We start from the raw sequence: 55,522 nt of genomic DNA, 5'->3' as shown, positions 1-55,522 counted from the left end.
TGCGTAGTGAGGTACGCCGCGTAGAAAGTTGGTGGTTCCGTCCAGTGGGTCAATCACCCAGAGGTAATCCTTGCCGTCCCCGCTGCCTTCCAGCAGTCCGCCTTCCTCGCCAAGGATTCCGTGGTTTGGATAGGCTTTGCGCAGCGCCGTAACGATCAGTTGTTCGGCGGTGCGGTCGATTTCCGAGACGTAATCGCGCGCGTCCTTTTCGCTAACCGAGATCACGTCCAGGCGCTCGGTGGAACGAACAATCATTTCGCCAGCGCTACGGGCGGCGCGCAGCGCGATATTCAGCATGGGCTGCATCGATCAAATACCTGGTCGTTTAAAGAAAGCCGGCAATTCTATCAGAAACCGGCGCTGCATGTTGCTCGCCAAGCGCTCGTTCTGGCGGTTAATAGCGAAGCTGCGGATCCTTCCTGTAAGCTCTCCGTCTGCTTTCTGATTGAGAAAAAACAGTGTCGCTTCAGAGCATTCGCGTAGTGTTGGTCAACACCAGTCACGCTGGGAATATCGGGGGCGCGGCCCGCGCCATGAAAAATATGGGCTTAACGCGCTTGGTGTTGGTGGACCCGGAGGATTTTCCGAGTCTGAACGCCGTCGCGCGAGCCTCGGGTGCAACCGATATTCTTGATTCAGCGGAGATCGTGGCGACGCTCGAGGAGGCCTTGGTTGGCTGCAGCCTAGTGCTGGGCACAAGTGCGCGCGATCGTCGCATTCCTTGGCCGCTACTGGATCCGCGCGAAACCGGTACGGTCTGCCTTGAGCAGGTCGAGCGGGGCGGTGAGGTGGCGTTGGTATTTGGGCGCGAATATGCAGGGCTCACCAATGAAGAGCTCCAGCGCTGCCAGTACCATGTGCATATCCCTTCAGATCCTGCCTTCAGTTCGCTGAACCTGGCTGCTGCGGTGCAAGTGCTTGCCTATGAGGTGCGTATGGCCTGGCTGGCGGCAAACGATCAGCCTAGCAAGCAAGAAAAGCTCGAAACAACGTCGATGCTCGACACTCAGCCGGTTACAGCCGATGAGCTCGAACACTATTACGGTCATCTTGAGCAAACCTTGGTCGAGATTGGCTTCCTTGATCCTCAGAAACCCAGGCATCTGATGCCGCGACTGCGCCGGCTTTACGGTCGATGCGGTATCAGCAAGCTTGAAATGAATATCTTGCGCGGAATCCTTACCGAGACCCAAAAGGCCGTGCGCGGCGAACCCCACAAGCGGAGAGGTGATTGATGTTCGAAGGCATGCGCGAAGATATCCAGAGCGTTTTCCATCGCGATCCGGCAGCGCGTAACGCATTCGAAGTGATCACCTGTTACCCGGGTCTGCACGCTGTCTGGTTTCATCGGGTATCCCACTGGCTTTGGGTCAACAATTGCAAATGGCTGGCACGGATGAACTCAAATCTGGCCCGTTGGCTGACCGGGATCGAAATCCATCCGGGCGCGCAAATAGGGCGGCGTTTCTTTATTGACCATGGTATGGGGATCGTCATCGGCGAGACGGCCCAGATAGGCGATGACGTAACGCTCTACCATGGGGTGACCCTGGGCGGTACCAGCTGGAACAAGGGTAAGCGTCACCCCACGCTTGAAGATGGCGTAATCGTGGGTGCCGGCGCTAAGATTCTTGGCCCGTTCACTGTGGGCGCGGGCGCGAAGATCGGATCGAACGCGGTGGTGACGCGTGCGGTTCCGTCCGGGGCGACCGCCGTTGGTATCCCGGGTCGGGTGATTGCCAAGGCCGATGATGAGCAGGAGGCTAAACGCAAAGCGATCGCTGAGAAGATCGGTTTCGATGCCTACGGTGTTACCGAGGACATGCCTGATCCCGTGGCGCGCGCTATCGGCCAGTTGCTCGATCACGTCCAGGCGGTCGAGGAGCGTATGGATGGCATGTGTCAGGCATTAACCGCGCTTGGCAGCGATTATTGCGCAAAGCAGATGCCGGAATTGCGTGAGGAGGATTTCGCTGAGGTCAAGCGCGCCGGCGAAGAGCCTCGTTCCTGAAGTGCGACAGGGTGGGCGAGCTGTTATCATGCGGGCTCCCCTGCGGCCGAGTCGGTGCGGCTCACGCTTCTGGCATCTTTCCCGTGCGGCTAAAGTCCGAGTAATTTAATGGGGCTTATAGTTGATCTAAATAGTCGGGTATTGCATACTTGCCTCAAACCATGATGCTTGGTGCGAACCGATGCGATTGACTACCAAAGGCCGTTACGCCGTCACTGCGATGCTCGACCTTGCGCTGCATGCGCAACACGGTCCGGTATCCCTCGCGGATATTTCCGAGCGGCAAGGCATCTCGCTTTCCTATCTTGAACAGCTGTTTGCCAAGCTGCGGCGCGGCAGTTTGGTGACGAGTGTTCGTGGGCCGGGGGGTGGCTATCAGCTTTCTCGCGAGATGGCGGGCATTCAAGTTGCGCAGGTCATCGATGCGGTGAACGAGTCGGTAGATGCCACGCGATGCCAAGGCTTGGGTGACTGCCACTCGGGGGATACGTGTCTGACCCACCATCTGTGGTGCGACTTGAGTCAGCAGATCCATGAGTTTCTGACTGGTATCAGTCTGGCGGATCTGGTGATGCGCCGCGAGGTTCAGGAAGTGGCTCTGCGTCAGGATATGCGCCGCGCCAATGGACAGACTCCGCAACTGGATAAGATTGAAGCGTCCGCCATTGAATGAGCAGGACGACAGCCTGATAGGAGATACCTGATGAAGTTGCCGATTTACCTGGACTACTCCGCTACCACGCCGGTTGACCCTCGCGTCGCCGAAAAGATGGTTGAATGCCTGACAGCCGAAGGTAACTTTGGTAACCCGGCGTCGCGCTCTCACGCCTTCGGCTGGAAAGCCGAGGAAGCAGTCGAGAATGCACGCCGTCAAGTTGCCGAGCTGGTCAATGCAGATCCTCGCGAAATCGTGTGGACCTCTGGTGCGACCGAGTCGGATAACCTAGCGATCAAGGGCGCGGCGCATTTCTACGCGTCCAAGGGCAAGCACATCGTAACCAGCAAGATCGAGCATAAAGCTGTTCTTGATACGACTCGCCAGCTTGAGCGCGAGGGCTTTGAAGTAACCTACATCGAGCCTGGCCAAGATGGTGTGATCACGCCGGCGATGGTTGAAGCTGCGCTACGCGACGACACCGTGCTCGTGTCCATCATGCACGTGAACAACGAAATCGGAACGATCAACGATATCGCCGCTATTGGTGAGCTCACCCGTTCGCGTGGTGTGCTGTTCCACGTCGATGCCGCGCAGTCGACCGGGAAGGTGGAGATCGATCTGGAGAAGATGAAGGTCGATCTGATGTCCTTCTCTGCTCACAAGACATATGGTCCCAAAGGGGTCGGCGCCCTGTACGTGCGGCGCAAACCACGTGTGCGTCTTGAAGCGCAGATGCATGGCGGCGGACATGAGCGTGGCATGCGCTCGGGAACGCTGGCAGCGCATCAGTCAGTGGGCATGGGTGAGGCGTTCCGCATTGCCAAAGAAGAAATGGCTGCAGAAAACGAGCGTATTACTCAGCTGCGCGACCGCTTCTTCAAGCAGGTTGAGCACCTGGAAGAGCTTTATGTGAATGGCAGCATGACGGCACGGGTGCCGCACAACCTGAACCTGAGTTTCAACTACGTTGAAGGCGAGTCGCTGATCATGGCGCTCAAGGACCTGGCGGTTTCTTCTGGTTCAGCCTGTACCTCTGCTTCGCTGGAGCCGTCCTACGTGCTTCGGGCGCTGGGTCGTAATGACGAACTGGCACACAGCTCGATCCGTTTTACCTTCGGTCGTTTCACTACCGAAGAAGAAGTTGACTACGCCGCGCAGAAGGTCAGCGAGGCGGTCACGAAATTGCGTGAGCTTTCACCCTTGTGGGACATGTTCAAGGATGGCGTCGATATTTCTCAGGTCGAGTGGGCTGCCCACTGATTTGAAACGTCGAGTTCCGCATAGCCTGATTCAAAGAGGATTGCACCATGGCATACAGTGATAAGGTCATTGACCATTACGAAAATCCCCGCAACGTCGGTAAGTTCGACGCTGAGGATCCTTCCATCGGTACCGGCATGGTCGGCGCGCCGGCCTGCGGCGATGTGATGCGACTGCAGATCAAGGTCAACGAGCAAGGCGTGATCGAAGATGCCAAGTTCAAGACCTATGGTTGCGGTTCAGCCATTGCTTCCAGCTCCCTTGCTACCGAGTGGATGAAGGGCAAGACGCTGGAAGAAGCGGAAACCATCAAGAACACTCAGCTCGCTGAAGAGCTGGCACTGCCGCCGGTGAAAATTCATTGCTCGGTATTGGCAGAGGATGCCATCAAGGCAGCCGTTCGCGATTACCGCGAGAAAAAAGGGTTGCCGCAGGCCTAAGGGGGTATCGATGGCTATCAGCATGACAACCGCCGCTGCCGATCACGTGCGCCGTTCTCTGGAAGGGCGCGGCAAAGGGCTTGGGGTCCGGTTGGGTGTACGGACCACCGGCTGTTCCGGCCTGGCTTATGTGCTCGAGTTCGTGGACGAAGCAGCTACAGAGGACTCGGTCTTCGACAGTCATGGCGTCAAGGTGATCATCGATCCCAAGAGCCTCGTGTACCTCGACGGGACGGAGCTCGACTTTGTTCGAGAGGGGCTGAACGAAGGCTTCAAGTTCAACAACCCTAACGTACGTGGCGAATGCGGCTGCGGCGAAAGCTTCAATATCTGAGGACGCTGTGGGAACTCCCTGTCACTATGCGCTGTTCGAGTTGCAGCCAACTTTCGATATCGATCCGGAGCTGCTGTCGTATCGTTACCGCGAGCTGGCGCGCAAAGTTCATCCGGATCGGTTTGCTGACGCTGGCGAGACCGAGCAGCGCTACGCAATCGAACGCTCGACGAATCTCAACGAGGCCTATCAGACGCTGAAAAGCCCGTCGCGTCGAGCGCGCTACCTGCTCACGCTTGAGGGTCGCGAGATGCCGTTGGAGGCGACCGTTCAGGATCCCGCTTTCCTTATGCAGCAGATGCAGTGGCGCGAAGAGCTGGAGGAATTGCAAAGTGATGCGGATATCGCAGGTGTAGGTTCCTTCAAGGCTCGCCTCAAAGCGGCTCAGCAAGGTCTCAATGACTCTTTCGCCGGCATCTGGCGGGATGATTCGCAGCGGGCGGAGGCGGAACGGCTGGTGCGTCGCATGCAGTTTCTCGACAAGCTGTCCCAGGAAGTGCGCCAGTTAGAAGAGCGCCTCGACGATTAACCCCGCGTAGCGCCAGACGCTGCGCCCGATATCAGACAGACATGGCCTTACTTCAGATAGCTGAACCCGGACAAAGCCCGCAACCGCACCAGCGTCGACTGGCGGTTGGCATCGATCTTGGCACTACCAATTCGCTCGTTGCAGCCCTGCGCAGTGGCGTGACGTCGCCACTGGCCGATGCCGATGGAGAGGTGATTCTGCCATCCGCGGTGCGTTATCACAGCGATTACGTTGAAGTGGGGCGAGCAGCGAAAGCCGCCGCTGCCAGCGATCCGTTAAATACCATTGTGTCCGTCAAACGCTTGATGGGTAGGGGTGTCGGTGATGTGAAGCAGCTTGGTGGGCAGCTGCCTTATCGATTCAGCGAGGGGCAGTCACAGATGCCCTTCATCGAGACGGTGCAGGGCGCCAAAAGCCCGGTTGAGGTCTCTGCGGAGATTCTTCGCGCGTTGCGTGAGCGTGCTGAGGCCGTATTGGGCGGCGAGCTGGTCGGTGCGGTAATTACGGTTCCGGCATATTTCGATGATGCGCAACGGCAAGCGACCAAGGATGCCGCGCGCCTGGCTAATCTCAACGTGCTACGCCTGCTTAATGAGCCCACTGCCGCCGCCGTTGCCTACGGTCTGGACCGCGAAGCCGAAGGTGTCGTGGCGATCTATGACCTGGGCGGTGGAACCTTCGATATCTCCATCCTGCGCCTGACCAAAGGCGTATTCGAGGTGCTGGCTACCGGTGGTGATACTGCGCTTGGCGGTGATGATTTCGATCATGCGATTGCCGGCTGGATTCTGGCCAAGGCCGGTGCCTCCCAGGATCTCGATCCGGGAACCCAGCGTGAAGTGCTGAAAATTGCCTGCGATGCCAAGGAGCAGCTCAGCGAAATAGATACCGTCGAAGTGCGCTATGCCGATTGGCAGGGCGTTCTGACGCGGGCCACATTCAACGAGCTCATCGAGCCGATGATCGCTCGTAGCCTTAAATCGTGCAGGCGCGCGCTGCGTGATTCGTCGATTGAGCTGGATGAGGTCCAGGCGGTGGTCATGGTCGGCGGTTCCACACGGGTCCCTCGAGTTCGCGAGCGTGTGGGGGAGATGTTCGGACGGGAACCGTTGACGGATATCGATCCCGATCAGGTCGTTGCGATCGGTGCTGCAATCCAGGCCGAGACGCTGGCCGGCAACAATCGCGATGGTGAAGAGTTGTTGCTGCTCGATGTAATTCCGCTGTCGCTTGGACTGGAAACGATGGGCGGGCTGATGGAGAAGATCATTCCGCGCAATACCACCATTCCGGTTGCTCGGGCTCAGGAGTTCACCACGTACAAGGACGGCCAGACGGCCATGATGATCCATGTGCTGCAGGGTGAGCGCGAGCTTATTGCCGATTGTAGATCCCTGGCTCGCTTCGAGCTGCGAGGCATCCCGCCAATGGTGGCCGGGGCTGCGAAGATTCGTGTCACCTTTCAGGTTGATGCGGACGGGCTGCTCAGTGTTTCGGCGCGTGAGCTGGCGTCGGGCGTGGAGTCCAGTATCCAGGTAAAGCCCTCTTATGGACTCACCGATGGCGAGATTGCTCGCATGTTGGAAGACTCTTTTCATAAGGCCAATGAAGACAAAACGGCCCGAGCGCTTCGTGAGCAGTTGGTCGATGCGCAGCGACTGCTCGAGGCGGTTGAAGGGGCATTGGCGGTTGATGGCGAGCGTCTGCTCGACCAAGAAGAGCGCGAGGCGATCGAGTCGCGGGTGCGCGAGTTGCGTGAGTTGCTTGATAGTCAGGATGGCCTTGCCATCGAGCGTCAGGTGAAGCGCCTCAGCCAGATTACCGATGCCTTTGCAGCGCGACGACTAGATTCCACCGTCAAGGCCGCCCTGGCCGGGCGGCGGCTTAACGATATCGAGGATTGAACCAGATGCCGCAGATTGTTTTCCTGCCTCATGCCGACCATTGTCCGGAAGGGGCGGTAGTGGATGCTCAGCCCGGTGAGACGGTGCTTGACGCTGCGCTGCGAAATGGCATCGATATTGAACATGCCTGTGAAAAGTCCTGTGCGTGTACGACTTGCCACGTGGTGATCCGCGAGGGCTTCGCTTCGCTAGAGGCGTCCGACGAGTTGGAGGATGACATGCTGGATAAGGCGTGGGGGCTAGAGCCTACCTCCAGGCTGTCCTGCCAGGCTGCGATTGCCGACGTCGATCTGGTTGTCGAGATACCGAAATACACCATCAATCAAGTGTCCGAAGGTCATTAAGGCGAGGTGAATCATGGCGCTTAAATGGTCCGATGTATTGGATATTGCAATTGAGCTGAGTGAGCGTAAGCCTGACGTTGATCCCCGCTACGTAAATTTCGTCGAATTGCATCGTTGGGTTGTCGAGCTGCCAAGCTTTTCGGACGATCCGACGCGCGGTGGCGAAAAAGTCCTGGAAGCCATACAGGCTGCCTGGATCGAAGAGGCTTAGAGGAGCCTCTGTCAGTCCGGGTCTGTGGGAGGGCTATCTGGAAGTGATGGCTTCTGCCGATTGGCTTCTAGCTTCTGGCTACCCTTATATTTTTCGTCTCGACCCGCGTATAATTCGCGGGTTTACTCGTTTGCTTTAACTTATCGTTTTCTGGAGTTTCAAATGGCCCTGCAACGCACTTTCTCCATCATCAAGCCTGACGCCGTCGCCAAGAATGTTATTGGTGAAATCACCTCTCGTTTCGAGAAGGCTGGTCTGCGTGTCGTCGCTTCGAAGATGGTTCAGTTGTCCGAACGTGAAGCGGGCGGTTTCTATGCCGAACACAGCGAGCGCGGTTTCTTCAAGGACCTGGTCGCTTTCATGGTGTCCGGTCCGGTAATCGTCCAGGTTCTGGAAGGCGAAGACGCCATTGCCAAAAACCGTGAGCTGATGGGCGCTACCAACCCGAAGGAAGCAGCTCCAGGCACTATTCGCGCCGATTTCGCTGTCTCTATCGATGAGAACGCTGTTCATGGTTCCGACTCCGAGGCGTCCGCCGCTCGCGAAATCGCCTACTTCTTCTCTGCCACCGAAGTGTGTGCCCGCATTCGCTGATCAGGCGAAGGTGAATCCTGATGACTGTGACTACCGGTAAAGTAAATCTGCTGGGGCTGACCCAGCCTCAGCTGGAAAGCTTCTTCGATTCCATAGGGGAGAAGCGCTTTCGTGCTGGTCAGGTCATGAAATGGATTCACCACTTTGGCGTCGATGACTTCGATGCCATGAGTAATATCGGCAAGGCCTTGCGCGAAAAGCTCAAGGCCTCTGCTGAGATCCGCGGCCCCGAAATCGTTAGCGAAGACATTTCCACCGACGGCACCCGCAAATGGGTTGTGCGTGTGGCTTCGGGGAGCTGCGTGGAGACCGTCTATATTCCCCAGGGTGGGCGAGGCACGCTCTGTGTTTCTTCCCAGGCTGGCTGTGCGCTGGACTGCAGCTTCTGCTCGACTGGCAAGCAAGGTTTTAATAGCAACCTCACCGCTGCCGAAGTGATCGGTCAGGTGTGGATTGCCAACAAGTCGTTCGGCACTATACCGGCGAAGGTAGATCGCGCTATCACCAACGTGGTGATGATGGGCATGGGCGAACCCCTGCTCAACTTCGACAATGTCGTCGCCGCCATGCAGATCATGATGGACGACCTCGGCTACGGTATATCCAAGCGTAAGGTGACACTCTCAACTTCGGGTGTAGTACCGATGATCGAGGAGCTGTCCAAGGTCATCGATGTATCGCTGGCCCTTTCGCTGCACGCGCCGAATGATGAATTACGTGATCAGCTGGTTCCGATCAACAAGAAATACCCATTGGAAATGCTGTTGGCGGCTTGCCAACGCTATATCTCCAATCTCGGCGAAAAGCGCGTCCTGACTATCGAATACACGTTGTTACAGGGCGTTAACGATCAGCCTGAGCACGCCGAACAGATGGTCGTCCTGCTGGCGAAGATTCCGTGCAAGATCAATCTGATCCCGTTCAATCCCTTTCCGCACTCCGGATATGAGCGGCCGAGCAACAACGCAATCCGACGTTTTCAGGACATCCTCCACAAAGCTGGGCACAATGTGACAGTGCGCACCACTCGCGGTGAGGATATCGACGCTGCCTGCGGCCAGCTGGTCGGGCAGGTGCTGGATAGAACGCGTCGAAGCGAGCGATACATCGCAGTGCGCCAGCTGCAATCTGAGCCAGTGACGACGCCCGTTGCTACGAACCGTTCCTGAGGGGGATGCTGATGACCTTGCGCGTCGCGCTGCTGTTTGTGCTCGCCAGTCTAATGGCTGGCTGTGTGTCTTCCGGATCGGTGAACCCGATGCGTACTTCGGAAGGTCGCGACGAAGCCCGAGATGCCTATATTCAGCTTGGCATCGGCTATTTGCAGCAGGGCGAGGCCTCTCGTGCGAAATCGCCGCTACGCAAGGCACTTGAGCTGGACCCCAATAGTGCAGATGCCCATGCGGCGTTGGCCTTGGTATTCCAGAACGAAATGGAAAATCAGCTCGCAGACGAGCATTACCGCAAGGCGCTGTCGAGTCACAATGACGCCCGTATCCTCAACAACTACGGCAGCTTTCTGTTCGAGCAAAAGCGCTATCCAGAGGCGATGGAGCGTTTCTCAAAGGCCGCGGAAGATAATCTGTATTCCGGGCGATCCCACGTCTTTCAGAACATGGGCATGACAGCTCTGATGCTGGGTCAGCGCGAGCAGGCCGAAACCTATTTCACTCGTGCCTTGCGCCTCGACAGCCGGCAGCCGCGCGCGCTACTCGAATTGGCCGTAATGGCGTACGAAGACAAGCAGTACGTCCCGGCTAAACGTTATTACGAAGGTTTCAGCAGCCTTTCCGAGCAAAATGCCCGCAGTCTGCTGCTGGGCATTCGTTTGGCGAACATTCATCAGGACCGCGATCAGGCGGCGAGCCTGGGTTTACAGCTCAAGCGCCTGTATCCGGGGACGCCTGAATATCAACAGTTTCTTTCGGAGCAACGATGATAGCGCCCCATTCTGAAGCCGCCGCCCCGACGGCCCTGGGCAATCCTGGCGAAACGTTGCGGGCCGAGCGCGAGAGTAAAAACTGGTCCCTCCCTGCAGTAGCCAAGCAGCTCAACCTTTCGGAGCGATCCCTGACCCAGATAGAGGCAGGTGACTTCAGTCAGCTGCCGGGCCACACATTCGCCCGCGGCTACGTTCGTGCGTACGCCAAGCTGCTGGGACTGGACCAGAATCGTCTGGTACAGCAGTTCGACCAGCATACTGGTACAGATGCAACCGGCAGCAGCGTCAACAGTCTTGGCCACATCGATCAGCCCGTGCGGCTGTCGCGCAGCATGGTGCGTTTCTTTACCTTCATCCTGACATTGGTGATCGGCGTAGGTGCGTTCTTGTGGTGGCAGGATCGCTCGGCTCGTACCGAGTCAGGCCCGTCAGTCTCCGCACTTGAGCGCATTGAGGTCGAGGCTGCCGACGGAACTACTGAGATTCATTTGCTCGATCGGGCTGAAGAGCCAGTCGAACTCGCAATCGAGGAGCCGGTCAGCTCGACGCCGTCGGCTGCCGACGAGCTCCAGGCCCCCAACACCGAGCCGTTACCACTAGCTGAACACCCTGTAGTCGGAACGGAGGAAGGAACGCCAGCTCAGCTGGCCGAGGACGAGCCTTCCAGTGAGGCGCCGGCCGCTACCCAGGCCGATGCTACGCCCGTGCCAGTGGGCGATGTAGCTGAAGCCGAGCCTGTCGGGCCGGGGGAAGGCCGTTTGACCTTGAATTACACGGCGGATTGCTGGACGCGGGTCACTGATGCGAAAGGTGAAGTGCTCTACAGCGGGCTGGCTAAAGCCGGCAGCAGCCGCACCCTGGTTGGCGCAACCCCGCTGGACCTGCATCTGGGCTTTGCCTCGGGCGTGCAGGTCAGCTACAACGGCGAGCCCGTCAGTCTTTCCGGAAAAACCCGCGGTGAAACCGCGCGTCTCAAGCTCGGACAGTAATCATGCACAGTGAGTCTCCTATCAAGCGTCGACCTACTCGCAAAATCTGGGTAGGCAACGTACCGGTCGGCGGCGATGCGCCTATCGCCGTACAAAGCATGACCAATACCGAAACCTGCGATGTGGATGCCACGGTTGCACAGATCGAGCGGCTGAAAAATGCCGGAGCTGACATCGTGCGTGTATCGGTGCCTTCGATGGAGGCGGCCGAGGCGTTCGGCAAGATCAAGCAGCGCGTCAGTTTGCCGTTGGTGGCGGACATTCATTTCGATTATCAGATCGCTCTGCGTGTCGCCGAGCTTGGTGTTGATTGCCTGCGCATCAATCCCGGCAATATCGGGCGCGAAGACCGTGTCCGGGCCGTGGTCGAAGCGGCGCGGGATCGCGGAATCCCTATTCGCATAGGCGTTAACGCCGGCTCGTTGGAAAAGGATCTGCAGAAGAAATACGGCGAGCCGACACCCGAGGCGCTGGTTGAGTCTGCGTTGCGCCATGTTGAACATCTCGACCGTCTGAACTTTCCGGATTTTAAGGTAAGCGTAAAAGCCTCCGACGTATTCATGGCTGTGGCGGCCTACCGTCTGTTGGCGGACAAGATCGAGCAGCCTCTGCACCTTGGCATCACCGAAGCCGGTGGCTTGCGCTCGGGTACAGTGAAATCGGCCGTCGGGTTAGGCATGCTGCTCGCCGAGGGCATAGGCGACACCATTCGTATATCGCTGGCTGCTGACCCGGTGGAAGAGATCAAGGTCGGTTTCGACATCCTCAAGTCGCTGCGTTTGCGTTCGCGCGGGATCAATTTCATCGCTTGTCCAAGTTGCTCCCGGCAGAACTTCGACGTGGTCAAGACCATGAACGAGCTAGAGGGGCGGCTTGATGATTTGCTGGTGCCTCTGGATGTGGCGGTGATCGGTTGCGTTGTGAACGGGCCCGGTGAGGCCAAGGAAGCACATATCGGCTTGACAGGTGGGACGCCGAACAACCTGATCTATATCGACGGTAAGCCGGCGCAAAAGCTGAACAACGAAAACCTGGTCGATGAGCTGGAGCAGCTGATTCGTCGCAAGGCCAGCGAAAAGGCCGAGTCTGACGCTGCGCTGATACTGCGCAGCTGAATTAAGGAACCGAATTGAGCAAGTCTCTGCAAGCCATCCGTGGCATGAACGATATTCTTCCGGCCCAGACGCCGGTTTGGCGCTACCTAGAAACGACCTTCGCACAGTTGCTCGACAGCTATGGCTACAGCGAGATTCGTCTGCCGATCCTCGAGTTCACCGATCTGTTCGCTCGCGGAATCGGCGAGGGGACCGACGTGGTCGACAAGGAGATGTACACCTTCCTCGACCGTAATGAGGAGTCATTGACGCTGCGGCCCGAGGGAACTGCCGGTTGCGTGCGCGCTGTGCTCGAACATGGCATGACGGGCGGCGGGCAGGTACAGAAGCTTTGGTACGCGGGGCCGATGTTCCGCTACGAGAAGCCACAGAAGGGCCGCTATCGCCAGTTCCATCAGATCGGTGTCGAAGTCTTCAATCAGCCGGGTCCGGATATTGATGCCGAGCTGATCGTACTGACCGCGCGACTGTGGAAGAAGCTCGGCCTGTCCGATTCGGTCACCTTGCAGCTGAATAGCCTCGGCTCTAGCGAGGCAAGGGCAACCTATCGCGACGCGTTAGTAGCTTACCTGCAGCAGCATTTCGAGCAGCTTGACGAAGACAGCCAGCGCCGCCTGACCAGTAACCCCCTGCGTATTCTCGACAGCAAGAATGCCCAGACTCAAGCGCTGCTGGCTGATGCGCCGACGCTGCATGACTATCTGGATGAAGAATCGAGTGCGCATTTCGAAGGCCTGAAAGCCCGTCTCGAAGTCGCAGGAATAGACTTTCAGATCAATCCCAAGCTGGTTCGTGGCCTGGACTATTACGGCCGGACCGTATTCGAGTGGGTGACCGACAAACTGGGATCGCAAGGTACCGTTTGCGCGGGTGGTCGTTATGACGGGCTGGTCAGTCAGTTTGGCGGCAAGCCCACTCCCGGCGTTGGCTTCGCCATGGGCATTGAGCGGCTGGTGCTGCTTCTCGAAACACTCGAATTGGTGCCCGAGGAACTCAATCAGCCGGCACACGCATTCATCTGTGCTTTTGGTGAGGCGGCCGAACTGGCAGCGCTGGGCCTGGCCGAGCGTTTGCGGGATGCCTTGCCGGGCCTGCGCCTGCTGGTCAACGCGGGCGGCGGAAGCTTCAAGAGTCAGTTCAAGAAAGCCGACAAGAGCGGCGCCCGTTTCGCGCTGATTCTGGGTGACGACGAACTGGCCGGGCGCGTGGTAGGTTGCAAGCCGCTGCGCGACGACAGCGAACAACAAAGCATTGCCTGGGATGCTCTACCCGAGTGTCTGGCTGCCTGTCTCGCGTGAGCGGTCAGGTCTGATTTAAGCGAATGAAGGAGTGACAGTGTGACCTCGGGTACCGAAGAAGAACAGCTGGCGCAAATCAAGGAATGGTGGCAGCAAAACGGCAAGCCATTGCTGTTTGGGGGTGCGCTTGCTCTGGTGCTGGTATTCGGCTGGCAGTTCTGGCAGAAGCACCAGCTCAATGAGGCGCATAGTGCCTCGACGGTCTATCAGCAGTTGCTGAATGCCGCGCTGGAAGAGGGTGGGGCCGATACCGCCGAGGTATCGCGCCTGGGCAATTTGCTACAGAAAGAATTCGCTGGTTCTCACTACGCTCAGTACGGCAGCCTCTTCGTTGCCAAGGTGGCGGTAGAGTCCGGCCGTCTCGACGAGGCTGCAACGGAGCTTCAGGCGGTGCTGGACAAGCCTGCCGACAAGACTCTGGAAGAGCTGGCTCGCCAGCGCATGGCCCGTGTTCTTGCGGCGCAGGATAAGGCTGAGGATGGTCTCGCATTGCTCGACGGCGAAGCTGTCGATGCGTTTGCCGCCAGTCGTGAAGAGTTACGGGGCGATCTGCTGGTTCAGCTGCAACGCCCTGAAGAAGCCCACGCTGCCTATTCCAAAGCAAAAGAACTGCTGTCTCAGGATGCCGCGATCGGTGGCCTGCAGCTGAAACTTGACGATCTGGCTCGTGGAGAGGCGTGAATTGATGCGTTGGAAAACTGCAGCACTGCTGACCCTGGCCGTTCTTGCGGCAGGTTGCAGCAGCAACGACAAGAAAGAACCCGAACCAGCCGAACTGGTCAAGTTTGACGCTGAGATCCAGTTAGAAGAACAGTGGAGCCGGTCTATCGGCGATGGCCAGGGCGAGACCTATAACCTACTGGCCCCCGTTGTCTACGGTAATGAGATATTTGCCGCCGATGTCGAAGGGTTGGTCGTGGCCATGGACCGTACGACCGGTAAGGTCAACTGGAAGAATGACCTCGAAGTGCCGATTTCTGGTGCCGTAGGCGCTGGCTACGGCCTGGTTCTGGTCGGTACGCTGCGTGGTGAAGTGCTGGCTCTGGATGTATCCACTGGTGAAGAGCGCTGGCGTAGCCAGGTGAGCAGCGAGGTGCTCGCCGCCCCCGCCGTCAATGGTGACGTGGTTGTTGTTCAGACCCAGGATGACCGTGTCATCGCGCTTGAGATTGACACCGGCGCACAGCGTTGGAGCTACGAAAGTTCGCCAGCGGTCCTGACCCTGCGCGGTACCGGCTCACCGTTGCTGACCAATGAGCTGGCGATTGCCGGCCTTTCCAGTGGCAAGGTGGTAGCACTGGACACCCGCCGTGGGTTGCCAATCTGGGAGCAGCGGGTCGCCATTCCACAAGGTCGTTCCGAACTTGAGCGCGTCGTCGATATCGATGGCGGGCTGCTGCTTTCAGGCGGCACCCTTTATGTCGCTTCCTTCCAAGGTCGCGCAGCAGCGCTGGATCTGGAGAGTGGTCGGATTCTCTGGCAACGCGATGCCTCGACGGCGACCGGCCTCGCGATGGGGTATGGCAGTGTCTACGTAAGCCAGGCCGACGGCACGGTGCTCGGCATCGATGAGCGATCGACAACCGTACTGTGGAGCAACGATTCGCTGCTGCGTCGGCAGCTGTCCGCTCCGGCGGTTTTCTCCAGCTATGTCGTGGTGGGTGACAAGGAGGGGTATCTACACTTCCTCAGCCAGGTCGATGGGCGTTTCGTCGCGCGCACCCGTATCGACAGCGCCGGGGTGCGAGCCAGACCTGTGGTCGAAGGCGACTGGCTGTATGCCTACGGTAACGACGGAAAGCTTGTCGCGCTGACCATTCGCCAGGCGGATTGACAGCCTCACGTCGTGTACCTTGCTCCGTTCAGGCGGAGCAATAAATATCTGGCCGCTGCCTTGCAGCGGCCTTCGTGTTTTCTGAAATATCGCAGTGGAGAGCCGTATGGTTCCCGTAATCGCCCTGGTGGGCCGCCCGAACGTTGGCAAGTCCACCCTGTTTAACCGTTTGACCAAGAGCCGTGACGCCATCGTGGCGGAATATGCCGGTCTGACCCGTGATCGCCAATATGGCGAGGCCAAGTGGCAGGGTCGCACCTACATCGTCATCGATACCGGTGGTCTGACAGGGGATGAGGAAGGCATCGACGCCAAGATGGCCGAGCAGTCCCTGCAAGCCATGCAGGAGGCCGATGCAGTCATGTTCATGGTCGATGCGCGTGCTGGCATGACGCCTGGCGATCAGATGATTGCCGAACACCTGCGCAAGATGAACAAGCGCCACTTTCTCGTGGCGAACAAGGTCGACAGCATTGATCCCGATATCGCCCGCGCGGAATTCAGTCCGCTGGGTCTTGGTGACGCTCTGCCGATTGCCGCCGCCCATGGCCGCGGGATCAGCCATATGCTGGAGCAAGCGCTCGGCGTGTTCCCCAAGGACAACGCCGAAGTTGCCGAAGGCGAAAGTGAAGAGGGCGAGGCGGTCGCCGAAGGCGAGGAACTGAAGCGCATCCCAGGGCCGAGCGAAAAGGATGGCATCAAGATCGCGATCATCGGCCGGCCCAACGTGGGCAAGTCGACGCTGGTCAACCGCATGCTTGGCGAGGAGCGGGTCATTGTCTATGACCAGGCCGGTACCACCCGCGACAGCATCTACATCCCGTTCGAACGCGACGACGAAAAGTACACCCTGATCGATACGGCTGGTGTGCGTCGCCGCGGCAAGATCTTCGAGGCCGTGGAAAAGTTCTCGGTGGTCAAGACGCTGCAGGCGATCCAGGACTCGAACGTGGTCATCTTCGTCATGGATGCGCGTGAAGGCGTGGTCGAACACGATTTGAATCTGCTTGGTTTCGTGCTGGAAAGCGGCAGAGCGCTGGTCATCGCGCTGAACAAGTGGGACGGCATGGAGCCGAGCGAGCGTGACTATGTGAAGACCGAGCTGGAGCGCCGGTTGTTCTTTGTTGAGTTTGCCGACATCCACTTCATCTCCGCCAAGCATGGCACCGGCGTTGGCAACCTGTACAAGTCGGTGCAGGCTTCGTTCACTTCAGCTGTGACTCGTTGGCCCACCAGCCGTCTGACGCAGATCCTTGAAGACGCGGTTCGCGAGCATGCGCCGCCGATGGTTGCCAGCCGCCGAATCAAGCTTCGTTACGCACACCTGGGCGGTGCCAACCCGCCGCTGATCGTGATCCATGGCAACCAGGTCGACTCGATTCCCAAGTCCTACACCCGTTACTTGGAAAACACTTACCGGCGGGTGCTGAAGCTGGTTGGTACACCCATTCGTATCGAGTATAAGGGTGGCGAAAACCCCTTCGAGGGCAAGAAGAACACCCTGACCGACCGCCAGGTCAACAAGAAACGTCGCCTCATGTCCCACCACAAAAAGGCCGAGAAAAAGCGTCGCGACAAACGCTAGCTTTCAGCCTTCGTCGAACGATTGGTCCATATCCAGGGCCGGTCGTGCATGCCTCGGCTTGCCGACTTGGCGGGCCGGGTTACCGACCACGGTTGTGTGAGGTGCTACGGCTTGCAGCACCACACTGCCAGCGCCGACCTTGGCGCCTTCGCCGATTTCAATATTGCCGAGAATCTTAGCCCCTGCGCCGATCATCACGCCGCTGCGCACCTTGGGGTGACGGTCTCCGCTTTCCTTGCCGGTCCCGCCCAGCGTTACACCTTGCAGAATCGAGACATCATCGCCCACTGCGGCGGTTTCGCCGATGACGATGCCGGTCGCATGGTCGAGCATGATGCCGCTGCCGATCTGGCTGGCCGGGTTTATGTCGACGGCTAGACGTTCGTTGCAGCGAGCCTGGATGAACATCGCCAGCAGGCGCTCACCCTGCAGCAGCAGCTGATGGCCTATGCGGTAGGCCTGCAGGGCCAGAAATCCCTTGGAGAACAGCAGCACTTCCAGCCCGGTGCCAAAGGCCGGGTCTCGGCTGACGATGGCCTGCAAGTCGCACCAGGCCGACTCGGCCAATGCCGGGAACTGCTGGTGAATGCTGGAGAAGCGATCAAACAAGACCGCTTGCTGCTCCTCGCTGTCAGCTAGGGCTTGGCTGACTCGGTGGGCCAAGGCGAAAGCGAAATCAGGCTGATCGAGAATGGCTTCACGAAAAGTGCCGCTCAAGACCGGCTCTGCCTGCACTGCTCGTTCTGCCTGGGTACGCAAGATGTGCCATGGGGAGTCTGCAGGTGACATGCTGGAATTCCTGAGTATCGGATTGAGGTGCCGCGCAGGCGTGTTTGCATCACTGTAGCAGCCGGCGCGGCATGTCCGACGCCCTCGTATCCTGGCGCATTGATCGGCTATTCTGTTTTCCCCTGCCGAAGCCCCTTACGGCGGGCCTGTTGGAAGGCTGTCATGTTGATCAGTAAATTGCCCAATGTCGGCACCACCATTTTCACCACCATGTCGCAACTGGCGGCGCAGACCGGCGCCTTAAACCTGTCGCAGGGCTTCCCCGACTTCGATGGCCCCGATGCGTTGCGTGAGGCAGTTGCCCGGCATGTGATGGCTGGACACAATCAATACGCACCGATGACCGGCCTGCCGGCGTTGCGCGAGCAGGTGGCGATCAAGGTCGGCTCGTTATATGAGCGCCAGGTCAGCGCCGAGGCCGAGGTCACGATCACCCCCGGGGCGACGCAGGCCATTTTTTGTGCGATTCACGCGGTTGTCCGGCCAGGGGATGAAGTAATCGTTTTCGATCCCTGCTACGACAGCTACGAGCCAGCCGTCGAACTCGCCGGCGGGGTGTGCGTTCATCAGTCGCTGAGCTTGCCGGGCTTTTCCATCGATTGGCAGAAGCTCGCCGATGCAATTACCCCACGCACTCGAATGATCGTGTTGAACACGCCGCATAACCCCAGCGGAGCATTGATCGAGAGGGCTGACCTGGATCGTCTGGCGGCCCTGATCCGCGACCGCGATATCTACCTGCTCAGTGATGAGGTCTACGAGCACCTGATATTCGACGGTCGTGAGCACGCCAGTGTATTGCGGCACGATGAACTGTATCAGCGTGCCTTCGTCGTCAGTTCCTTTGGCAAGACCTACCATGTCACCGGCTGGAAGACCGGATACGTGGTGGCGCCAACCGCGCTCAGCAGTGAGCTGCGCAAGGTGCACCAGTACGTCAGCTTTGCCGGCGTCACGCCGTTGCAATGGGCGCTGGCCGATTTCATGGCTGCGCATCCCGAGCACGTATCAGAGCTGCCAGCCTTCTACCAGGCCAAGCGTGATCTGTTCTGCGATCTGCTGGCCGGTTCGCGCTTCAGCTTCACGCGCGCCTCGGGGACCTACTTTCAGCTGGCGGACTATTCTGCGATCCGCCCGGATCTCGGCGATGTCGCCATGGCTGAATGGCTGACCCGTGAACACGGTGTCGCCAGTATTCCGATTTCGGTGTTCTACCAAACGCCTCCTGCAGAATCGCGGCTTGTCCGCTTCTGCTTCGCCAAACGAGAGGAGACGCTGCGTCAAGCAGCAGAACGACTATGCGCGATCTGAACGACTTACCCGATCTTGAACTGGCTCTGATCCAGACGACGCTTGTCTGGCAGGATGCTGACGCCAATCGTGAGCGTTTCATCGGGCTGCTGGATGACGCCCGCGGCGCGGACCTGATCGTCCTGCCGGAAATGTTCACGACCGCTTTTTCGATGAATTCCGCCGAGCTCGCCGAGCCCGAGGAGGGCCCGACCTACTCATGGTTGCGTGAGCAGGCAGCGCGTATCGACGCGGTGATCACCGGTAGTGTGATCATCGAGGCCGCCGATGGCAGCCATCGTAACCGACTGCTCTGGGCTCAGCCGAACGGCGAAATCTTGCATTACGACAAGCGTCACCTGTTCCGCATGGCCGGTGAGCACAAGCACTACACAGCGGGCGAGAAGCAGGCCGTTTTCAAACTCAACGGCTGGCACGTGCGCCCGCTGATCTGCTACGACTTGCGCTTCCCGGTGTGGAGCCGCGATCCGCACGACACCGACCTGCTCCTCTATACCGCCAACTGGCCGGCTGCCCGGCGTAACGCCTGGAATCGCCTATTACCCGCGCGTGCGATCGAGAATCTCTGCTACGTCGCCGCTGTGAATCGGGTGGGCGAAGACGGCAACGGTTATCCCTACAGTGGCGACAGCCAGGTACTGGACTATCTCGGCGATCCGCTGCTCGAAGCCGGTGATGCAGAAGGTTTGTTCCGCACGACGCTTCGCGCGGCTCATTTGGCCAAGTTCCGCAGCAAATTTCCCGCGTACCACGATGGCGACGCTTTCGAACTGAAGCTTTAACCCGGAGTGGAGGTCAGCGCGCTGCTGATCGGTGCCGGCGACGCCACACCAGGCCGCCATAGATGAGTGCGTTTACCACCACCACTATGGCGGCCAGCAGATATTGCACCGGCACGCTCAGCCAGGCGGGGTATATCAGCGGCAACAGATAGTGCTCGATGAAGCCGGCGTCGTACCCCGCAGTTCCGGCCAGGCGGCGCAGCAGGTTTTCCCAATGAGTCAGGGGGCAGGGTCGTCCGCTCAGCTCGACGAAGAGCCCCCAGGCGATTGCTGGAAGGTGCAACAGCAAGAATCCGCGTTTCCAGGCAACCAGCAGGCCGCCCAGCAACACGAAGATGATGAAGGCGAGATGCAGCAGCAGAACTGCATCGGCCCCAAGTCGATAAAGCACCGCGTTACACCGCTGGGCCTGCCCCGCTCAGCCGGCGTATCTGCCGGTTTTGCGGCTGCGCCAGGAGTATGACTGAGAGCATTGCTCCCAGCAGCGCCATAAACATGTCTGACTGGGTATCCCAGGGGTCGCCCTGCGTGCCGAGGAAGTCTTCCGCGCCTTGGCCGGCAAGGAGCGCCACCCACCACTCGATCAGCTCGTAAAAGGCGCTGAACGCCAGAGCGACGCAAACGGCGAGAAAGCCCAGCATTTTTCCGGCTGCGACTATATGGCGGCGCAGCAGAATTTCACGCGTGAGCAGAGCCGGCGTGACGCCCTGAATGAAATGGCCAAGTTTGTCGTACGGATTGCGGCTGAGGTCGAACCAGTCCTGCACCCAGAAACCCGCGGGAACACGCGCATAGGTATAGGCGCCACCAAGAATCAGAACCAGCGCATGGAAGGCGATGACCCCATACAGCAGGCGTGTCAGCGGAAAGCGCGGATAGCTCCAGAGCAGCAAGGGGGCTGCGATCAGCACGGGTGCGACTTCCAGCAGCCAGGTCGCTCGATCGTACGGAGCCATGCCAGAGCTGACGAGTGCCGCCAGCACGACCAATCCGAGCGTCGCATAGAGTGTTCGGTCCTGCATCGATGTCGCCATGGTAACGAGTCGGGCCAACAGCATGCAGTGCGTGGAAGGCCGGGTGCAACTGCGTCGCCGGCAACGCCAGCAAAAGCGCCTCCTGCCCAGACGGCTCTAGCCTGGCCGTCGCAACGTGGTGGTTGAACGGGAAATCGATCTGCTGCAGCGACGCAGGTCAACCGCGCCGACGAAGCGATTGGCATTACCCTGCACACAGGCGACGCTGCGGTTACGCCATTGCTCCCACTCGTTGACCGGGTACTGGCGATTCCATATGTCATACAGGCGGCGATCCTGCTTCGACAACCGCAAGCCGTAGCGCTCGCTCATGTACAGGTAGGTACGGGCAATGGTGCCGCGGGCGTAGGTCGGCGGCATGGCAGTGCGTTGCTTGAAGTTCACCACGAAAGGGCAGGCGCCATACTGGCTGGGTTTTTCGCTCAGCATGCCGAAACCATAGTTGCTGCGGTCACCGTTCACTTCACCGACAACCGGCACCAAGTTGTGCAGATCGGCTTCCGCCTGGCTGAATACCGGGTCGCTGGACGTACAGTGCTTGCGCCCGCCATCCTGCCAGCATTGGCGTTGATGGCCGATCACCCAGGCCGGCACGATGTGTTCCCACTCCACCCTCGCGGCACGCTTGGGTTGCTTGCGCGGTACATAGCCACAGCTGGCCATGTCTATCTGCTTGCCCTTGAAGGCACAGCGGCAATAGAAATCCACCGGTCGCTCGGCGTACATCTGCCAGGCAATCTTTTTAGCTTCGCGAAAGGTGCGTGGCGCGTCGGCGTGGAGCTGAACAGAAAAAAGCAGGGCGAGCAGAAGCAGGCTGTATCGGCGCATGGGGTTCTCGACGACTAACTGAGAATCGCATCCATGCGGGGCGCGCTATCTTACGTAATTGATATATAAATCCATATATAACAATAACTTACATAATGTCATTGGGCCTGCTTGCGACCCAGGCGGTTGATCTGCAGCGAGGCCAGAATGATCAGTCCTCCGACCGTCAGCAGTACAAGGTTGGTCTGCGTGCCCCAGAACAACAGATTGAGAACCAGCCCCACCGGCACCGCCATGTTGTTCATCACCGCGAGAGTGCCGGCATCGACCAGGGTGGCGCCCTTGTTCCAGCAGAATTGCCCGAGTGCCGTCGCCAGCACGCCCATCCACACCAGTACGCCCCACTGCGCAGTGGTGGTCGGCAGCTTGTCCGGGTTGCCGAACAGCAGCCAGGCCGGCAGCACGACGATCAGCGCGCCAATGAAGAAGTAGCCGAAGCGACGGTGGGGTGGGATATCAGACGGGTAGCGCTGCGCCAGATGCTTGTAGCCGACCTGGCCCGCGGCAAAGGTGAAGTTGGCCAACTGCATCAACAGGAAGCCACCGAGAAAGTCATTGGAGACGCCGTCATAGCGAATCAGTCCGGCACCCAATACCGCTACGGCCGCGGCGACCAGAGCCCAGGGGTTGAAACGACGGTTCAGTGCATCGTCGATCAATGTCACGTGGAGCGGCGTCAGTACCGTGAACAGCAGCACTTCCGCCACCGTCAACACGTTGAAACTCAGATACAGGCAGAGGTAGGTGACGCCGAACTGCAGCGCGCCGACCAATGTTACGCCGCCGATGAAGCCCGGTGCCACGCCGCGCCAGCGGGTCAGCGGGAGGAATACCACGCCTGCCAGCAACACGCGTGTCAGCACAGCGAAGTAGCTGTCCACCTGGCCAGCGAGGTAGGCACCGATCAGGTTGAAGGAAAACGCCCAGAGCAGGGTGACGAAAATCAGGTAGCGCATGCCGACTCCTCAGAAGGTCGGCGACCTTAGCGGCTCGGCGGCAAAGAGGGAAGGCCCGGTTTGAGCCGCGTTGGTCATGGGCACGCCTGGACCCGGCGCGCCCATGCTGTGGCTTACGCCGACTTGAGCGAGGCCATGTCGATGACGAAACGGTATTTCACGTCGCTCTTGAGCATGCGCTCGTAGGCCTCGTTGATGGTCTGGATATCGATCATCTCGATGTCCGACACGATGTTGTGTTCAGCGCAGAAGTCGAGCATCTCCTGGGTCTCGGCAATGCCGCCGATCAGCGAGCCGGCAATGCGGCGACGCTTGAAGATCAGGCCGAACACGCTGGGCGAAGGATGCGGCGAGGCGGGGGCGCCTACCAGGGTCATGGTTGCGTCACGCTTGAGCAGCGCTACGAAGGCGTCGAGGTTGTGCGGCGCGGCGACTGTGTTGAGGATGAAGTCGAAGCTGTTCAGATGCGCGGCCATCTCGTCCCGGTTCTTCGACACCACCACTTCGCTGGCACCGAGGCGCAGCGCGTCTTCCTTCTTGTCCGGCGAGGTGGTGAACAGCACCACGTGCGCCCCCATGGCATTGGCGATCTTCACCGCCATGTGACCAAGGCCACCGAGGCCGACCACGCCAACCTTCTGGCCGGGTCCGACCTTCCACTGGCGCAGCGGCGAATATGTTGTGATCCCGGCGCACAGCAGTGGCGCGACGGCCGCCAGGTTGGTTTCGTCGTGTGAGATGCGCAGGACGAAATGCTGGTCCACCACGATGTTGTCCGAGTAGCCACCCAGGGTGTTCTCACCACCGCCGAACGCCGGACCGTTGTAGGTGCCGGTGAAGCCGTTCTCACAGTATTGCTCCAGCCCTTCGCCGCAGGACGAACACGTCCGACAACTGTCGACCAGGCAACCAACGCCGGCCATATCGCCGACCTTGAAGCGGCTGACCGCCTCACCAACGGCTGTTACCCGCCCAACGATCTCGTGGCCCGGGACGGAAGGGTAGAGCGTGTTGTTCCATTCGTTGCGTGCGGTATGCAGGTCCGAGTGGCAGACGCCGCAGTAGAGAATGTCGATCTTTACATCGTTCGGTCCGACGTCGCGGCGGGTGAAGGAATAGGGTGCGAGCGGCGTGCTCGGATCCTGGGCGGCATAACCGATGGCATTGCTCATGGCGACTCCTGAGGCTGATTGTCTGGACGAAACGCCCATCCTAGTACCAGAGGCCGTGAAGCGGTTGCACGATTCTGCTGATGAATGATGCGTTCCTGCAGGAAGCAGGGGGGGCGAGAAGCCATGGAGTGGAGGGAGCGGCGCCCAGGGGGGTGGTTTGTGCTCAATGCTTCCGCTGGTGGTGCGGGGACGGCGAGCCCGGTCCGGGCTCGCCGTGTAGCCTCAGGCGGCTTTGGATGTTGCTTCGCGCAAGGCTCTGTTCAGGGCACTGAACAGCGCACGGATGCTTGCGGTGGTGATGTTCTCGTCAATCCCGATGCCGTGCAGCGGGCGTTCGCCGTCCAGACGAACCTCGATATAAGCTGCTGCGCGTGCATTGCTGCCAGCGCCGATCGAGTGCTCGTGGTAATCCATGATCTCCAGCTTGACCGGCAAGCCAGCAACCAGCGCCTCCAGCGGGCCCTTGCCGATGCCGCGCCAGTGCATGATCTCGCCTTCGGTGGCGACCTCCACGTCGACGGCGCTGGTGCCGTTCTCTTCCTGCAAGCGGTGGCTCTTCAGCGCATACGGCGCCGTAGCCTGCAGGTATTCGCTTTCGAGCAGCGCGTAGATCTGCTTGGCGCTCATTTCCAGGCCGAGACGATCAGTTTCGCGCTGCACCACCTGGCTGAACTCGATCTGCATGCGGCGCGGCAGACTGATGCCGTACTCCTGTTCCAGCAAGTAGGTGATGCCGCCCTTGCCGGACTGGCTGTTGACGCGAATCACCGCCTCGTAACTGCGGCCGATGTCGGCCGGGTCGATCGGCAGGTAGGGCACTTCCCAGACCCCGTTCGGATCCTGCTGGCTGAAGCCCTTGCGGATCGCGTCCTGGTGCGAGCCGGAGAAGGCGGTATGGACCAGATCGCCGACATAGGGATGGCGCGGATGGACCGGCAGTTGGTTGCACTCTTCGACTACCTTGCGCAATGCGTCGATGTCGGAGAAGTCCAGCTGCGGATCAACGCCCTGGCTGTACATGTTCAGCGCAACGGTGACCAGATCGACGTTGCCGGTGCGCTCGCCGTTGCCGAACAGGCAGCCCTCGACGCGATCCGCTCCGGCCATCAGGCCCAGCTCGGTGGCGGCCACGCCCGTGCCGCGGTCGTTGTGGGTGTGCAGGCTGATCAGCACGCTGTCGCGCTTGTTGATCTTGCGGCCGAAATATTCGATCTGATCGGCATAGATGTTCGGCGTCGCGGCCTCGACGGTGGCGGGCAGGTTGAGGATCAGCTTTTTCGTTGGCGTCGGCTGAAACACCTCGATGACCGCGTTGCACACTTCGACGGCGAAGTCGGTCTCGGTGGAACTGAACACCTCCGGCGAATATTCGAAGCGCCAGTCGGTCTCCGGCGCGGCATCGGCCAGGCGCTTGACCACCTGCGCGGCGTTGACGGCGATGTTGATTACACCGGCCTTGTCCTGGTTGAAGACGATGCGACGGAAGCTCGGCGCGGTTGCGTTGTAGTAGTGGACGATGGCCTGCTTGGCGCCCTTGAGCGACTCGAAGGTGCGAGTGATGAGGTCTTCGCGGGCCTGAGTCAGCACCTGGATAGTGACGTCATTCGGAATGTGTCCACCCTGTATCAGCTCGCGAACGAAATCGAAGTCGGTCTGCGATGCGGAGGGAAAGCCCACTTCAATTTCCTTCAGGCCGACCTGAACCAGCGTCTTGAAGAAGCGCATCTTCTTGCCCGCGTCCATCGGCTCGATCAGCGATTGGTTGCCGTCGCGCAGGTCGGAGCTCAGCCAGATCGGCGCCTGGGTAATGGTCTGCGAGGGCCAGGTACGGTCAGGCAGGTTGATCACCGGAAAGGCGCGGTATTTGTTTGAAGGATCTTTGAGCATTGTCATGGCGATTTCCTTGAGCAGCTCCCCAAAGCGCGGCGCAAATCAGGGAGGGCAGAGCAGGTCGATGCGGTTCTATGGTTCCGAATGTAGGGCTCGTGCGTATTGGATTGCAACTCTCTCCGATAAAATGGTGAAAAACACTAATAAATGACTATTTGAGGGAGATATATTTCGACTCGTTAAAGTAATTGACGGTCGATTGCGCAACGAAATTGCGGCCCCGTGTCGCAGTCACCCTTGGCCTTGCAGCATGCGATCATCCGGCCACGACGAGCAGTAGCCGCTCCACAGCAGGATTTTCGTGAGACGCAAAGGACATTTCACAGCGGATCTCTGGCTTGGCCTTTTTGCCATGTTGATGATTCATGTGGGTCCGCTCTATTCAGCTTCGCAGCTTGAGCCTGCCCAGTCCGCTACAGCGGCATCAGTCGCCCACCAGCATCATCACCAGGCACAGGGCCATGCGCCAAAGGCGCATACAACTTCGGGCTCGGTTGGCCAGCCGGCCTGGCTCGCCTCGCTTGACCTCTGTGGTTACTGTGAGCTGCTGACGCTGAGTCCGCCACTGGTGCTGTCCTTCGCGCCGGCCCTGCCTTATTTTTCGCCTTCTTTTGCACGGCTGAGTGCGCAACCGCCACTGCCGGCCATGCCGCGCCTTACTGGCGGGTATGCGCGGGCACCACCAGTACTCCACGGCTGATTTCCGAGCCGCCAGCGCGCGGTTTCTCCTACATTTCAGAAGTGGAAGATCCTTATGTCCAGAATCACCCCTGCACGGGCGGTAACCTCACGCCTGCCCGGCAACTTTTCTCTGCGTCCGTTGCGCCTGCGCTGGCACTTGGCGCACGTCGCGCTGCTTAGCGCTGTCGCAGCCCAGAGCATGGCCGCCGAGGCGGACCCCAGGTCGCCGATCCAGCTCACTCCCATGGTCGTCACCGGGGTGGCGCAGCAGTCCCCGCTGACGGTGGTCACCGATCCGAAGATCCCCCGTCAGCCGATGCCGGCCAGCGACGGCGCCGATTACCTGAAAACCATTCCGGGGTTCTCGGCGGTGCGCAACGGCGGGGTGAACGGTGATCCCGTTTTCCGAGGGATGTTCGGCTCGCGCCTGAAACTGCTCAGTAATGGCGGCGAGATGCTGGGTGCCTGCCCGAATCGCATGGACTCGCCGAGCTCCTATATCAGTCCGGACACGTTCGACAAGCTGACGGTCATCAAAGGGCCGCAGACCGTGCTCTGGGGGCCAGGCGCTTCGGCCGCTACGGTGCTTTTCGAGCGTGAACCGGAGCAGTTCAGCGAGCCGGATTACCGCCTCAACGCCAGTTTGCTGACGGGATCCAATGGCCGCTTCGACCGCAACCTCGATGCCGCTGTGGGTAGCACACAGGGCTACGCGCGGCTGATGGCCAACAGCTCGCAGGCTGATGACTACGCGGACGGCAACGGCGATACAGTGCCGTCGCGCTATGACAAGTGGAACACCGACATCGCGCTAGGCTGGGTGCCGGATGCGGATACCTTGGTCGAGCTGACTGCTGGCCGCGGAGACGGCTTCGCCCGCTATGCTGGACGAGGCATGGACGGCAGCCAGTTTCAACGTGAAAGCCTCGGATTGCGCTTCGAGAAGACCAGTATCGGCGAGACCTTCTACGGGCTGGAGGCGCAGGTTTATTACAACTACGCCGATCACATCATGGACAACTACAGCCTGCGCGACTTCGTCCCGACAATGATGATGACAAAGCCGACCCTGTCGCGGGTCGACAGGCGCACGCTCGGTGGACGCCTGGTCGGCACCTGGCAATGGACCGACGTCGAGGTGAAGGCCGGCATTGATGCGCAGCGCAGTGAACATCGCAAGGTCATGAGTCCGACCGGTGCGGTCAATCAGATGGTAGCGGCGGCGGATAGCGACTCGCTGCCCTGGGTGCCGGATGCCGTCCTGCACAGTTACGGCCTGTTCGGCGAGCTGACCTGGCAGCTCAGCGAGCGCGAGAAAGTCATCAGCGGTCTGCGCCTGGATCTGCACGAAGCGACCGATGAGCGTGCGTTCTTCAACAGCCATCACCCGACGCTGAAAAACATGATGGGCATGCCGGTCAGTCAGGATTGGACCAATCCCAGCGCCGGAGACACTCGGCGTGACACGCTTTACAGCGGCTTCATGCGCTACGAAAAAGAAATCTCCGGGATGCCGGTGACTGGATATGCCGGCCTCGGCCGTGCCGAGCGGTTCCCCGATTACTGGGAACTGTTCGTCTCCAACCCAGGGCCGGTCGGCACGGTACAGCCGTTCGACTCGGTTCGGCCGGAGAAGACCACGCAGGTTGATGTCGGACTGCAGTACGCCAAGGGCCCGCTGCAAGCGTGGGTTTCCGCGTACGCCGGTCTGGTCGAAGACTACATTCTGTTCAGCTATGTGCCTGGGGTGATGCCCGGCATGCTTCGCGCCGAGGTGAGCAACATTGACGCCACCATCGCCGGTGGCGAGCTGGGCGCAAGCTACCGCTTCAATCGCAACTGGAAAGGCGACGCAAGTCTGGCCTACGCCTGGGGCAAGAACCGCAGCGATGACCGTGCCATGCCGCAGATTCCGCCGCTGGAAGGGCGTCTCGGGCTGACTTATGAACGTGAAAACTGGAGCACCAGCGGGCTCTGGCGAGTAGTCGCTTCACAGGGGCGGGTCGCTGAAAATCAGGGCACCGTGGTTGGCAAGGACTTCGACGAGAGTGCCGGCTTCGGTGTGCTGGCGGTCAACGGTGCTTATCGTTTGGACCAGCATTTCAAGCTCAGCGCCGGTGTCGACAATCTGCTGGACAAAGCCTACAGCGAGCATCTCAACCTGGCTGGCAGCGCAGGCTTCCCCGACTACGGGCTTGACGCTACCCGTCGCGTCAATGAGCCGGGCCGCACCTATTGGGCGCGGGTCGACATCAGCTTCTGACGGCTCTCGTCTGGGCAGTGAGCATCACGGCCTGATGCTTCACTGCCCGGACGATCAACCGTGCCGGGACTGGCTTTCGTTGCGATTGTCGCCGGGTTGGAGCGGCTCGGCTAATGGTCGGCTGAATAACTGGCTGACCGAGCCATAGCCCTCGCGCATATCCGCACCGCTCGGGTGCTGGAACACGCGCAGACCGAACTCAGGCAGGATCGCCAGCAGGTGGTCGAAGATGTCTGACTGGATCGCCTCGTACTGGGTCCAGGCTACGGTGTTGGTGAAACAGTAGACTTCCAGAGGCAAACCGTCAGCGGTGGGGCTGAGCTGGCGCACCATCAACGTCATACCCTGATGGATACCGCCATGGCTGCGCAGATAGCGTTCCACGTACGCTCTGAAACTGCCGATATTGGTGATCCGTCGAGTATTCACCGGCTCCTTGCCGCACTCCTCGAGCTTGGCATTCCACGCATCGATCTCACGGCGTTTCTCGGTGAGGTACTCATCCAGCAGATTGAAGCGATGCAGATGCTCACATTCTTCGCTACTCAGAAAGTGCACGCTTTGCTGATCCAGAAACAGGCTGCGCTTGACTCGCCGCCCGCCGCTTTCCTGCATGCCTCGCCAGTTCTTGAACGAATCGCTGATAAAACGCTTGGTCGGGATGTTGCTTACGGTCTTGTCCCAGTTCTGCACCTTCACCGTATGCAGGGCAATATCAATGACATCGCCGTCTACGTTGAGCTGCGGCATTTCCACCCAGTCGCCCACTCGGATCAGGTCGTTGGAGGTGATCTGCACACTGGCCACTAATGAAAGAATGGTGTCTTGAAAAATCAGCATCAGGACCGCCGCCATGGCCCCGAGGCCGGACAGCAGGATCAGCGGTGAGCGGTCAATCAGGGTGGCGATGATGAGGATGGTGGCGACCGCGTACAGCACGATCTTGATCACCTGCAGATAGCCCTTGATGGGGTGCACATGCGCATCGGCCCGTCGCTGATACATCATGTTGATAATGTCCAGCAATGCACCCAAAGCGAGGGCAATGGTCAGCACGATGAAACCACCGCAGACATTGCGTACAACGGTGACGGCTGCTTCCGGCAGGCCCGGGACGGCATTTACTCCGATCGACAGCACCAGTGCCGGCACGATGTTGGACAACCGACGAATGATGCCGAAGTCCTGCAGCTGAGTTTCGCGAGTGCTGCGCAGTATTTTGTACAGACCGCTCACCAGGATGCGCTTGACCACCCAGTTGGCCAGCCACGCCGCAAATATCAGCGCCGCGCTGGCGACCAGCGTCTCCAGTTCGGCATGCTCGCCCAGCCATTCCAGCCAGACCTTCATTTCTTCCTGCATCGTGCCGCTCCGTCAGTTGGCGTCGGACCACAACCGCGTGCTAGGGGTGTTCCTCTCAGCGAATGAATTCGCGGCTGATCGAGCGGAACAGGTCGGTCCCGGCCTGTTCCATCCACTCGAAGGCAACCATTTCTCGGGAGACGATGCTGGCACCGGCCTGCTGCATGCGCGCCAGGCCAAGCGCCTTGTCACTGGCGCGGCGCGAGCCGACCGCTTCTTCAACGACGAACACCTGATGACCGCGAGCCAGCAGGTCGAGCACCGTCTGCAGCACGCAGATATGGGTTTCGATGCCGCTGATGATGAACTGCTTGCGCTCGCCACCGGGGCGCTTGAACAGCTCGCCGTCGCGCGCGGCGGAAAAATGCAGCTTCTCGATGATCGCCTCGTCGCCCACACCGTCGCGCAGGGTTGCGATCGTCGGGCCGAGGCCCTTGCTGTATTGCTCAGTGATCAGTACCGGAACACCGACGCGCTGGGCTACCTGTATCAGCCAGGCGCTGTGCTCGGCCAACGCGGTGTGGCCTTCGATGGAGGGGAATAGCCGTTCCTGGATGTCGATGATGACAAGCGTCGAGTCCTGCACATTGATGAGCATAGGGGGATCCTTGTTGATTCAGGGTTTGAACGCACCGATGAAGATCGACGGATCGACCCGTGCATCGTTGAGGCTGACGTTCCAGTGTAGATGCGGTCCCGTGGCCCGGCCGGTGGAACCGACCTTGCCGAGCACGGCACCGCGGGACAGTTCGTCGCCGACCGTTACGTCTATCTGTGACAGGTGACAGAACATGCTGATCAGTCCCTGTCCGTGATCGACGAACACAGTCTTGCCATTGAAGAAGTAATTACCCGTCAAAATCACCTTGCCGGCGGCGGGAGTCTTGATCGGCGTGCCGGTCTTGGCTGCGAAATCGAGGCCTGAATGGGGATTGCGCTCTTCTCCGTTGAAGAAACGGCGCAGGCCGAACGGCGAGGACAGCGGGCCGTTGACCGGCTTGTCGAACAACAGGTTGCTGGGTTGGCGAGGGCTGAACTGCCGGTAGGCACGGGTTTGCTCGGTTAGCTCGCGCTCGATGCGCTTGAGGTCATCAGGATTCGGATTGACCTGGCGCTGGTTTTTCAGCGTGATGTGCTGCTCGCGGTAATTGCGTGCCTCGACTCGAAAGCTCTGTGCCTGGCTGTTGACCTCCAGCGTTTGCTGGCCCGCCTTGACCGTCAGCGGGATGCCGACGACAGCGATCCAGCGCTGGTCGTCTTCACGCAGCACCAGCACCGGTTTGCCGTCGTAGCGTGCTGTCGGGGCGCTGGCGTCGTTGCCCAGATCGACGACCGCTACGCCGCCGGGTACGGGCTTGTTGAGCAGGCGGGTGAGAAAACCTTCGGCGTGGGCGGGAAGCGTGAGGCAGAGCAGCAAGGTTAGGGCAAAGCGCATGGGAGTCCTGAGCAGAAGTGGGTTAGTCCAGCAGTGACAAGGTGACCGGCGTCTGATGGTTGTCTTCGACTCTGACCTCCAGCTCGCCCTCGCCGAGGCGTGCCTTGAGCCGTTGGCCGGGCTGGGTCTGATCCGCGCGTCGAATTGCCTGGCCGCGCTCGTCGAGCAGGATGCTATAGCCACGTGACAGCGTGGCGAGCGGGCTGACCACATTCAAGGTCTGCGCCAGCCCCTGTAGCTGTTGGCGATGGCCCTTGAGGGTATCCTGCATTGCTCGCGGCAGCCGACTGGACAGGTGATCCAGACGTTGGCGCAGCAGGGTCAGGTTTCGCCCAGGGTGTTGCCCGGCCAGGCGAGTCTCGAGGCGGGCGAGGCGTTCCTGCCCGGCGCAGAGGCGACGGTCGATACCGCGCAACAGCCGCTGCTCCAGATCGTCGATGCGTTGGGCCTGCTGTTGTAGGCGCTCGCCCGGGTGGCGCAGGCGACGCGTCAGCCCTTCCAGGCGCGTGGCATCGCGGTGCAGTCGGTCGCGCATGCGCAGCAATAGACGCTGGCGCAGCCCTTCGAGTCGCTGGCGCACGTCAGCGCTGCTGGGCGCCAGGAGTTCGGCAGCGGCAGAAGGCGTGGGTGCACGCACATCGGCGACAAAGTCGGCAATGGAGACATCGGTTTCATGGCCGACGGCGGAGACGATTGGCGTCTCGCATGCCGCCACGGCGCGCGCAACCACTTCTTCGTTGAAGCACCAGAGATCCTCCAGCGAGCCGCCGCCGCGCGCCAGGATCAGTGCGTCGAAACCGCCACGGTCGGCCAGTTCAAGCGCGCGGACGATCTGCGCTGTTGCCTCGCGACCCTGGACAGGAGTCGGCACCAGCGTCAGGGCGACATGCGGGGCCCGTCGGCGGAACACGGACATGATGTCGCGGATCACCGCACCGGTGGGCGAGCTGACAATGCCGATACGCCGTGGGTGAGCGGGCAGGGCGCGCTTGCCGGCGGCGTCGAACAGGCCTTCGGCATCGAGCTTTTCTTTCAGCGCCTCGAAGGCCAGGCGCAGCGAGCCATCACCGGCCGGTTCGACGTTGTCGAGGATCAGCTGATAGTCGCCGCGGCCCTCGAACAAGGACACCCGCCCGCGCACCTTGACCGCCAGGCCGTCTCGCAACGCCTGGCGTACACGCAGGGCGTTCTGCCGGAACAGCGCGCAGCGGACCTGTGCGTTCTTGTCTTTCAGCGTGAAATAGATGTGGCCGGACGCTGGCTTGGCCAGGTTGGATATTTCGCCTTCGACCCAGACCTGGGCGAACACGTCTTCAAGAAGCAGCCGCGCACGACCGTTGAGCTGGCTGACGGTCAGCAATTCGCGGTCGAGGTTCAGGCGTTGGAAAGGATCTTTGAGCATGCCGGGGATGATAAGGGAAAAGTTCGCTGGGGGCGCTGCAGTGTATGACCGAACAGACAGCAGCCGACGCCCCGTCGTTGACCTGAGCAAAGTACAGATTAAGCTGCGCCGCTTTCGTCACCTCCTTTCGAGCCAGTCATGAGCCACAGTCAAGCTATCGTCGTGCCGCGCATCTCAACATTTCCCGGCCATGAAGCCAAGGCGCGGATGATCTTGCGCTGGCTCGCCGAGCGACGTGTCGTCGAGGCGCTGCCCACCACCTGCGGTCGTGGCGTTGGCGGTATGGGATATGCGATCGGACCGGGCGCACGCAGCGTCGTGCTGCACCCGGATCGCTTGCCGTTCGGCCAGGCGATCAATGGCTTGGAGGTGGTTTCCAAACGCTGCATCTATACCCCAACCCGTGACTTCGCCGAGGAGGCGGGATGCCCCGAGTGTCGCCGCGAAATCGGCGAAGCACTGTTTGAAAGTCTCGATGAGTGGATGCCCGCGCAGACCGATACCTTCACCTGTCCGGAATGCGGACATGAGGACGACATAAACGGCTTTCTGTTCATCCCAGCCTGCGGCTTCTCCAATCTCGGCTTTATCTTCAACGGTTGGGGAGAGGCAGTATTCAGCCAACCATTTCTTGACGAGTTCGCTGCACGCTTGGGATTCGCGGTTGCGGTAGTGGATGTAGAGGCGTGACCGGTCAGTCATTTTTTGGGCCGGGCGGAGCGGGTTGCACGCGATAGGCCGCACAACCGCATTGAGCGTAATGGTGTGCGTGGGTATAATGCCGCGCTTCCTTTTTCCCGCCTGGGAGCCCCCGCCATGCTGCGTATCAGCCAAGAAGCCCTGACTTTCGATGATGTTCTCCTGATCCCGGGATATTCCGAGGTCCTGCCGAAGGATGTCAGCCTCAAGACCCGCCTGACCCGCGAAATCGAGCTGAACATTCCCCTTGTTTCGGCGGCAATGGATACCGTCACCGAAGCCCGCCTGGCCATCGCCATGGCGCAGGAAGGTGGCATCGGCATCATTCACAAGAACATGAATGTCGAGCAGCAGGCTGCAGAGGTGCGCAAGGTCAAGCGCCACGAAACGGCCATTGTCCACGATCCGGCGACCGTGACCCCCGAAACCAAGATCAGCGAACTGCTGCGCAAGGCGCGCGAGCTTGGTTTCTCTGGCTTCCCTGTGGTCTCGGGCAAAGAACTGGTGGGTATTGTCACCGGGCGCGACCTGCGCTTTACGCCGAACGTCGGTGATTCGGTTGCCGCGATCATGACGCCGAAGGAAAAGCTGATCACTGTTCAGGAAGGCACCGGCCTCGAGGAAATCAAAGCCAAGCTGCATGAACATCGCATCGAAAAGATGCTGGTGGTGGACGGCAACTTCCACCTGCGTGGCCTGGTGACCTTCCGCGATATCGAGAAGGCCAAGACCTATCCGCTGGCATCCAAGGACGACCAGGGTCGCCTGCGTGTCGGTGCTGCCGTGGGTACCGGCGCCGACACTGCCGAGCGTGTCGAGGCCTTGGCAGCTGCAGGCGTTGACGTGATCGTGGTCGACACCGCGCACGGCCATTCCCGCGGCGTGCTCGATCGCGTGCGCTGGGTGAAGGACAACTTCCCGCAGGTGCAGGTCATCGGGGGCAACATCGCCACCGCCGAGGCCGCGCTGGATCTGGTCAAGGCGGGCGCCGATGCGGTCAAGGTCGGTATCGGCCCAGGCTCGATCTGCACCACGCGCATCGTCGCAGGTGTTGGTGTGCCGCAGATTTCCGCCATCGCTAACGTCTCCGCCGCACTTGAAGGCACCGGTGTGCCGATGATCGCCGACGGCGGCATCCGTTTCTCCGGTGACCTGTCGAAAGCCATTGTCGCTGGCGCCAATGCCGTGATGATGGGCTCGATGTTCGCCGGTACCGAAGAAGCCCCGGGCGAAATCGAACTGTTCCAGGGCCGTTCCTACAAGGCCTACCGCGGCATGGGTTCGCTGGGCGCCATGTCCCAGGCGCAGGGTTCCTCGGATCGTTACTTCCAGGACTCCTCTGCTGGTGCCGAGAAGCTGGTGCCGGAAGGCATCGAAGGGCGTGTGCCTTACAAAGGCTCGCTGGCTGCGATCATCCACCAGCTGATGGGCGGCCTGCGCGCCTCCATGGGCTACACCGGCAGCGCGACCATCGATCACATGCGTACCCATCCGCAGTTTGTGCGCATCACCGGCGCTGGCATGGCTGAGTCCCACGTGCATGACGTGCAGATCACCAAGGAAGCGCCCAACTACCGGGTTGGTTGATATTTCTGTCGCTGGAGGCTGATCGCCGAGCGGTTGGATGAGCAATGCCTCGTTCAGCTGCTTGCGTTCAGCCTTCAGCCGTTTTTCCCAGGGGAAAAAAATGGCCCATCAAGACATTCATGCTCACCGCATCCTGATCCTGGATTTCGGCTCGCAGTACACTCAGCTGATCGCCCGTCGCGTGCGCGAACTCGGCGTCTACTGCGAACTGCATCCGTTCGATATGCCGGATGAGGACATTCGCGCCTTCGCGCCGCGCGGCATCATCCTCGCTGGCGGCCCGGAGTCGGTGCATGCCGAAGGCAGCCCGCGCGCACCGCAGGCAGTGTTCGATCTCGGTGTACCGCTGTTCGGCATCTGCTACGGCATGCAGACCATGTCCGAGCAGCTCGGCGGCAAGGTCCAGGGTTCGGATGAGCGTGAGTTCGGCTATGCGCGCGTCGATCTGGTTGGCAAGTCCAAGCTGTTCGACGGTATCGAAGACCATATGGACGACGACGGCGTGTTCGGCCTCGACGTCTGGATGAGCCACGGCGACAAGGTTACCGACTTGCCGGCTGGCTTCCGTATCCTTGCCAGCACCCCGAGCTGCGCTATTGCTGCGATGGGCGACGATGACCGCCGCTACTACGGCGTGCAGTTCCACCCGGAAGTCACCCACACCCGCCAGGGCGGGCGGATCCTGTCGCGCTTCCTGCTTGAAATCTGCGGCTGCGAAGCGCTGTGGACACCGTCCAACATCGTCGAGGACCTGGTCGAACAGGTTCGCAATCAGGTCGGTTCGGCCAACGTGCTGCTGGGCCTGTCCGGCGGCGTGGATTCCTCGGTGGTCGCGGCGCTGCTGCACAAGGCCATTGGCGATCAGCTGACCTGTGTATTCGTCGACAACGGCCTGCTGCGCTTGCACGAGGGCGATCAGGTCATGGCCATGTTCGCCGAGAACATGGGCGTTAAGGTGATCCGCGCCGACGCTGAAGCGCAGTTTCTCGACAACCTCGCTGGCGAAGCCGATCCGGAGAAGAAGCGCAAGATCATCGGCCGTACCTTCATCGACGTCTTCGATGCCCAGGCCAGCAAGCTCGACAACATTCAGTACCTCGCCCAAGGCACCATCTACCCGGACGTCATCGAGTCCGCCGGTGCCAAGAGCGGCAAGGCGCACGTGATCAAGTCCCACCACAACGTCGGTGGCCTGCCGGAGGAAATGAACCTCAAGCTGGTCGAGCCGCTGCGCGAGTTGTTCAAGGACGAAGTCCGCAAGATCGGTCTCGAACTCGGCCTGCCGTACGATATGGTCTATCGCCATCCGTTCCCGGGCCCGGGGCTGGGCGTGCGCATCCTCGGCGAAGTGAAGAAGGAATACGCCGACCTGCTGCGTCGCGCTGACCACATCTTCATTCAGGAGCTGCGCAACTTCGACTGGTACCACAAGACCAGCCAGGCCTTCGTAGTGTTCCAGCCGGTCAAGTCGGTAGGTGTGGTCGGCGACGGCCGCCGCTACGCCTGGGTTGTCGCGCTGCGTGCGGTGGAAACCATCGACTTCATGACCGCGCGCTGGGCGCATCTGCCGTATGAGCTGCTGGAGAAGGTCTCCAACCGCATCATTAACGAAATCGAAGGCATCTCGCGCGTCACCTACGATGTATCAAGCAAGCCGCCAGCGACCATTGAGTGGGAATGATCGGGCGTCTGGCACTGGCCGACATCGATTAGCAGAAAGCCTGAAGCCCGCCTAACTGCGGGCTTTTGGTTGTTTGGTGCTATACCTCCGCGACTTCTACCCTGTTACGCCCCGCCGATTTACTTTCGTAGAGCGCAACGTCAGCTCGTGCAATCGCATCACTGAGCAACTCGTCTGCACGATATTGGGTGATGCCGATCGACAACGTAACGCAGACACGTATGCCATCACTGTAGAGTTCGAGCTCCTCGACACGCTTGCGTATACGCTCGGCGCTTTCGCCTGCATGGTTGAAATTCGTATCCGGCAGAATGGCCAGAAACTCTTCGCCGCCCCAACGGCCGATGAAATCCTGTTCGCGCATTGATTGTTTGAGCAGATCGCTCACCGCTTGGAGAACGCGGTCGCCCATATCGTGACCGTACTGGTCATTGACCTGCTTGAAGTGATCGATGTCCATCAGCATCAAGGTGAGGTTGGTGGGATGGCGCTGGTGTCTCGCCAGGACCTTTTCGGTGAGTTCGATCATGTGTCGACGATTGAATAGGCCGGTCAGTGAATCGGTGGTTGCCATCGAGGCCAGCTTCTTGTGTGCCCGGGTCACCGTGGCCACATAGAACAGCGCGAGATAACTGAACATGCAGAACACGACGGTAAGGTTGAACACGTGCACGCCCAGCAGCGCGTTGGAGGAGATGGGTTGCAGCGGTTCAATGAACCACATCAATACGTCGAGTCCGACGTAGTAAGCCCATAGCCACCCCGCGTAGATCCAGGCGGTGCGTGTGGGCATGCTGACGAACAGGGCCGGAATAAACATCAGCAGGTAATAGTGGAAGCCGCTTTCCCAACCAATTAGCACCGTTCCCAGTCCGGCATGAACAAGCACTTCAACACGTATCAGCATGACCGCAAGCTGATTTCTTCGCTGTTGGAATGCGCGATAGGCATAGATATACATGGCCACGCTGACTACGTTTATCCAGGCCAGAATCGGTGAACCAAGAATGAGGAATATGAATAAAAAGGCTACATCGACGCTACCCGCCAACTGACAGCAACGCATCGAGAGCTGCCAGAACTCCGGGCGGGCGTCGCGCTGGCGAAGGTGTTCCGGTTGTGTTCCTTGCATCGATGCTATTCCTTGAACTCCGGTTCTATCGCGCCGGCTTTTTGAGCGGACTGCCTCGGAAACCTAGCAAAATAGGGCGGGAGAGCAGTTCGCAGGGCATCTGAAGCACGTTACGAGGCTAGAGGGTCGCTGTCTAGTGGCCACTGGCCCTGTGCCTTCAATAGCCATGTGTCTCAACAGGCTTTACGATCGAGTCGCAGCAGCCGCCGACTTAGGCGCCGCTGCCATACCTGTGTTTTTTTCAACAGCTCAGAGGCGTGAAGCAACGCAGGACAATCTTCCGTGCTCGTATTGGAATTCGATTGGCCGCCCTGCTCGAGCGCGCAGGGCGGCCCCGTGTATCGCTAAGCAGCGGAGCTTTTGTAAAACGTTGCGATGCGAGTTTGGAGAGCCTTCGTAAACGCTGGCGATCCCGCCTTCACTCGCTTTCGAACAAGACTTTCTTAGTTCAGTCGTGTTCCAGCGGGGACGGCAGGGCGGTCACGTCCGCGTGGAAGGTAACCCAGCCGTTCCATCCCCGGGGCATCTTGGCGGGCAGAAGCCCCGACGTACCGGGGCTTCTGCTTTGCAGCGTTCAATCAGTGCATGACAGCCGGCGTATCGATACGGCGCCAGATGGCTTCGGAAAAACTGTAAACCGCAAATGCGACCAGCCCAAGGCCAACCAGCGAAAGCCAAAACGCCCCAAACGGCAAATTCTGCAGAGCATTCAGGGCGTCCTCCAGCCCCGGCGGATCGGTTGGCTCGTAGCGGCTGCCGCCAGTGAAAAGCATGCCGGCAACGACCAGAAAGGCAACGCCGCGGGCAATAAGGCCGGCCCGAGAAATCGGGCGAACCCATTTCATGACGTGTTCAGAGGCGTAGAAATACTTTTCGAACTTGGCTTTCCAGCCCTTGATGATGTGGGCGATACCGACGCCAAGCGGCACAAGCGCAACCAGGTAGATCAGATAGTTCGAGTATTTCCATCCAAGTACGCCAGACAGGAAGTCGCCGCCACCTGAGCCACCACCGCTCCCGGAGCTGCCAATGGAACTGCCAAGCAGCCCAAGGGTAAACAGCGCAAGCAAGGTATAGGTCACGGCGCTGCCGACGAGACCAGCGCGGATCAGCAATCCCTTGCCGTCGGTGCCATGGCCTTCCGGATCGGTTATTGCCTGCGTCAGTCGCCACGCCACGTAGGCTACGAGGCCGACAACCATGATCCAGAGCAAGGTCTGCCCGAAGGGCTGCCCTAACAATTGCTGAATGGCACCTTTGGTACCAACAGTTTTACCGCTACCGATGCCGGCCATGAAGGCGAATATACCGATGATCAGATAGACAACGCCTCTGGCGGCGTAGCCGCTACGAGCGAGCCAGGTTATGCCTCTGCTGACTTCACCCTTGGCTTGAGCTGCTGTGGGGTGCATGGCGCCTCCTCAATTGGAATGAGTGTCTGCGCAGTAGACGCGGGATCAGGCGCAAGGGTTCGCTTCTATTGATCAACGGGTTCGCTGTGCGTCTAGCCCGGCTGCGAGTTGGCCCGCGAAGCTGTAGCATGTCGCAAATGCGAGCGATTCCAATCTAGTTACTGGTGTAACGGCTCGTGCAGTTTTTGATGAGAAAGAAATGACTTTTACCCGAAGAAAGATGCTGGTTGGGTTGGCTGGGCTCGCTACGTTGGGCGTTGTCGGTGGCGGAGCACGGTACTGGATCGGGCGGCCCGCCGATCCTGTGACCCACGATTACGAGCTGATCGCCGCTCCGAGCGATATCGAGCTTATCGCAGGCACCAAGACCCCAGCATGGTGCTACGGCGGACAAGCGCCTGGCTTGGAGCTGCGCGCCAGGCAGGGCGAATGGCTGCGAGTGCGCTTTATCAATCACCTACCGGAGCCCACTACGATTCATTGGCACGGCATCCGCCTGCCGCTGAACATGGACGGGGTGCCGTATGTTTCGCAATTGCCCGTCTTGCCCGGGGAGTCGTTCGACTACCTCTTTCAGGTCCCGGATGCGGGGAGTTTCTGGTATCACCCGCACACTTCGAGCGCCGAGCAGTTGGGGCGTGGGCTGGTGGGGCCCTTGATTGTCGAAGAACGCGAGCCGAGCGGCTTTCGTCATGAGCGAACGCTGAGCCTGAAAAACTGGCATATCGACAAGCAAGGCGCCTTCACCGATTTCAGCGTGCCCCGTGAGGCCGCGCGGGGAGGGACGCCTGGCGTGCTGTCGACCGTCAATGGGGAGCACGCGCCGACCCTTGAGTTGCCGGCAGACCAAGTAGTGCGCTTGCGCCTCATCAATCTCACCAACACCGTGACTTACCGAGTGAACCTACCAGGTGGCGACGCGCGTATTTACGCGATCGATGGCAACCCGGTCGCTCCGCGCCCGTTAGGTAAAGCCTATTGGCTCGGCCCAGGCATGCGTATTGATCTGGCGGTGAAAGTCCCGCCTGACGGGGGAAAGCTGTCCTTGCGTAATGGCCCGCTGCGGCTGGCGACGCTCGCCTCTGTGGCTTCCGCTGAGGCCGAAGGCGATTGGCCTGCACCGCTGCCCGCCAATCCGGTCGCCGAGCCGGACCTGCAGCGAGCGGAAACCCTGCGTTTTAATTTCGAATGGGCTGGCACCCTGTCCAGTGATGCCGGGCAGGGCGATACCTTCACTTTCTGGCAGATCAACGGCCAGGCCTGGGACATCAACGATAAGACCTGTGCGGACCGCCCGATTGCTACATTGAAAAAAGACGGTCATTACATATTCGAGCTGCGCAACCTCAGTCAGTATCAGCATCCAATCCATCTGCACGGGCTGACATTCAAGGTCATTTCGTCCAACCGAAAGCGCATCGATCCCTGGTATACCGATACCTATCTGCTCGGCAAGAACGAGACGGCAAGAATCGCGCTAGTGGCGGATAATCCTGGGGTGTGGATGTTCCACTGCCACGTCATCGATCACATGGAAACTGGATTGATGGCGGCGATTGAAGTGGTTTGAGGGCAGTAGTAGCCGGACGGAACAAATGAAAAGACCTATGATCATCGACCGTTCCCGTGATGATGAATTCATGCGCGAGGCGTTGGCCCTTGCCGCCGAAGGGGCAAGACTCGGGGAAGTCCCGGTCGGTGCGGTGGTGGTACACAACGGCCAGATAATTGGCCGGGGTTTCAATTGCCCGATCTCGAGCCACGACCCGAGCGCCCACGCTGAGATGGTCGCTATCCGCGACGCGGCCTCGAAGCTGGAGAACTATCGCTTACCGGAGAGCACGCTGTACGTGACGCTCGAACCCTGCAGTATGTGCGCGGGTTTGATTGTCCATTCACGCGTGCAGCGAGTGGTATACGGCGCAACTGAGCCCAAGGCGGGGGTTGCAGTCAGTCGGGGCCAGTTTTTCTCCCAGGATTTTCTCAATCATCGGGTGTTGATCGAGGGTGGCGTCGCTGCGGAGCGTTGCAGCGAGATACTGACTGAGTTCTTCAGGGCGCGACGCCTCAAATCACGCGGCGGCGAGGCGATGGAGATCCGGACGGAAGAGTAACGCGGTGACTGAGCTCAAACGTTACTGCTGTAACGCCGCACGCCCGCTTCTGGCAGTTTTTCATAGGCGGCCACGCTGCCCTGCGCCGGGAACACCACCAGATGGTCGGCGGCGATGCCAATGCCCACTTCCTGGCCGGTCGGGTAGTCCGCGTGGCTGGGAAATATTCCCTCGAGTTGATTGCCGGTGGGCAACTGCAGTCGATACAAGGTCGAGGCACCAAGGAAAGTCTTGCCAACAATCAGCGCCTTGAGCCTGCTCTCCGGTGAGTAGACGATGTCATCCGGACGCAGCAGAACGTCCACTGAGCTGCCAGCCGGCATGGTGTAGGCGCGGTTGCCGCGAATGACGCCCAGTTCCGTCTGCACCGTCTCCGGGTCGATCAGCTGGCCACGAATGAAGTAGCCCTGGCCGATGAAGCTCGCCACAAAAGGTGTAAGCGGCTCATGGTAGAGGTTGAAAGGGGTGTCCCACTGTTCCAGCCGACCATCCTTGAATACGCCGACCTGGTCACTGACAGCGAAGGCTTCTTCCTGATCGTGGGTGACGAGGATCGCGCTGGTACCACGCGCCTTCAAAATCTCGCGGACTTCATGGCTCAAGCGTCGGCGTAGGTCGCCGTCGAGGTTGGAGAACGGTTCGTCTAGCAGCAGCAGTTCCGGCTCGGGTGCAAGTGCTCGGGCGAGCGCAACGCGTTGCTGCTGGCCGCCGGAGAGCTCGTGTGGGTAACGCTTGCCGAGCGGGGAGAGATGCACCAGATCGAGCATTTCGCGCACGATGCGTTGCGATTGCGGATGCTTGCGAATCCCGAAGGCGATATTTTCGGTCACCGTAAGATGCGGGAAAAGGGCATAGTCCTGGAATACCATGCCGACCCGGCGCTTCTCGGGTGCCAGGGTGAAACCTCGCCGCGAAAGCACTTCGCTGCCCAGTTGGATCTCACCATCGTTGACGTGCTCGAATCCGGCGATAGCCCGTAACGTAGTGGTCTTACCGCAACCGGATGGCCCGAGAAGGCACCCGATATCACCGCGATTCAGGTGCAGATTGAGGTTCTGCACAATGCTCTGTTCGCCATAACCGCAGGCGAGGTCGCGCAGGTGGAGCAGCGGCTCATGGCTCATGCGTGGTGATAAGCCGGCTCGACCAGAAACTCAAGCAGGGCTTTCTGCACATGCAGACGGTTTTCGGCCTGTTGCCAGGCGACTGCACGCTTGTCGTCGAGCACATCGTGGCTGATTTCTTCGCCGCGATGTGCCGGCAGGCAATGCATGAACAGAACGTCTTCAGCGGCCGCGTCGAGCAAGGCCCGGTCGACCTGATACGGCCGGAAGGTGGCCATGCGTGCGGCGACTTCATCTTCCTGGCCCATGGAGGCCCAAACGTCGGTGCTGACCAGGTGCGCGCCCGCTACTGCTTCGCGTGGGTCGCGGAATATCTGCACCCGGTCACCGGCCTGCGCAAGCAGCTCGCTGTCGGGCTCGTAGCCCTCAGGGCAAGCGATACGCAGCTGGAAATCGAACTGAAGCGCCGCCTCCATATAGGAGTTGCACATGTTATTGCCGTCGCCGATCCACGCTGCGGTCTTGCCCGCGATACTGCCGCGCAACTCATGAAACGTCTGCATGTCGGCCATCAATTGGCAAGGGTGCAGATCATCCGACAGGCCGTTAATTACCGGTACCGAAGAGTTCGCCGCAAACTCGGTCAGCGTTGAATGAGCGAAGGTGCGGATCATGATGGCGTCGAGCATGCTCGACATGACGATGGCGGAGTCGCTGATCGGTTCGCCGCGACCCAGCTGAGTGTCGCGCGGTGAAAGGAATACGGCTTGGCCACCGAGCTGAATCATTCCTGCTTCGAAAGACAGTCTCGTGCGGGTCGAAGCTTTTTCGAAAATCATGCCCAGAACGCGGTTTTTCAGCGGCTCGAACAGAATGCCGCGCTCGCGCAGATCCTTCAGCTCGATGCCGCGACGGACCAGGCCTAACAGCTCCTGGGGCGTGCAGTCCATCAGTGAGAGAAAGTGCCTTGCGCTCATATCAACTACCTTTCATTGCCGCAGTCGAGGCCGGAGATTTCGACGAAATAGAAGGGCCTACGACAGGGGTCGCATAGATGGCGACGAAACGGGAAAGGCGCGATCTTATCCAGAAAGCCTCAGCCGGCGCAAATCGGCCTCAGCGCGCCAGAATCGTGCGCTTCAGGGAAGCTGTGCTGCACGAGCGTTAATGAAAGCCGAGCCCGCGACTCGGCTTTTAGGCTGCCGTTCTGTACAATGCGCGGCAACCGAGACTAGCCGAGGTGCCCCATGGATATCATCGAAACCATCAAAGAGCAGATCGAAAAGAACCCGGTGCTGCTTTACATGAAAGGCTCGCCCAATGCACCGCAGTGCGGCTTTTCCGCCCGTGCGACCCAGGCTGTGATGGGCTGTGGTGAGAAGTTCGCCTACGTCGACATCCTGCAAAATCCTGAAATTCGTACCAATCTACCGAAATATGCCAACTGGCCGACCTTTCCCCAGTTGTGGGTGGATGGCGAGTTGGTCGGTGGCAGCGACATCATTCTTGAGATGTTCGAAAAGGGCGAGTTGCAACCGCTGATCAAGCAAGCCGTTGAAAAAGCTGGCGCTTGATAGCTACTCCGAAAAACCCGCTAAAGAGCGGGTTTTTTTATGCCTACGTTTAGGCAGGCTTCGATATTTCAGCGTGATGTGACGTTCAGTTGCGTCAGGCAATAACGAAAACGGGAGCCTAGGCTCCCGTTTTCGTTGAAAAGCGACGGTTTACTCGTCCATCTGCGACTGGAGGTAGTTCTCCATGCCAACCTTGCCGATTAGGCTCAGTTGAGTCTCCAGCCAGTCGATGTGTTCTTCTTCGGATTCAAGAATGTCTTCAAGCAGCTCGCGGGTGCCGTAATCGCCGACGCTTTCACAATAGGCGATGGCAACCTTCAAATCCTGTATGCCGCCTTGCTCGAGCTTGAGGTCGCAGTCGAGCATCTCGCGGGTGTTTTCACCGATCAGCAGCTTTCCCAGATCCTGCAGATTGGGCAGGCCTTCGAGAAAGAGGATGCGCTTGATCAGCTTGTCGGCATGCTTCATCTCGTCGATGGATTCTTTGTACTCATGCTTGCCTAGCTTGCCGAGACCCCAATCTTCGTACATGCGTGCATGCAGGAAGTACTGGTTGATTGCGACCAGTTCGTTGCCAAGAATCTTGTTCAGATGCTGAATGACCAGCTTGTCGCCTTTCATGTCGGTGCCCTGCGTCGAATCGGGTTCGTTAATAAGCGCAGTCTGGCCACGAACCTGGGTGCTGTCAAACCTAAGTCCTTGAATGATAAAGGGTAAAGCGAAATAAGAATAAGTCTGTTCCGCGACTGGCGGCCAAGGTCTTGATTCGCGGGCAGAAAAAAGCCGGGCATGTGCCCGGCTCGGGTAAATCGATGTGGATCAGGCGGGTGAGAATCCCGCTGGGTAAGCAAGGGAGGCGCTGGCGTTCTGTATATCGCTCAGGGTTTCGCGCACAACCTGTTTGGCGACGCAGGCGCACTTACCGCATTGGGTGGCAACGCCGGTGGCATCTCGCACTTCACGATAGCTGCAGCAACCTTCATAGATGGCTTCACGGATCTGGCCGTCGGTAACGCCCTGGCAAAGACACACGTACATATGAACTACCCGTTGGGTCTGCGAATATGGTGGATGCTAAATATAATGAGAACGATTGTCAAAGAACGTTCGTCGGATTTTTTTCATGCTCGTTATGGCATTGAAAGGCGTGTTACGAGCGCCTCTGAAATTGTGCCGATACGCTAAACTGCGTCTCCTTTTTCCCGTCCGGAGCTGTCATGGCCCTGCAAGCCACACCGTATAAGGTCGAGATCAATCTCACAGATCTTGATCGCCACGTTTATCAGGATCTGCGCTTTACCGTTGCTCGGCATCCCTCTGAGACAGAGGAGCGCCTGGTCGCACGGCTGATCGCTTATGTGCTCTGGTATGACGAAAAGCTCGCTTTCGGTCGGGGGCTGTCGGATGTCGATGAACCGGCGTTGTGGGAGAAGAGCCTCGATGATCGCGTGCTGCACTGGATCGAAGTCGGCCAGCCGGATGCTGAGCGGATTACCTGGTGCTCGCGCCGTGCGGAACGCTTCAGCTTGGTCGCTTACGGGAATCTGCGGGTATGGCAGACGAAGGTGCTCGACAGCGTGCGCAGCCTGAAAAAAATCAACGTGGTAGCGGTGGGGCAGGAGGCACTGGAGTCAGTGGCGCGCGATTTGCCCAGGGCGATCAGCTGGAGCGTGATGGTCAGCGAGGGTTCCTTGTTCATCACCGATGAGCGCGGCCAGCATGAAGTGCCGCTTGAGTGGCTGATTGGGGAGCGCGGCTGAGGCGTTCGCCGACTGTATTAGCTCCCATGCCTGAATCAGGGTCGCCAGGATCGGGTTACCCATACCGTGCTCCTACAGGCCGGGCTGCCGTCTGTGGTATTGCTCCGCTGACACCCTTATTGCCACTGTGCCAGTAACAGGCGTTGCTCGCGTTGCGCAGCCTGCAGGGCTTTCGGCTTCAAATGGACCTCGGTGCCGGGCAGGCACTGCGCCAGGCGCGCCACCGCAAGTGGCGTCAGTGCGCCCAGCCTAGGGTAGCCGCCAATGGTTTGCCGGTCATTGAGCAGCACGATGGGCTGGCCATCCGGCGGCACTTGGATAGCACCCAGCGGCACGCCTTCTGAAATCATCGACTGCCGCGAACTGCGCAGCACTGGCCCCAGCAAACGGATGCCCATACGGTCTGCACGCTGATCGACCGTCCAAGGGCGGTTGAACACGTCGAATAGGCTCTGGCCGCTGAAATCTCCGATCTGCGCGCCCAGCACGATCTCTAGTGGCGTATCGGTAAACAGTGGAGGGTTCTGTTCAGGGCCCAATTCGCGTGCGCTAGCAGGGGCGCCACTGTAAATCAGCCGATCACCCTCGGTTAGGGGCTGGCCATCGCCGTGCAGGCCGCCGAGTCCCTCTCTGCGCACCGTAGCGCAGCTGCCCAGGAGTTGCGGCGCCGCGAATCCGCCCGGAGCGGCGAGATAGGCCCGCACGCCCACTTGCGGCGTGCCGAAGCGCAGACGTCGTCCTTTGCGGATGGTGAAACTGCGTCCCGGCGCGATGGGCTGTCCTTCCAGTGTCGCCGCGAGGTCGGCGCCACACAGAGCCAGGCAGCCGTCTGTCTCGGCGAGCAGAGTCAGATTGCCGAGCGTGATTTCCACCGTGGCGGCATGTAGTGGATTACCCAGCAGCCAGTTGGCCCAGGATTGCGATACCCAATCAGCAGCACCGCCCTGGGTCACACCAAGATGACGGACGCTGAATCGACCGCCGTCCTGCAGGCTGGCCAAGGCGCCGCTGCGCTCGATCAGCAGGGTCATGACGTCACCTCGTAAGGGGTGTCGTCTCCGCCTAGCCTGACGAATTCGGCATGATCGATGGGCTGAAAACGGACCCTGTCACCGGGTTGCCAAATGCTGTAGCCATCCAACTCACGATCAAACAGGCGGGTCGGGCTGCGTCCGATAAGGTTCCAGCCGCCGGGAGAAACCAGCGGATAGATGGCCGTCTGCCGATCAGCGATACCCAGGCTGCCGGCCGGGACTCGCTTACGCGGCGTTTGCAGGCGCGGGCTGGCGAGGCATTCGTCGACCAGCCCCATGAAGGCGAAGCCCGGTGCAAATCCCAGCGCGAAAACCTGGTAGGTGCGGGCGCTGTGCCGTTCGATCACGCCTGCCATGCCGAGCCCACTGCGTTGGCCCAATGCTTCCAGTTCGGGGCCGACGCTTGGGTCGTACCACGCTGGAATGTTCAATTCACGCGTCTGTCCGCCGGCGTCTGGCTGCAGGTTGTGCAGCGCTTCGGCCACTCGCTGACGCGCCTGATCGTCGTCGAGCTGGCCCAGGTCGTAGTGCACCAGCAAGGTGGTGTAGGAGGGCACCAGATCTAGCAACGCGCCACCGAAGGCATCGCGCAGCCGTCCGGTTGCCGCGAGCAACCAGGGCATGTGGGCTTCGTCGATCTCGTCGAACAGGCGCAGCATCAGACAGTCAATGCCGACAACCTCTATCCGTGGCTTCATCCCGCCAGGTTCTCGAGTGCCAGGCGTATCCGCTGGACTGCCGCAACAGAGCCGGCATTGTCTCCGTGTACGCAAAGGGTGTCGGCAAGCAGCCTCAGCGGGCTGCCGTCGCTGGCGACGAGCGCTTCGCCCATGGCCAGGCTCAGAGCCTGGGCGGCGACCGTCTCGGTGTCGTGATGTACGGCGCCGGGCTGATCGCGGGAGACCAGCCTGCCGTCTGGATCATAGGCGCGGTCAGCAAACACCTCGAACCACAGGGTCACGCCAAGCTCGTCAGCCAGCGTCTGGGCGGCGCTGTTGTCGCGGGTCGACATCAGCATCAAGGGCTGCGTTGGCGAGTAGGCGATGACGGCTTTCATGACCGCGCGAAGCAGTTCGGGCTTGCGCATCATGTCGTTGTAGAGCGCGCCGTGGGGTTTGACATAGCTGACCTGGGTGCCCTCCGCGCGGCAGATGCCTTCCAGCGCGCCGATCTGATAGAGCAGCATGTTCTCCACCTCGTCCGGGCTGCAAGCCATGGAGCGGCGCCCGAAGCCGGCCAGGTCAGGGTAGGCCGGGTGCGCACCGATCATTACCTGGTGCTCTGTGGCCAGGGCCACTGTGCGGCGCATGATCTGCGGGTCCGACGCGTGAAATCCACAAGCTACGTTTGCACAATCGATGAAAGGCATGACTTCGGCGTCCAGACCCATTGTCCAGGCTCCGAAACTCTCGCCGATATCGCAATTAAGTAGCAGGCGCTTCATGCCGGTCTCCGGGGTAATGGCGGGTTTCGTATTGGTCTTGCGCGGTTGTCACGATGATAGAGCATTGATGCGCGATGCCTGATCATAGGGCACACCGTCGGCGGGCAGCCCGGCAATAATTCATTGCTGTATGCTTGCGGCCAGTTCAAGCGGCGCCTGCTGCGTCGGTACTTCTGCCGCGGCTGCCTGACCATCGGACTCAAGAGCCGCCTCTGCGCGGTAGCGTCTACCATGTTCGCCGCTATGGCCAGCCTGCGCCCTCCGCTATGACTGTCACCCACTTCACGCTGCACCGGATAATCAACAGATGCGTATCGAACCTCGCCCCCTTCCCGAGCAGCTTCCCGACCTGGGCGACCTGCCGCCGCTGTTGACGCGTCTCTACGCCGCCCGTGGCGTGCAGTCGATTAGCGAGCTGGACAAAGGCTTGGCGCGCTTGATCCCCTACGGTCAACTCAAGGGCATCGACGCCGCGGTGGCGTTGCTGGTCGAAGCAATCGAAACTCGCCAGCGCATTCTGTTCGTGGGTGACTTTGACGCCGACGGAGCAACCGCCAGTACCTTGGGTGTGCTGGGCCTTCGTCAGCTGGGTGCTGCGCACGTGGATTATCTGGTGCCCAATCGCTTCGAGTACGGCTACGGTCTGACGCCAGAGATCGTTGCCGTGGCGCTCGAGCGTCGGCCTGATTTGCTGGTGACGGTGGATAACGGCATTTCCAGCGTCGACGGCGTAGCGGCAGCCAAGGCGGCAGGCCTCAAGGTCCTCGTGACCGACCATCACCTGCCTGGTCCCGAGTTGCCAGCGGCAGATGCCATCGTCAACCCCAACCAGCCTGAATGCGCCTTTCCAAGCAAGTGCATTGCTGGCGTCGGGGTCATTTTCTACGTGTTGCTGGCCTTGCGTGCGGCACTTCGCGACAGGGGCTGGTTCAGCCGCAGTGGCTGGGCGGAACCGAACCTGGCCGAGCTGCTGGATCTGGTGGCGCTGGGCAGCGTCGCTGACGTGGTGCCGCTGGATGCAAACAACCGCATCCTCGTGCATCAAGGTTTGGCTCGAATCCGTGCCGGTCGTGCACGGCCGGGGTTGAGGGCAATTCTGGAGGTTGCCGGGCGCGATCACAGCCGCATTACCTCGACCGATCTTGGCTTCATTCTGGGCCCGCGCTTGAACGCGGCAGGTCGCCTCGACGATATGGCTTTGGGCATCGAGTGTCTGCTCTGTGAAGACGAAGCGCTTGCGCGCGACATGGCCGTTCAGCTCGACCAGCTCAACCAGGACCGCAAGGGCATTGAGCAGGGCATGCAGCGCGAGGCGCTGGCCCAGCTGAAAGACCTGCCGCTTGAAGACATGCCGTTCGGCCTGTGCTTGTTCGAGCCGGACTGGCACCAGGGCGTAATCGGCATCCTCGCCTCACGTCTCAAGGAGCGGTATCACCGTCCGACCATCGCCTTCGCCGATGCTGGGGCAGGCGTGCTCAAGGGCTCGGCGCGGTCAGTGCCGGGGTTTCATATCCGCGATGCGCTGGATGCGGTTGCGGCGCGCCATCCGGGTTTGATCAGCAAGTTTGGCGGGCATGCGATGGCGGCTGGCCTGTCGCTGCCCGAGGCTAACTTCGGCGCCTTCGCCGCGGCATTCGATGCCGAGGTGCGTCGTCAGCTCTGTGAGGACGACCTCACCGGGCGTCTGCTGACCGATGGCCAATTGAGTGTCGAGGAATTCCATCTAGAGCTGGCCAAGGCGCTGCGCAACGCCGGGCCATGGGGGCAGCACTTCCCCGAACCAGTGTTTCACGGCGTTTTCCAGCTGGTGCAGCAGCGGCTGGTCGGCGAGAAGCACTTGAAGATGGTGCTCAAGAGCGAATGCGGCTCGCTGACCCTCGATGGAATCGCGTTCAACATTGATCGCGAACTTTGGCCAAACCCCACGGTGCGCTGGGCCGATCTGGCGTACAAGCTGGACGTCAATGAATTCCGCGGGCGTGAAAGCGTGCAGTTGCTGGTGGCGCATATCGCTGCGCGATGACCGCTCGGTCTGCACCCGGCGCGATATAAGGCTCAAGAGACTCGCGCGATTCGCTGCTGCAAGTGGTCGGTTTGCGAACCGCTGGGGCTTCAGGTCCCCATGCCTTCCGCTGACTGCCTGAGCAAGATCGGTCATCTGAATCGCGCGCTATTTGCCTGGGCGTGCATGATTGGCGCAGGCCCGGCTCCGGCCTAGAGTGCTCTGATTACAAGAACAATCTCTGGAGCCCGCGATGAGCGAAACGACCCAGCACCACCGTGCCTGTCACCTGTGCGAGGCCATTTGCGGCCTGACCATCGAAACCCGTGATGAGCAGATCGTATCGATCAAGGGCGACCCTCAGGACAGTTTCAGTCGTGGTCACATCTGCCCCAAGGCCGTCGCGTTGCAAGACATCCAGAACGATCCGGATCGCCTGCGCCACCCGATGCGCCGGGTAGGCAACGAGTGGCAGGCGATTGAGTGGGACGAAGCTTTCGCGTTGGTGGCAGATCGGTTCGCCGAGATTCGCGAGCGTCACGGCAATAATGCGCTGGCGGTCTATCAGGGCAACCCCAGCGTGCACAATTACGGGCTGATGACCCACAGCAACTATTTTCTGGGCCAGCTGAAAACCCGCAATCGCTTTTCAGCCACCTCGGTCGATCAGCTGCCGCATCACCTGACCAGCCTGATGATGTACGGCCACGGTCTGTTGATCCCGATTCCAGACATCGATCACACCGATTTCATGCTGATACTGGGGGGTAATCCGCTGGCATCGAATGGCAGCATCATGACCGTCCCGGATGTGGAAAAACGGCTGAAGGCATTGCAGGCGCGCGGCGGCAAGCTGGTGGTGGTCGACCCGCGTCGCAGCGAAACCGCTGCCATTGCCGATCAGCATCTGTTCGTCCGCCCGGGCGAAGACGCGGCGCTGCTTTTCGGCCTGCTCAATACGCTTTTCGACGAAGACCTGACACGTGCCAGCCATCTCCCCGTGGCGGATCTGGATGAACTCCGAGCGGCGGTGAAGCCTTTCACCGCGGAAGCAATGGGGCCGCGCTGCGGCGTGCCGGCTGTGCAGATTCGGCAACTGGCGCGGGATTTCGCTGCGGCGGACAAAGCGGTCTGCTACGGCCGGATGGGCGTTTCGACCCAGGCGTTCGGTACGCTATGCCAGTGGCTGGTGCAGTCGATCAACCTGGTCACTGGCAACCTGGATCGGGTCGGTGGCGCGCTGTGCACGGAGCCGGCGGTGGATCTCGTGGCAAACACCTCCGGCGGACATTTCAACCGCTGGCAGAGCCGGGTTTCAGGACTGCCGGAATACGGCGGCGAGCTACCGGTTTCAGCGCTGGCCGAGGAGATGCTTACCGAAGGGGACGGGCAGATTCGCGCGCTGGTGACGGTAGCCGGCAATCCGGTGCTTTCCACACCCAACGGGCGCAAGCTGGAGCAGGCGCTCGACGGCCTGGAATTCATGCTCAGCGTGGATTTCTACATCAATGAAACGACCCGCTACGCTGATCTGATCCTGCCGCCGACGGCGCCGTTGGAGCATGATCATTACGACACCACCTTCAACACGTTCGCGGTGCGCAACGTTACCCGCTTCAACGAGCCGGTACTCAGCAAGCCGGCGGGTGCGCTGCATGACTGGGAAATCTTCATCGGCCTGGCCCAGGCGTTCGCGGCGCGCACCGGCGGCGATCTCAAGCCCACCGTCGCGCCAGAACAGATGATCGATCGTGGCCTGCGTGCCGGTCCTTATGGCGAGAAAAGCGAACTGGACTTGAGTCTTTCCCGGCTGCGCGACTATCCGCACGGGCTTGATCTTGGTCCGCTGAAGCCGAATCTGGCCGGGCGACTGAAAACCGAAGGCCGGCGCGTTCAGGCGGCGCCCCCGCTGTTCCTCGGTGATCTGCAGCGTTTTGCTGCGTCGATCGCGGCGCCGTCGGATCAACTGGTACTGATAGGCCGCCGCCATGTGCGCAGCAATAACTCGTGGATGCACAACTACCACCGGCTGGTGAAGGGCAAGCCGCGCCATCAGCTGCTGATGAATCCGGCTGATCTGAGCCGGCTGGGGCTGCTTGACGGTCAGCGCGTGCGGGTACGCTCGCGGGTCGGCATGATCGAAGTTGAAGTGGCTGTCAGCGACGAGATGATGCCCGGTGTGGTCAGCCTGCCGCATGGCTGGGGCCATGGTCGTCCCGGTGCGCAGCTGGAGATTGCCAATCGCCAGCCGGGTGCCAGTGCCAACGACCTCACCGACGAGCGCCAGCTCGATGCCTTGTCGGGAAACGCAGCACTCAATGGCGTACCGGTGGAGGTAGAGGCGGCATAACTGCAGATGCTGGGGATGGCGAGTGGTTTGCCATCCCCCCAAGCTTCCAATATTTCCGAACAAGACCGAGCTGGGATAGTGATCTGCGATTTGCGTGGACGCTCCTTGTACGCAGAAGGTCATGTCGGCGGTCGATCAATGTTGGCCCACCCCGGTGTGCAACACCCGGTCACCGAATTCTCGGTAAACACCATCCAGGCCGAGCAAAGTCACCGAAACAGTCTGTACTGAAGGATGTCCAAAAACGCATCCCCTGCAGTCGAGGTTTCCATGACCCAGCTCTTCCAGCCGCTCACCTTGCGCCAGCTGACCCTGCCCAATCGCATTGCCGTATCGCCCATGTGCCAGTACTCGGCCAAGGCCGGTATGGCCAACGATTGGCATCTGGTGCACCTGGGCAGCCGCGCAGTGGGCGGGGCAGGGCTGGTGATCATCGAGGCGACCGCTATTTCGGCCAATGGACGGATTTCGCCTGAGGATCTGGGGATATGGTCTGACGAACATATCGAGCCGCTTCGGCGAATCACACGCTTCATCGAGGCTCAGGGCTCCGTCGCAGGAATTCAGCTGGCTCATGCCGGCCGCAAGGCCAGCACCTGGCAGCCTTGGCTTGGGCGTCATGGCAGCGTCCCCATCGCTGCCGGAGGCTGGACGCCGGTAGGTCCGTCGACCATTGCCTTCGATCCGGAGCATGCGGTTCCAACCGCACTCGACGAGGCGGGAATTCAGGATGTCATTCAGGCGTTTATTCGCGCTGCCGAGCGGTCACTCGCGGCGGGCTTCAAGATTGCCGAAATACACGCCGCCCACGGCTACTTGCTGCATCAGTTCCTTTCACCGCTGTCCAACCAGCGCCAGGATGCCTATGGCGGCTCGTTTGAAAACCGCATCCGGCTGCTTTTGGAGGTGACCGAGGCGGTACGGGCGGTATGGCCGGAAGAGTTGCCGCTGTTCGTTCGCCTGTCCGCAACCGACTGGGTTCAGGACGGATGGAACTCGGAAGAAACCGTCGAACTGGCGCGCCGGCTGAAGACGCTGGGCGTCGACATGATCGACGTCTCGTCGGGCGGCACGGCGGTCAACGCGGAGATCCCGGTTGGGCCGGGCTACCAAACCCAGTTCGCCGAACAGGTCCGCCGCGAGGCGGGTATCGCCACCGGCACCGTCGGCATGATCACCGAGGCTGTCCAGGCCGAACACATTCTGCGCACCGGCCAGGCCGACCTGATCCTGCTGGCCCGTGAGCTGTTGCGTGATCCGTACTGGCCGCTACATGCCGCCGAAGATCTTCGTGACAGCTCGGTGCCCTGGCCTGCCCAGTATGTGCGTGCGGCCCACCGCAATACGCCGATCCGACAGGTTCCCGATTCACTTGATTAATCCATCACTTCGTATGCAGGTATTTTCATGAAAACCTCCGGTTTGCTCGATCAACTGCTCAAATCCGGGCAGGATCTTCTGCAGAAGCAGCAGGGCTCGGTTACGCGCCCCGGTAATACCAACAGTACTAGCGGCGGCTCGCTCGGCGACATGCTCTCCGGCGCAGGTGGGCCTCTGGGTAGCCTGCTTGGAGGCGCTGGCGGGCGTGGAAAGGGTGCGCTGGCGACCGGCGCGCTCGGCATGTTGCTGGGCAGCCGAAGCGGACGTCGCATGGGTGGCAAGGCTGTCACCTATGGTGGTCTGGCCGCACTCGGCATGCTGGCCTACAAAGCCTATGGCAACTGGCAGGCGCAGCAGGCTCAACAGGGTACCGCAGCAGCTGCGAGCGCACCGCACACTGAGCCGAAGACGGTCGACCGGCTTCCGCCAGACCAGGTTGAAGAGCACAGTCGTGGCATCCTCAAGGCGCTGGTCGCTGCGGCTAAAGCCGACGGTCATGTCGACGATCAGGAACGCAAGATGATCGAGGCCGAGCTGGCCCAGCTCACCGACGATCCTGAATTGCAGCATTGGCTTGAGGCGGAGCTGAACAAGCCGCTCGATCCAGTAGATGTGGCCGCGGCTGCCACTACACCTGAAATGGCTTCGGAGATGTACCTCGCCAGTGTCTTGATGGTCGACGAGGAGCAGTTCATGGAGCGCGCCTACCTGGACGAGCTCGCTCGCCAGCTGAAGCTCGATCCGCAGTTGAAGGCTGAACTGGAAAGCCAGGTGCGCGGCGTTTCCGCCTGACCTCAAATGGGGCGGCGAGCACGCCGCCTTTCCAACGAGCCCTGGTCAATCTGCTTGACATTCGCCGCGCCGACGGTCCCGCGTGGGCTGTCAGTCACGGTCAGCTGCGCTATAATCGCCGGCTTTTCGCAACGTCCGATTGAGAGCTGCCGACCTATGGAAATCAACCCGATCCTCAACAGCATCAAGGACCTGTCCGACCGCACCCAGTCAATTCGGGGGTATCTTTGACTACGATCAGAAGCATGATCGTCTGGTTGAAGTAAACCGCGAACTCGAAGACCCGAACGTCTGGAACAAACCTGAGTACGCCCAGAACCTGGGCCGCGAGCGCGCCACCCTGGCGCAGATCGTCGAAACCATCGACGATCTCGAAGGTGGACTGGCCGACTCCCGCGACCTGCTCGACATGGCTGTCGAAGAAGACGACCAGAGCGCCGTAGACGACGTTGCGGCCGAGCTGGAGCGTCTGCGCGGCATCCTCGAGGGGCTGGAATTCCGCCGCATGTTCAGCGGCGAAATGGACCCGAACAACTGCTACCTG

Annotated in this window: 56 protein-coding genes (2 of these 56 only partly in view); 35 read left to right on the top strand and 21 right to left on the bottom strand. The window is 60.2% G+C overall.

The genetic code is table 11. From position 1 onward, the window contains the following. On the bottom strand, positions 1 to 306 hold the 5' end (the start) of the coding sequence (gene suhB / locus ACSSNI_RS13490; protein WP_102835901.1) for a type III secretion system regulator SuhB. It extends 510 nt beyond the left edge of the window; 306 of the gene's 816 nt are visible here — the first part of the coding sequence; the start codon lies at positions 304 to 306; its stop codon lies off the left edge, out of view. A gap of 152 nt (positions 307 to 458) precedes the next feature. On the opposite strand from suhB, the gene trmJ reads away from it, so the two are divergent. The 19 genes from trmJ to der all read left to right on the top strand — a co-directional run bounded on the left by trmJ (position 459) and on the right by der (position 17,048). After that, the gene (gene trmJ, locus ACSSNI_RS13485; protein WP_200638999.1) at positions 459 to 1,235 is read left to right on the top strand and encodes a tRNA (cytosine(32)/uridine(32)-2'-O)-methyltransferase TrmJ; all 777 of its coding nucleotides are present in this window, start codon (positions 459 to 461) and stop codon (positions 1,233 to 1,235) included. Next, positions 1,235 to 2,011, top strand: a complete 777-nt coding sequence (gene cysE, locus ACSSNI_RS13480; RefSeq protein WP_200639001.1) for a serine O-acetyltransferase — start codon at positions 1,235 to 1,237, stop codon at positions 2,009 to 2,011. The genes trmJ and cysE (ACSSNI_RS13480) overlap by 1 nt, the downstream gene beginning before the upstream one ends. 181 nt (positions 2,012 to 2,192) lie before the next feature. Continuing rightward, positions 2,193 to 2,684, top strand: coding sequence for a Fe-S cluster assembly transcriptional regulator IscR (iscR, locus tag ACSSNI_RS13475; protein WP_102835904.1), 492 nt, complete (start codon positions 2,193 to 2,195; stop codon positions 2,682 to 2,684). A gap of 30 nt (positions 2,685 to 2,714) precedes the next feature. Beyond that, the gene (locus ACSSNI_RS13470) at positions 2,715 to 3,929 is read left to right on the top strand and encodes an IscS subfamily cysteine desulfurase (protein ID WP_200639002.1); all 1,215 of its coding nucleotides are present in this window, start codon (positions 2,715 to 2,717) and stop codon (positions 3,927 to 3,929) included. A gap of 47 nt (positions 3,930 to 3,976) precedes the next feature. Then, complete coding sequence (iscU, locus tag ACSSNI_RS13465; protein ID WP_045425243.1) at positions 3,977 to 4,369, top strand: Fe-S cluster assembly scaffold IscU; 393 nt, start codon at positions 3,977 to 3,979, stop codon at positions 4,367 to 4,369. A 10-nt stretch (positions 4,370 to 4,379) separates the two neighbouring features. Beyond that, positions 4,380 to 4,703, top strand: a complete 324-nt coding sequence (gene iscA, locus ACSSNI_RS13460; protein WP_102835906.1) for an iron-sulfur cluster assembly protein IscA — start codon at positions 4,380 to 4,382, stop codon at positions 4,701 to 4,703. Between the two features lie 7 nt (positions 4,704 to 4,710). Next, positions 4,711 to 5,232 (top strand): co-chaperone HscB, encoded by a 522-nt coding sequence (gene hscB / locus ACSSNI_RS13455; RefSeq protein WP_200639003.1) that lies wholly within the window; start codon positions 4,711 to 4,713, stop codon positions 5,230 to 5,232. 41 nt (positions 5,233 to 5,273) lie between these two features. Continuing rightward, positions 5,274 to 7,136, top strand: a complete 1,863-nt coding sequence (hscA, locus tag ACSSNI_RS13450; protein WP_200639004.1) for a Fe-S protein assembly chaperone HscA — start codon at positions 5,274 to 5,276, stop codon at positions 7,134 to 7,136. A gap of 5 nt (positions 7,137 to 7,141) precedes the next feature. Next, complete coding sequence (gene fdx / locus ACSSNI_RS13445) at positions 7,142 to 7,480, top strand: ISC system 2Fe-2S type ferredoxin (RefSeq protein WP_102835909.1); 339 nt, start codon at positions 7,142 to 7,144, stop codon at positions 7,478 to 7,480. A 13-nt stretch (positions 7,481 to 7,493) separates the two neighbouring features. Then, positions 7,494 to 7,691, top strand: coding sequence for a Fe-S cluster assembly protein IscX (gene iscX, locus ACSSNI_RS13440; RefSeq protein WP_148926491.1), 198 nt, complete (start codon positions 7,494 to 7,496; stop codon positions 7,689 to 7,691). Positions 7,692 to 7,853: 162 nt separating this feature from the next. Then, positions 7,854 to 8,285: a nucleoside-diphosphate kinase gene (gene ndk, locus ACSSNI_RS13435; RefSeq protein ID WP_021209485.1), complete on the top strand. Its 432-nt coding sequence runs from the start codon at positions 7,854 to 7,856 to the stop codon at positions 8,283 to 8,285. Positions 8,286 to 8,302: 17 nt separating this feature from the next. Then, on the top strand, positions 8,303 to 9,454 hold the full coding sequence (gene rlmN / locus ACSSNI_RS13430) for a dual-specificity RNA methyltransferase RlmN (protein ID WP_178114631.1): 1,152 nt from the start codon (positions 8,303 to 8,305) through the stop codon (positions 9,452 to 9,454). 11 nt (positions 9,455 to 9,465) lie between these two features. Then, positions 9,466 to 10,224, top strand: a complete 759-nt coding sequence (gene pilW / locus ACSSNI_RS13425; protein WP_159967476.1) for a type IV pilus biogenesis/stability protein PilW — start codon at positions 9,466 to 9,468, stop codon at positions 10,222 to 10,224. Next, on the top strand, positions 10,221 to 11,216 hold the full coding sequence (locus ACSSNI_RS13420) for a RodZ domain-containing protein (protein WP_200639005.1): 996 nt from the start codon (positions 10,221 to 10,223) through the stop codon (positions 11,214 to 11,216). Before pilW ends, ACSSNI_RS13420 begins: the two co-directional genes overlap by 4 nt. A gap of 2 nt (positions 11,217 to 11,218) precedes the next feature. Next, positions 11,219 to 12,331, top strand: a complete 1,113-nt coding sequence (ispG, locus tag ACSSNI_RS13415; RefSeq protein WP_102835913.1) for a flavodoxin-dependent (E)-4-hydroxy-3-methylbut-2-enyl-diphosphate synthase — start codon at positions 11,219 to 11,221, stop codon at positions 12,329 to 12,331. A 14-nt stretch (positions 12,332 to 12,345) separates the two neighbouring features. Further along, the gene (gene hisS / locus ACSSNI_RS13410; RefSeq protein ID WP_148926486.1) at positions 12,346 to 13,629 is read left to right on the top strand and encodes a histidine--tRNA ligase; all 1,284 of its coding nucleotides are present in this window, start codon (positions 12,346 to 12,348) and stop codon (positions 13,627 to 13,629) included. 39 nt (positions 13,630 to 13,668) lie between these two features. After that, a complete protein-coding gene (locus ACSSNI_RS13405; RefSeq protein WP_200639006.1) occupies positions 13,669 to 14,310 on the top strand; it encodes a YfgM family protein in 642 nt (213 codons plus the stop codon). A gap of 4 nt (positions 14,311 to 14,314) precedes the next feature. After that, positions 14,315 to 15,463: an outer membrane protein assembly factor BamB gene (gene bamB, locus ACSSNI_RS13400; protein WP_148926485.1), complete on the top strand. Its 1,149-nt coding sequence runs from the start codon at positions 14,315 to 14,317 to the stop codon at positions 15,461 to 15,463. A 106-nt stretch (positions 15,464 to 15,569) separates the two neighbouring features. Then, entirely contained in the window at positions 15,570 to 17,048 is a 1,479-nt protein-coding gene (gene der / locus ACSSNI_RS13395) for a ribosome biogenesis GTPase Der (RefSeq protein ID WP_200639007.1), read from the top strand. Between the two features lie 3 nt (positions 17,049 to 17,051). Here der and cysE (ACSSNI_RS13390) read toward each other — a convergent pair whose 3' ends face one another. Continuing rightward, the gene (gene cysE, locus ACSSNI_RS13390; protein ID WP_200639008.1) at positions 17,052 to 17,837 is read right to left on the bottom strand and encodes a serine O-acetyltransferase; all 786 of its coding nucleotides are present in this window, start codon (positions 17,835 to 17,837) and stop codon (positions 17,052 to 17,054) included. A 162-nt stretch (positions 17,838 to 17,999) separates the two neighbouring features. Here cysE (ACSSNI_RS13390) and ACSSNI_RS13385 point away from each other — a divergent pair, with 162 nt between their 5' ends. Together ACSSNI_RS13385 and ACSSNI_RS13380 are read left to right on the top strand one after the other, a co-directional pair. Then, complete coding sequence (locus ACSSNI_RS13385; protein ID WP_200639010.1) at positions 18,000 to 19,148, top strand: pyridoxal phosphate-dependent aminotransferase; 1,149 nt, start codon at positions 18,000 to 18,002, stop codon at positions 19,146 to 19,148. Continuing rightward, a complete protein-coding gene (locus tag ACSSNI_RS13380; RefSeq protein WP_200639011.1) occupies positions 19,136 to 19,930 on the top strand; it encodes an amidohydrolase in 795 nt (264 codons plus the stop codon). The genes ACSSNI_RS13385 and ACSSNI_RS13380 overlap by 13 nt, the downstream gene beginning before the upstream one ends. Before the next feature lie 13 nt (positions 19,931 to 19,943). Here the strand turns inward: ACSSNI_RS13380 and ACSSNI_RS13375 are convergent, their stop codons facing one another. From ACSSNI_RS13375 to leuA, 6 genes are all read right to left on the bottom strand, one after another. Then, positions 19,944 to 20,321: a DUF2784 domain-containing protein gene (locus tag ACSSNI_RS13375; protein ID WP_200639012.1), complete on the bottom strand. Its 378-nt coding sequence runs from the start codon at positions 20,319 to 20,321 to the stop codon at positions 19,944 to 19,946. A 4-nt stretch (positions 20,322 to 20,325) separates the two neighbouring features. Continuing rightward, positions 20,326 to 20,952 (bottom strand): DUF2238 domain-containing protein, encoded by a 627-nt coding sequence (locus tag ACSSNI_RS13370; RefSeq protein WP_200639013.1) that lies wholly within the window; start codon positions 20,950 to 20,952, stop codon positions 20,326 to 20,328. A gap of 108 nt (positions 20,953 to 21,060) precedes the next feature. After that, positions 21,061 to 21,792: an endonuclease gene (locus ACSSNI_RS13365; RefSeq protein ID WP_159967486.1), complete on the bottom strand. Its 732-nt coding sequence runs from the start codon at positions 21,790 to 21,792 to the stop codon at positions 21,061 to 21,063. A 98-nt stretch (positions 21,793 to 21,890) separates the two neighbouring features. Further along, complete coding sequence (locus ACSSNI_RS13360) at positions 21,891 to 22,748, bottom strand: carboxylate/amino acid/amine transporter (protein WP_200639014.1); 858 nt, start codon at positions 22,746 to 22,748, stop codon at positions 21,891 to 21,893. A 113-nt stretch (positions 22,749 to 22,861) separates the two neighbouring features. Next, positions 22,862 to 23,920, bottom strand: a complete 1,059-nt coding sequence (locus ACSSNI_RS13355) for an NAD(P)-dependent alcohol dehydrogenase (RefSeq protein WP_234484545.1) — start codon at positions 23,918 to 23,920, stop codon at positions 22,862 to 22,864. A gap of 222 nt (positions 23,921 to 24,142) precedes the next feature. Further along, on the bottom strand, positions 24,143 to 25,813 hold the full coding sequence (leuA, locus tag ACSSNI_RS13350; protein WP_200639015.1) for a 2-isopropylmalate synthase: 1,671 nt from the start codon (positions 25,811 to 25,813) through the stop codon (positions 24,143 to 24,145). 298 nt (positions 25,814 to 26,111) lie between these two features. Here leuA and ACSSNI_RS13345 point away from each other — a divergent pair, with 298 nt between their 5' ends. After that, complete coding sequence (locus ACSSNI_RS13345; protein WP_200639016.1) at positions 26,112 to 26,510, top strand: DUF2946 family protein; 399 nt, start codon at positions 26,112 to 26,114, stop codon at positions 26,508 to 26,510. A 54-nt stretch (positions 26,511 to 26,564) separates the two neighbouring features. Beyond that, complete coding sequence (locus tag ACSSNI_RS13340) at positions 26,565 to 28,754, top strand: TonB-dependent copper receptor (RefSeq protein ID WP_200639017.1); 2,190 nt, start codon at positions 26,565 to 26,567, stop codon at positions 28,752 to 28,754. A gap of 54 nt (positions 28,755 to 28,808) precedes the next feature. Here ACSSNI_RS13340 and ACSSNI_RS13335 read toward each other — a convergent pair whose 3' ends face one another. Genes ACSSNI_RS13335 through xseA form a run of 4 tightly spaced genes read right to left on the bottom strand, consistent with a single transcriptional unit; the run spans position 28,809 to position 32,953 of the window. Then, positions 28,809 to 30,116, bottom strand: coding sequence for a mechanosensitive ion channel family protein (locus ACSSNI_RS13335; RefSeq protein ID WP_234484546.1), 1,308 nt, complete (start codon positions 30,114 to 30,116; stop codon positions 28,809 to 28,811). 55 nt (positions 30,117 to 30,171) lie between these two features. Next, the gene (locus ACSSNI_RS13330; RefSeq protein ID WP_200639018.1) at positions 30,172 to 30,714 is read right to left on the bottom strand and encodes a hydrolase; all 543 of its coding nucleotides are present in this window, start codon (positions 30,712 to 30,714) and stop codon (positions 30,172 to 30,174) included. 18 nt (positions 30,715 to 30,732) lie between these two features. Further along, a complete protein-coding gene (locus tag ACSSNI_RS13325) occupies positions 30,733 to 31,551 on the bottom strand; it encodes a peptidoglycan DD-metalloendopeptidase family protein (protein ID WP_200639020.1) in 819 nt (272 codons plus the stop codon). Positions 31,552 to 31,573: 22 nt separating this feature from the next. After that, complete coding sequence (gene xseA / locus ACSSNI_RS13320) at positions 31,574 to 32,953, bottom strand: exodeoxyribonuclease VII large subunit (RefSeq protein ID WP_200639022.1); 1,380 nt, start codon at positions 32,951 to 32,953, stop codon at positions 31,574 to 31,576. 138 nt (positions 32,954 to 33,091) lie between these two features. On the opposite strand from xseA, the gene ACSSNI_RS13315 reads away from it, so the two are divergent. The 3 genes from ACSSNI_RS13315 to guaA all read left to right on the top strand — a co-directional run bounded on the left by ACSSNI_RS13315 (position 33,092) and on the right by guaA (position 36,920). Beyond that, the gene (locus tag ACSSNI_RS13315; RefSeq protein WP_148926470.1) at positions 33,092 to 33,643 is read left to right on the top strand and encodes a sugar ABC transporter ATPase; all 552 of its coding nucleotides are present in this window, start codon (positions 33,092 to 33,094) and stop codon (positions 33,641 to 33,643) included. A gap of 126 nt (positions 33,644 to 33,769) precedes the next feature. Further along, positions 33,770 to 35,239, top strand: coding sequence for an IMP dehydrogenase (gene guaB / locus ACSSNI_RS13310; protein WP_102835932.1), 1,470 nt, complete (start codon positions 33,770 to 33,772; stop codon positions 35,237 to 35,239). 100 nt (positions 35,240 to 35,339) lie between these two features. Beyond that, positions 35,340 to 36,920: a glutamine-hydrolyzing GMP synthase gene (gene guaA, locus ACSSNI_RS13305; RefSeq protein ID WP_148926468.1), complete on the top strand. Its 1,581-nt coding sequence runs from the start codon at positions 35,340 to 35,342 to the stop codon at positions 36,918 to 36,920. Positions 36,921 to 36,999: 79 nt separating this feature from the next. On the opposite strand, the gene ACSSNI_RS13300 is transcribed toward guaA, so the two are convergent. Further along, positions 37,000 to 38,052 (bottom strand): GGDEF domain-containing protein, encoded by a 1,053-nt coding sequence (locus ACSSNI_RS13300; RefSeq protein ID WP_200639030.1) that lies wholly within the window; start codon positions 38,050 to 38,052, stop codon positions 37,000 to 37,002. A 578-nt stretch (positions 38,053 to 38,630) separates the two neighbouring features. Next, on the bottom strand, positions 38,631 to 39,464 hold the full coding sequence (locus tag ACSSNI_RS13295) for a DUF1206 domain-containing protein (RefSeq protein WP_102835934.1): 834 nt from the start codon (positions 39,462 to 39,464) through the stop codon (positions 38,631 to 38,633). Between the two features lie 199 nt (positions 39,465 to 39,663). Here ACSSNI_RS13295 and ACSSNI_RS13290 point away from each other — a divergent pair, with 199 nt between their 5' ends. Together ACSSNI_RS13290 and tadA are read left to right on the top strand one after the other, a co-directional pair. Then, complete coding sequence (locus ACSSNI_RS13290; protein ID WP_200639032.1) at positions 39,664 to 41,034, top strand: multicopper oxidase family protein; 1,371 nt, start codon at positions 39,664 to 39,666, stop codon at positions 41,032 to 41,034. Positions 41,035 to 41,059: 25 nt separating this feature from the next. Further along, a complete protein-coding gene (gene tadA / locus ACSSNI_RS13285; protein WP_200639034.1) occupies positions 41,060 to 41,578 on the top strand; it encodes a tRNA adenosine(34) deaminase TadA in 519 nt (172 codons plus the stop codon). Between the two features lie 14 nt (positions 41,579 to 41,592). On the opposite strand, the gene ACSSNI_RS13280 is transcribed toward tadA, so the two are convergent. Further along, a complete protein-coding gene (locus ACSSNI_RS13280; RefSeq protein ID WP_200639036.1) occupies positions 41,593 to 42,702 on the bottom strand; it encodes an ABC transporter ATP-binding protein in 1,110 nt (369 codons plus the stop codon). Further along, positions 42,699 to 43,619: an ornithine carbamoyltransferase gene (argF, locus tag ACSSNI_RS13275; protein WP_102835938.1), complete on the bottom strand. Its 921-nt coding sequence runs from the start codon at positions 43,617 to 43,619 to the stop codon at positions 42,699 to 42,701. Before argF ends, ACSSNI_RS13280 begins: the two co-directional genes overlap by 4 nt. Before the next feature lie 270 nt (positions 43,620 to 43,889). Here argF and grxD point away from each other — a divergent pair, with 270 nt between their 5' ends. Continuing rightward, positions 43,890 to 44,216 (top strand): Grx4 family monothiol glutaredoxin, encoded by a 327-nt coding sequence (grxD, locus tag ACSSNI_RS13270; RefSeq protein WP_019341028.1) that lies wholly within the window; start codon positions 43,890 to 43,892, stop codon positions 44,214 to 44,216. Between the two features lie 150 nt (positions 44,217 to 44,366). Here the strand turns inward: grxD and bfr are convergent, their stop codons facing one another. Continuing rightward, the gene (gene bfr, locus ACSSNI_RS13265) at positions 44,367 to 44,837 is read right to left on the bottom strand and encodes a bacterioferritin (protein ID WP_102835939.1); all 471 of its coding nucleotides are present in this window, start codon (positions 44,835 to 44,837) and stop codon (positions 44,367 to 44,369) included. Positions 44,838 to 45,035: 198 nt separating this feature from the next. After that, positions 45,036 to 45,254 carry a bacterioferritin-associated ferredoxin gene (locus tag ACSSNI_RS13260; protein WP_102835940.1) on the bottom strand — a complete coding sequence of 73 codons (219 nt, stop codon included), beginning with the start codon at positions 45,252 to 45,254 and terminating at the stop codon, positions 45,036 to 45,038. Positions 45,255 to 45,433: 179 nt separating this feature from the next. Here ACSSNI_RS13260 and ACSSNI_RS13255 point away from each other — a divergent pair, with 179 nt between their 5' ends. Then, positions 45,434 to 45,976 carry a YaeQ family protein gene (locus ACSSNI_RS13255; RefSeq protein WP_102835941.1) on the top strand — a complete coding sequence of 181 codons (543 nt, stop codon included), beginning with the start codon at positions 45,434 to 45,436 and terminating at the stop codon, positions 45,974 to 45,976. Between the two features lie 116 nt (positions 45,977 to 46,092). Here the strand turns inward: ACSSNI_RS13255 and ACSSNI_RS13250 are convergent, their stop codons facing one another. Genes ACSSNI_RS13250 through ACSSNI_RS13240 form a run of 3 tightly spaced genes read right to left on the bottom strand, consistent with a single transcriptional unit; the run spans position 46,093 to position 48,454 of the window. After that, positions 46,093 to 47,007 (bottom strand): 5-oxoprolinase subunit C family protein, encoded by a 915-nt coding sequence (locus ACSSNI_RS13250; protein WP_200639038.1) that lies wholly within the window; start codon positions 47,005 to 47,007, stop codon positions 46,093 to 46,095. Further along, on the bottom strand, positions 47,004 to 47,708 hold the full coding sequence (locus ACSSNI_RS13245) for a 5-oxoprolinase subunit B family protein (protein ID WP_200639040.1): 705 nt from the start codon (positions 47,706 to 47,708) through the stop codon (positions 47,004 to 47,006). The genes ACSSNI_RS13250 and ACSSNI_RS13245 overlap by 4 nt, the downstream gene beginning before the upstream one ends. Continuing rightward, on the bottom strand, positions 47,705 to 48,454 hold the full coding sequence (locus tag ACSSNI_RS13240) for a 5-oxoprolinase subunit PxpA (RefSeq protein ID WP_200639042.1): 750 nt from the start codon (positions 48,452 to 48,454) through the stop codon (positions 47,705 to 47,707). The genes ACSSNI_RS13245 and ACSSNI_RS13240 overlap by 4 nt, the downstream gene beginning before the upstream one ends. A gap of 307 nt (positions 48,455 to 48,761) precedes the next feature. Between ACSSNI_RS13240 and recJ the strand changes: the two genes are divergently transcribed. The 5 genes from recJ to prfB form a co-directional block, all read left to right on the top strand. Further along, entirely contained in the window at positions 48,762 to 50,477 is a 1,716-nt protein-coding gene (gene recJ, locus ACSSNI_RS13235; RefSeq protein WP_200639044.1) for a single-stranded-DNA-specific exonuclease RecJ, read from the top strand. 232 nt (positions 50,478 to 50,709) lie between these two features. After that, positions 50,710 to 52,806 (top strand): molybdopterin oxidoreductase family protein, encoded by a 2,097-nt coding sequence (locus ACSSNI_RS13230; RefSeq protein WP_200639046.1) that lies wholly within the window; start codon positions 50,710 to 50,712, stop codon positions 52,804 to 52,806. A 270-nt stretch (positions 52,807 to 53,076) separates the two neighbouring features. Then, a complete protein-coding gene (locus ACSSNI_RS13225) occupies positions 53,077 to 54,186 on the top strand; it encodes an NADH:flavin oxidoreductase/NADH oxidase (protein WP_200639048.1) in 1,110 nt (369 codons plus the stop codon). A 27-nt stretch (positions 54,187 to 54,213) separates the two neighbouring features. After that, entirely contained in the window at positions 54,214 to 54,978 is a 765-nt protein-coding gene (locus tag ACSSNI_RS13220) for a tellurite resistance TerB family protein (RefSeq protein ID WP_148926454.1), read from the top strand. 156 nt (positions 54,979 to 55,134) lie between these two features. Further along, a protein-coding gene (gene prfB, locus ACSSNI_RS13215) for a peptide chain release factor 2 (RefSeq protein ID WP_102835948.1) occupies positions 55,135 to 55,522 on the top strand; the annotation gives its coding sequence in 2 pieces (ribosomal slippage) (positions 55,135 to 55,206 and positions 55,208 to 55,522; 1,095 coding nt in all) (it continues 708 nt past the right edge of the window).

This window comes from Stutzerimonas tianxiuensis (assembly GCF_053470365.1).
This window is presented reverse-complemented; position numbering and strand designations above follow the sequence as displayed.

What these genes read in the sequence shown, in the direction of transcription:
- cysE (WP_200639001.1), top strand. Translation starts at nt 1,235, where the DNA reads ATGTTCGAAGGCATGCGCGAAGATATCCAGAGCGTTTTCCATCGCGAT.
- iscR (WP_102835904.1), top strand. Translation starts at nt 2,193, where the DNA reads ATGCGATTGACTACCAAAGGCCGTTACGCCGTCACTGCGATGCTCGAC.
- ACSSNI_RS13470 (WP_200639002.1), top strand. Translation starts at nt 2,715, where the DNA reads ATGAAGTTGCCGATTTACCTGGACTACTCCGCTACCACGCCGGTTGAC.
- iscU (WP_045425243.1), top strand. Translation starts at nt 3,977, where the DNA reads ATGGCATACAGTGATAAGGTCATTGACCATTACGAAAATCCCCGCAAC.
- iscA (WP_102835906.1), top strand. Translation starts at nt 4,380, where the DNA reads ATGGCTATCAGCATGACAACCGCCGCTGCCGATCACGTGCGCCGTTCT.
- hscA (WP_200639004.1), top strand. Translation starts at nt 5,274, where the DNA reads ATGGCCTTACTTCAGATAGCTGAACCCGGACAAAGCCCGCAACCGCAC.
- fdx (WP_102835909.1), top strand. Translation starts at nt 7,142, where the DNA reads ATGCCGCAGATTGTTTTCCTGCCTCATGCCGACCATTGTCCGGAAGGG.
- iscX (WP_148926491.1), top strand. Translation starts at nt 7,494, where the DNA reads ATGGCGCTTAAATGGTCCGATGTATTGGATATTGCAATTGAGCTGAGT.
- ndk (WP_021209485.1), top strand. Translation starts at nt 7,854, where the DNA reads ATGGCCCTGCAACGCACTTTCTCCATCATCAAGCCTGACGCCGTCGCC.
- pilW (WP_159967476.1), top strand. Translation starts at nt 9,466, where the DNA reads ATGACCTTGCGCGTCGCGCTGCTGTTTGTGCTCGCCAGTCTAATGGCT.
- ACSSNI_RS13420 (WP_200639005.1), top strand. Translation starts at nt 10,221, where the DNA reads ATGATAGCGCCCCATTCTGAAGCCGCCGCCCCGACGGCCCTGGGCAAT.
- ispG (WP_102835913.1), top strand. Translation starts at nt 11,219, where the DNA reads ATGCACAGTGAGTCTCCTATCAAGCGTCGACCTACTCGCAAAATCTGG.
- bamB (WP_148926485.1), top strand. Translation starts at nt 14,315, where the DNA reads ATGCGTTGGAAAACTGCAGCACTGCTGACCCTGGCCGTTCTTGCGGCA.
- der (WP_200639007.1), top strand. Translation starts at nt 15,570, where the DNA reads ATGGTTCCCGTAATCGCCCTGGTGGGCCGCCCGAACGTTGGCAAGTCC.
- cysE (WP_200639008.1), bottom strand. Translation starts at nt 17,837, where the DNA reads ATGTCACCTGCAGACTCCCCATGGCACATCTTGCGTACCCAGGCAGAA.
- ACSSNI_RS13385 (WP_200639010.1), top strand. Translation starts at nt 18,000, where the DNA reads ATGTTGATCAGTAAATTGCCCAATGTCGGCACCACCATTTTCACCACC.
- ACSSNI_RS13380 (WP_200639011.1), top strand. Translation starts at nt 19,136, where the DNA reads ATGCGCGATCTGAACGACTTACCCGATCTTGAACTGGCTCTGATCCAG.
- ACSSNI_RS13370 (WP_200639013.1), bottom strand. Translation starts at nt 20,952, where the DNA reads ATGCAGGACCGAACACTCTATGCGACGCTCGGATTGGTCGTGCTGGCG.
- ACSSNI_RS13365 (WP_159967486.1), bottom strand. Translation starts at nt 21,792, where the DNA reads ATGCGCCGATACAGCCTGCTTCTGCTCGCCCTGCTTTTTTCTGTTCAG.
- ACSSNI_RS13360 (WP_200639014.1), bottom strand. Translation starts at nt 22,748, where the DNA reads ATGCGCTACCTGATTTTCGTCACCCTGCTCTGGGCGTTTTCCTTCAAC.
- ACSSNI_RS13355 (WP_234484545.1), bottom strand. Translation starts at nt 23,920, where the DNA reads ATGAGCAATGCCATCGGTTATGCCGCCCAGGATCCGAGCACGCCGCTC.
- leuA (WP_200639015.1), bottom strand. Translation starts at nt 25,813, where the DNA reads ATGACAATGCTCAAAGATCCTTCAAACAAATACCGCGCCTTTCCGGTG.
- ACSSNI_RS13340 (WP_200639017.1), top strand. Translation starts at nt 26,565, where the DNA reads ATGTCCAGAATCACCCCTGCACGGGCGGTAACCTCACGCCTGCCCGGC.
- ACSSNI_RS13335 (WP_234484546.1), bottom strand. Translation starts at nt 30,116, where the DNA reads ATGCAGGAAGAAATGAAGGTCTGGCTGGAATGGCTGGGCGAGCATGCC.
- ACSSNI_RS13330 (WP_200639018.1), bottom strand. Translation starts at nt 30,714, where the DNA reads ATGCTCATCAATGTGCAGGACTCGACGCTTGTCATCATCGACATCCAG.
- ACSSNI_RS13325 (WP_200639020.1), bottom strand. Translation starts at nt 31,551, where the DNA reads ATGCGCTTTGCCCTAACCTTGCTGCTCTGCCTCACGCTTCCCGCCCAC.
- xseA (WP_200639022.1), bottom strand. Translation starts at nt 32,953, where the DNA reads ATGCTCAAAGATCCTTTCCAACGCCTGAACCTCGACCGCGAATTGCTG.
- ACSSNI_RS13315 (WP_148926470.1), top strand. Translation starts at nt 33,092, where the DNA reads ATGAGCCACAGTCAAGCTATCGTCGTGCCGCGCATCTCAACATTTCCC.
- guaB (WP_102835932.1), top strand. Translation starts at nt 33,770, where the DNA reads ATGCTGCGTATCAGCCAAGAAGCCCTGACTTTCGATGATGTTCTCCTG.
- guaA (WP_148926468.1), top strand. Translation starts at nt 35,340, where the DNA reads ATGGCCCATCAAGACATTCATGCTCACCGCATCCTGATCCTGGATTTC.
- ACSSNI_RS13300 (WP_200639030.1), bottom strand. Translation starts at nt 38,052, where the DNA reads ATGCAAGGAACACAACCGGAACACCTTCGCCAGCGCGACGCCCGCCCG.
- ACSSNI_RS13295 (WP_102835934.1), bottom strand. Translation starts at nt 39,464, where the DNA reads ATGCACCCCACAGCAGCTCAAGCCAAGGGTGAAGTCAGCAGAGGCATA.
- ACSSNI_RS13290 (WP_200639032.1), top strand. Translation starts at nt 39,664, where the DNA reads ATGACTTTTACCCGAAGAAAGATGCTGGTTGGGTTGGCTGGGCTCGCT.
- tadA (WP_200639034.1), top strand. Translation starts at nt 41,060, where the DNA reads ATGAAAAGACCTATGATCATCGACCGTTCCCGTGATGATGAATTCATG.
- ACSSNI_RS13280 (WP_200639036.1), bottom strand. Translation starts at nt 42,702, where the DNA reads ATGAGCCATGAGCCGCTGCTCCACCTGCGCGACCTCGCCTGCGGTTAT.
- argF (WP_102835938.1), bottom strand. Translation starts at nt 43,619, where the DNA reads ATGAGCGCAAGGCACTTTCTCTCACTGATGGACTGCACGCCCCAGGAG.
- grxD (WP_019341028.1), top strand. Translation starts at nt 43,890, where the DNA reads ATGGATATCATCGAAACCATCAAAGAGCAGATCGAAAAGAACCCGGTG.
- bfr (WP_102835939.1), bottom strand. Translation starts at nt 44,837, where the DNA reads ATGAAAGGCGACAAGCTGGTCATTCAGCATCTGAACAAGATTCTTGGC.
- ACSSNI_RS13260 (WP_102835940.1), bottom strand. Translation starts at nt 45,254, where the DNA reads ATGTACGTGTGTCTTTGCCAGGGCGTTACCGACGGCCAGATCCGTGAA.
- ACSSNI_RS13255 (WP_102835941.1), top strand. Translation starts at nt 45,434, where the DNA reads ATGGCCCTGCAAGCCACACCGTATAAGGTCGAGATCAATCTCACAGAT.
- ACSSNI_RS13250 (WP_200639038.1), bottom strand. Translation starts at nt 47,007, where the DNA reads ATGACCCTGCTGATCGAGCGCAGCGGCGCCTTGGCCAGCCTGCAGGAC.
- ACSSNI_RS13245 (WP_200639040.1), bottom strand. Translation starts at nt 47,708, where the DNA reads ATGAAGCCACGGATAGAGGTTGTCGGCATTGACTGTCTGATGCTGCGC.
- ACSSNI_RS13240 (WP_200639042.1), bottom strand. Translation starts at nt 48,454, where the DNA reads ATGAAGCGCCTGCTACTTAATTGCGATATCGGCGAGAGTTTCGGAGCC.
- recJ (WP_200639044.1), top strand. Translation starts at nt 48,762, where the DNA reads ATGCGTATCGAACCTCGCCCCCTTCCCGAGCAGCTTCCCGACCTGGGC.
- ACSSNI_RS13230 (WP_200639046.1), top strand. Translation starts at nt 50,710, where the DNA reads ATGAGCGAAACGACCCAGCACCACCGTGCCTGTCACCTGTGCGAGGCC.
- ACSSNI_RS13225 (WP_200639048.1), top strand. Translation starts at nt 53,077, where the DNA reads ATGACCCAGCTCTTCCAGCCGCTCACCTTGCGCCAGCTGACCCTGCCC.
- ACSSNI_RS13220 (WP_148926454.1), top strand. Translation starts at nt 54,214, where the DNA reads ATGAAAACCTCCGGTTTGCTCGATCAACTGCTCAAATCCGGGCAGGAT.